Raw genomic sequence first — 51,109 nt, forward strand, 5'->3', positions numbered from 1 at the left:
ATCCACCCAATACAGGCCCGGGTGCACGTTTAGGTGAGTTAGCGATTACAGGTGGGCGCATCTCAAGTGAATTTAATATCGTGCCACGAAATTAAAAGATAGGGATATTTACAATGAATAAAAATAAAATATATGTCCTGACGATGTTGATGATGCCATTAACGCAAGTTATGGCACTAGAAGCTTTGGATGATCAAACATTGTCGACAACAACAGGCCAAGATGGAATCAACGTTGGGATTACGCTCCCGCAAGTTGATATCGGTCAAATCGCATTGATTGACAAAGATGGCATTGGATCGAAAATTTTAAATCAAGATTATAATCAAGCGGCCTCTTTGACTTTGGCAGGAACAGCAAATACTCCGATGTCGATTAATTTTCTAGGGGCAAATAATTCATCTACACTCAATGCGATAGTGGATACGGATGCTGGAAATGGAAAAGCATTTGCCAATATTGGTTTGGGCTTTGGAAGTCAAATCACAGGGTTGAGAATGAGTCCTTTTGCTGTGTATCTTGCAAATACCAATGCGACGACAGGTTTAGGAAAATCTAAGGATGTCTTCACAACTGCGGGCGTGCTTAATGGCGGTGTTTCAAAATTTGTAGAAATCGGTAGTGCATCAAACAATTTTGAAATTAATTTTGTGCAAGGCAACTCACCCAGTGTAAATATTCAATTGGGCAATGTGCCACAAAGCCAAATGATTAAATTCAGCGGAGCAATTCAGTCGATATGTGGTACGGGCTCTGGCTGTCCAATCGCAGTGATTTCTGGTGATACATCCGCGAAGTTTGATTTTCAAGTGAAAGGAAATACGGCGACTGGAATCAATTTAAATGGTTTTTATGCAGGTGTAGAGCCTACTGGTTTTGTTTTTGGCAACACGGGCACTTCCTCTAAAATGGACGTGGCACTCAATAATGTGATGCTAGGAAATGATGCTGCAATTTCACCTACCATCTTTAATGGTTTACCTAATGGTTCAATGGGAAGTTTTGGAGCAATTGGTGCTAGTGTTAAAGACCTGAAAGTCAGTATTCGCGGGCTTTAACATTATTTTTAGTATATATAGAAATAAGATATAGACAGATAAAAAAATCCCGCACTTGGCGGGATTTTTTTAAGTTAGAGGTTTAGGGTGCAAATGTTTATTCTGCAATTTTCGCTAAAACTTCTTCTTTACTGATATTTACAGATTCAGCATCAGTACGACCTTTATATTCAAAAGTCCCTGCATCCAAACCTTTTTCACCAATCACAATACGATGTGGAATACCGTTAATTTCTAGATCAGAGAACTTAACACCAGGACGTTCATCACGATCGTCCAACAATACATCATATCCTGCCGCTTGAAGTTCAGCATAGAGAGACTCTGCTGCTTCTAAAGTACGAGGCGATTTGTGAGCATTCATTGGCACGATCGCCACTTGGAATGGAGCAATCGCAGCAGGCCAGATAATCCCTTTGTCATCGTAGTTTTGTTCAATCGCAGAAGCAACAACACGAGTGACACCGATACCGTAGCAACCCATGGTGACTGTAAATGGTTTACCATCTTTACCTAAAACTTTACATCCTAAAGCTTCTGAGTATTTTTGACCCAATTGGAAAATATGACCCACTTCAATACCACGTTTGATTTGTAATACGCCTTTACCATCTGGAGATGGATCGCCTTCAACCACATTACGAAGGTCATAGACTTCAGTAAATTGAGCATCACGGTCCCAGTTTACGCCAGTGGCATGTTTATCCGCTTCGTTCGCTCCAGCAACAAAGTCAGACAATACAGAGGCAGCGCGATCCACAATCACAGTTAAGCCTTTTTCAACTAAGCCTTGAGGACCGATAAATCCTACAGTTAAGCCTAGTTCAGCGATTTGATCTTCAGTCGCGAAAGTCAATGGTGATGCAATTTGAGGATGCTTCTCAGCTTTGATTTCATTCAGCTCATGATCGCCACGAAGGAATAATGCGACCACTGGTGCTTTTTGACCTTCTTGTTGAGCAACACCTTGAACAAGTAAGGCTTTCACTGAATCTTTTGCTTCAGTGTTTAAGAAAGCAGAAACATCAGCAATGGTTTTTTGATTTGGAGTATCAACAATTTTTAATTCTTGAGTCGGTGCAGCACGTTCACCCACCAAAATAGCTTCCGCCATTTCAATGTTGGCAGCGTAATCAGATTCAGTAGAGAAGGCGATATCATCTTCACCGCTTGAAGCCAATACATGAAATTCATGCGAACCTGAACCACCGATTGAACCTGTATCTGCTTGTACTGGGCGGAAATCCAAACCCAAACGTGTGAAGATCCGACAGTATGCTTCATACATTACATCATAAGTTTCTTGTAAAGACGCTTGATCAACATGGAAAGAATAGGCATCTTTCATGATGAATTCACGTGAACGCATGACACCAAAACGTGGACGAACTTCATCACGGAATTTGGTTTGAACTTGATAGAAGTTGGCAGGCAATTGCTTGTAACTTTTCAGTTCGTTACGCGCCATATCCGTAATAACTTCTTCATGCGTAGGACCGAGTACGAAAGGATTGTTATGACGATCCTTAAAACGTAGCAATTCAGCACCATACTCCACATAACGACCAGATTCTTCCCAAAGAGAAGCAGGTTGAGTCACAGGCATCAACACTTGTAATGAGCCTGCACGATCCATTTCTTCACGTACGATCGCTTCAACTTTATTTAACACACGTACACCCATCGGCAACCAAGTGTATAAACCTGAAGCCAATTTACGGATCATACCCGCACGAAGCATCAGCTGATGTGAAATAACTTCAGCATCACTTGGGGTTTCTCTTAACGTAGCAAATAAAAAGCGACTCGCGCGCATGAAAACTGTCCTAATAATTAGCGTTAAAGCATAAGATTATATGATAAAAAATGAGGTGCACATTCAAAATGACACCTCATTACAACTGCCAATATTATGACACGATTTTTCGCATTTGACGCATCATAAAGTTTTTAAAGTCATCCAAGTAGGTAAAGATCACAGGGACAACCACTAATGTCAGGAGGGTCGAGGTGATGACACCCCCAATGACCGCATGTGCCATAGGTGCACTTTGTTCACCACCTTCACCTAAACCGAGCGCCAAAGGTACCATGCCCATGACCATTGCACTGGTGGTCATCAGGATCGGGCGAAGACGTGTTGTACCCGCTGCGATAATTGCATCATAGCGAGTTTCTCCTCGATCCATTGCCTTCTTAATAAAGTCAATCAGCAGAATGGCATTTTTGGTGACCAGCCCCATGAGCATAATAATCCCGATGATCGAGAATAAATTCATGGTGGAATTAAACACGAATAAGGCTAAGAAAACTCCGACCAGTGATAGGGGTAAGGAGGCCATAATCGCAGCAGGATGAATGAAGCTATTAAACTGGGAGCCTAAAACAATATAAATAAATACGATGGATAGCGTGATTGCAGTCATTGCATAGCCTGCAGATTCTGCCATATCCGCATTTGAACCCTGCGTATCGAAGCTATACCCAGCCGGCATTTCGAATTGATCCTGGATTGCACTAATATCACGACCAATATCACCCGCAGGACGACCTGAAGTATTTGCCTCGACCAAAACTTCACGTGCCAAATCACGACGGTTGATTTGTGAAGCGCCATAGCTTTCTTCAAGTGAGGAAACAGTTGAGAGTGGAATCAAAATCGGTTGATTATTCTCATCCATCTTTTGCGAAGTTAGATATAGATTCTGAATGTCGCTTGGCAGCGTTCTTTTATCTTCTGATAAACGTAAATTCACGTCGTAGTTCTCGCCTTTGTCGTCTTTCCATGTGGTTGCATCATCACCTGCAAGGAGTGGGCGAATCACATTGGCAATTTGACCGACCGATAATCCAAGGTCATTGGCAAGTAAACGATTAACATGAACTTCAAGTGTAGGTTTTGGCTCTTTCAATGAGCTTTCGAGATCGACAACGCCATCGACTTTTTCCATTTCAGCCATAAAGCGATCTGAAATTTTCTGTAACTCATCTAGATCAGGGCCTTTGATTGAAATCATCACAGGTTTTTGACCACCTGAAACGGTTTCATCGGCTGAAGCAACAGAGGTGACGGTAATCCCAGCCACACTTTTTAAGCGATCGCGGAGTTGATTGTTGAGTTCAGAAAGGGTTTCTGTTCGCTCTTGTCGAGGCGTAACAGAGACACGAATACTGACGTGATTTTTACCGCGGTCTGTCACGCCGTTAATCACACCATAAGTTGAACGAACTTGAGGATGCTGACGAATAATTTGATCGACTTGTTTTAACTTGGCTTGAGAGTATTCAAGAGAAGCATCGACAGGCGTTTCAAATTTGACTCGAATTTCACCCTTATCAGGAACAGGCACGAACTCTGTACCAATCAACTTTGATAAACCTAAAGCAGCAAATAGTGATGCAAATGCGATGACCAATGTAATCACACGGAAACGAAGTGCGAGCTTGAGCAACTTTTCATAGACATGGTTAAGCTGATCCAGTTTGCCTGAGATCCACAAGAAAAATCGTTTTACACGGCCAGGTTGCTTGTTTGGATTTTTCTTTTCTGCCCAGTGTGCGGAAAGCATTGGATCAAGGGTAAAACTGACAAACATCGAAATCAGGACAGCAGTACTGACGGTCACCCCAAACTGATAGAAGAAACGACCGATAATCCCACCCATGAATGCTACAGGAAGGAAAACTGCAACAATGGTTAAAGTGGTTGCAAGGACGGCTAAACCAATTTCTTTGGTACCATCCAATGCTGCAGTGACATGATCTTTACCCATATCTGCATGACGAACAATATTTTCTCGAACCACAATGGCATCATCAATTAACAGACCGATACTCAACGATAAAGCCAGTAAAGTCATCATGTTAATGGTGAAACCAAACATCCAAATAAAGGTCAGTGTACCGAGTAATGCAATCGGTAAGGTTAAACCTGTAATGGCAGTTGAACGGAATGATCCTAAAAAGAGTAGGACAATGAGAACTGCTAAAATGCCGCCTTCGACAATGGTTCGAGCGACGTCTTTGATACTTGCACGAATACCTTTGGAGGTGTCTACAACGACTTTGAGTGTTGTACCTTTAGGTAACTGTTGTTCAATTTTATTGAGCGTTTTATAACTGGCATCGACAACATCAATCACATTTGAATCTGAACTACGTAAGATATCCATTGCGATGGCCGTTTTACCATTCAGAAATGCACTGGACTCCAACTCGGCTTGGCCGTCTTGAATGTTGGCAACTTGTCTGAGATAAATAGGCGAGCCATTTTTAGTCGCAACAATCAACTCACCAAAAGATTGAGGTTGTATAACTCGGGATTTAATTTCAACGACAAGTTCGGAATTACCTTGTTTTAGCGTTCCACCAGGAACTTCAATATTTTCACCTTTTAAGGTGTTAATGACTTGGTCGATCCCGATCCCAAAACTTTGTAATTTATAAGGATCAACTTCGATTCTAATCTGCCGTTGTGCATCACCGAGCAAATTGACGGTACCCACACCTGTTACGGTTCTGAGTTGAGGAACAATCCGTTGGTCAAGATAAGAACTGAGCTCGCGTAGAGACATCTGATCGGATTCGAAAACCACAGACATGACCGCACTAGCAGTTGGGTCGTAACGTTCCACAATGGGATCTTCAATTTCATCTCGAAATTGAGCGGTCACAGGCGCAATCTTATCTCGAACATCTTGGGCAGCAACGGTTGAAGGAACATCCAAATTAAACTCAGCAATGATGGTGGATAAACCTTCACTTGACTGGGAAATAACTTGCTTTAACCCTGAGATGGTATTGATTTGATCTTCCATCTTCTTGGTGATGTCAGATTCAACGGTTTCAGGTGACGCACCTGGATAGTTGGTATAAATCACGACAAAAGGGAAGTCGACATCTGGAAACTCTTCTACGCCCATACGTTGCCAAGAGGCGAGACCCAGCACCATTAGACAGAACATCATCATAATCGTGAAAACAGGATATTTAACACTGATCCGAGTGAGCCACATAGCAATGCTCCTGTTTTACTTAGCTGAGATCAAGACAGATTTGTCGATATCATCTGCACTAAATTTAACTTTGCTGATGAGGTCAGTTGCTTCTAAGCCTTGAACAATCGAGAGGTTTTGATTGGGTCGTTGTTCTAAAATTTTAATCGGCACTTGTTTTAATTTTTGTTGTCGAACCACCCAAACGAAAGGTTTGTTTTGTAAGTCTTGAATGGTGTCGAGCGGTATTTTTTGACCTTGAATACTATTATTTCCCAAAATAGAACCCTCTACAAAAGCACCAATGCTTAAAGAGTTAATCATTTGATTGGGTTGAGCAAAGAACTCAATCTGACGGCTGGCCTGATCTGCAATCGGGCTAATACGTGTCAAAGTCGCAGTCAACTTTTGTGGATTACCTTGCAAGTTATATTCAATTTGATTGCCAACTTTTAAGGCACTTTGCTGATCAGCCGAGACTTTGGCTTGAATCTCAAGTTGAGAGGTGTCGACTATTTCGAGCAGTGTTTGCCCTACAGAAACGGTTTGACCCGGTTCTACACTACGTTTGGTAATCGTGCCTGAGATTGGGCTTTTAAGTATGCCATCCTGATTCGCTTTAACGGATATATCGACATTGGCTTGTTGTGCTTTAACGGTTTCAAGCTGCGCTTTGTAGTCTACTTGGCTTTGTTCATATTCAACTTTAGAAATAAACCCTTGGTCATATAAGCGCTTTTTGCGTTGCACCATATTTAAAGCTTGTTGAGCTTGAGCTTGGGCAGAAGCAAGATTGGCTTTAGATTGTGCTAAACGAGATGCATTGTCTTGATTATTAAGTTCAACTAAAGTTTGACCACGACTGACTTGTTGACCGACTTGGACATTCACAGCAGTAGCGGTTGCCATCACTTGAGATTGGATGGAGCTTTGATTGACGGCTTTGATCGTTCCTGAAAATGCAGTTCGCTGGGTAGAACTTCCTTGTTCAACTTGAATAACATCTTGTTGAATCAGTTCTATTTTGGTTTGGGTTTCTTGCTTTTGGATCGGTTTTTCTTCGGATTTTTGGCATGCAGCAAGGACCAAACTTAGGCACAATACTGAGATTTTGAGTACAGCTCGTGTCTGTGGATCTTTATGCAGTGTGGGTTTCATTTGTGGTCCTTATTTCCATATAAAGCCTTTTTATTCAAGGGCTTTTAAGCGATTTATAATTGTGGCGTATTGGGTCTGCGTATTTCGATAGTCTGTTTGTAAAGATTCAATATTTTTTTTGATATTGGTAATGTTCTGCATGTTGTACTTCAAACGATCTTTTAAATCATTGGGAACTGCTTGTCCTTTGCGAAAATGCTCCATTTCTTGACGCTTGAACATAATACGATCTTTTTGAATTTGCTTTAGCTGACGCTGTTGCAATTCAATTTGTTTGTTGTAGTTTCTCAGCAACTCATCGCGTTTCATCGCTGCAGTTTTACTGGTCCCATATGCTCTTTTTAATTTCATATCGTGTTCACGTTGACGTGCTTGTTGCTCGCGAACACGAGATTGATTTTGATCGGCCTCTGCATTGTAACTTTTGTTTCTTTTGATCACCTGCATATTGGCATCGAGCGCTTCATAACCGTTACGAATATGAGCAGGTGTAACGGTACTACTAATATTGGCTGTGCCATTTTTGTCATAGTAGCGATACCAGACCGCTTTGCTCGCAAAACATTCAGCCGCTATAAAAATGGACAAAACGGAAGAAAGCACATAAACTTGCTTCAAAGGAGAAAGGAATGAAGATGTAGCAAAATAATTCAAAAATTTGGACATTTATTCCCCACAAAAAGAAAAAGAGTTTTTTATTTTAGCTTTTAACCCAAGCATTTTAGGGTGTTAGTTTAAATTTATAAATATATAACTCGAAAATATTACATAAATTGTATGAACGGGTTATCTCTTTTATTTTCCTTTATGACACATTAACGCTAGTCAGAGAAAAGCTCATTGAAAAAGATAGTGAAAATATGTTAAAAAATGACAATTATTGTAAAAATAAATTAGTTCAGCTCTGCTTAATTCAGCTTACTGGGAAGGGTCGTTAAATGGACGAAAAACTTCAAAATCTTAAAGTCATGGTAATTGATGATTCAAAAACCATTCGTCGTACAGCTGAAACATTGTTACAACGCGAGGGGTTTAATGTTGTAACTGCGGTCGACGGCTTTGAAGCACTTTCAAAAATCGCAGAAGCAAATCCTGATATCGTCTTCGTAGATATCATGATGCCACGTTTAGATGGCTATCAAACTTGTGCATTGATTAAAAACTCGCAAAATTACCAAAACATTCCGGTCATTATGTTGTCAAGTAAAGACGGATTATTCGATCAAGCGAAAGGACGAGTTGTAGGTTCTGATGAATACTTAACCAAACCTTTTAGTAAAGACGAATTGCTAAATGCTATACGTAATCATGTAACTGCATAAAAGACGACATTGCTTTATTGGGGAAAAAAATGGCGCGTATTCTTGTTGTTGATGATTCACCAACTGAAATGTTTCGATTTAAAGAAATATTGAATAAAAACGGATTTGATGTGATTGAAGCATCAAATGGGGCAGATGGCGTTACGCTTGCTCAAGCCGAATTACCAGATCTCGTCCTGATGGATATTGTGATGCCTGGTGTAAACGGTTTTCAAGCGACACGTCAAATTGCTCGAGGTGTAACGACTAAACACATACCGATCGTGATCGTGAGTACTAAAGATCAGGATACAGACCGTGTTTGGGGAAAAAGGCAAGGTGCGTGTGACTACCTAACTAAGCCAATCGATGAAAGTCAATTGATTAGTGTGATAAAACGATATCTCACTGTGGGATAAAATATGGCAGCAAATGGATTTATCGAATTGCTTCGATTGTCCAAGCGTGGCAATAAAAACTACGCAGGCAATGATAAAGAAGTAAACCGATGGTCAGGCATTGCATTTGAAATGTTGGGGCAATATTTTGTTGCTCCATTAGGTGAAGTATCTGAAGTGATTTATCCCCCTGATTGTACGCCGGTTCCAATGGCGAAAGGGTGGGTAAAAGGTTTGGCAAACATTCGTGGTCGTTTGCTATCTGTTTCTGATTTGGCAAATTATCTTTCAGATCAAAAAACTCAGTTCGTACCGACTCAAAAAGTTTTATGCATTAGCCATAATGATCATTATGTTGGTTTGATTGTTGATCAAGTTTTGGGGATACAACATTTTAATAAAAAAAGCTTTTTTTCAGAAAATAAACAAATAGACGAAAAGCTTAAGCCGTACTGTCAGGGATATTTCCAGCAACATAATCAAGCTTGGAATATTTTTATGTTCAGTCGGTTATTAAATGATCCGCAATTCATGAACGCATCAGAAAAATTTATAAACTAGTTTTGACGTAGGCTTTAATCAGTCACGTAATGGGGAGAAGCTGGATGGGCTTTAAACTGAACAAGAAAAATGCAAGTGAGAATACTCACCAAAGTAATTCAGTATTTGTGACTAAACTGAAAGCGAAAGCCGACCAATTTTCTAAATTGTTTGGCGATACTGAACAAACAAGATCTTATTTACAACTAGGTCTAATCAGTTTGTTGGTTTCAGTTTTGATCTTACTGTATCTATTCTACAGTGTACCTCGTAATAACGATTTAACACGTAGTGTAGGTGAGTTGCGTTTATTATCGCAAACAATGTCTCGCCAAGCATCGGAAGCTATGTCTTCAGGTACAAAAGAGTCCATTCAAGCTTTAACGAATTCACAAAAGGAATTTGCAACCAACCTTGAAACTGTTCAAAGCATTCACTCAAATAATGATGATTTAGCTAAAGTTGAACAGATTTGGGGTAATGTAAATAAAGATATTAATCTGATCACATCTCAACAAAAAATCATTAATCAGTTATATGACACCAACCTTGCAATCAAAGAAACGATTCCAGGCATACAGGCTGAATATAACTTAATGGTCGATCAAATGGCGCGTAATAATGTGCCAAGTAGCCAAGTGATTATTGGTAAAAACCAAGTCTTTATTGCGGAACGTATCTTACGTTCGATTGGTTCAGTATTGGGTGGTACAGACAGTGCAAGTGGTTCTGCAGATGACTTTAACTCAGATATTGAAACTTTCGGTTCTTATGTTAATGCACAATTGAATGGTAATGCTGAACTTGGTGTTGCACGAGTAGATAACGAAGAAGCACGAGAGTCATTAAAAAGTATCAAAAGTGATTACGATACGATTATTAAGTCGGGTTCAGCCTCTGTATTATCTAACTCAGAACAAATTGTAAAAGTTCGTCAAGCTGTTGCTAATATTTCAGCTCAGTCTGATCCTCTTCTTGAGGGCTTAGATAAGCTTAAAGTTAATTCTGGTTTAAAAACGATTTTACCAGGTTTTTTGCTGCTGATTGCTTTGATCGCTTTCTTATACAGCGTATTCAAATTATTGGTTCTTCGTAGTCAGTCAGATCAACTTCGTGTAATGCGTTTACAGGACGAGTATGACCGTAACCAGAATGCGATTTTACGTTTACTGGACGAGATTGCCGATTTGGCGGATGGTGACTTGAGTTCGTATGCAACAGTATCTGAAGACTTTACCGGTGCAATTGCCGATTCGATTAACTTCGCGATTGACCAATTACGTGACCTTGTATCGCGTATTAATGAAACATCGCAAGAAGTTGCACAATATACCCAAGACACGCAGCAGATTACACATCAGTTAGCTGAAGCATCTGAGCATCAGGCGCAAGAAATTGCAGGTGCATCTACAGCGATTAACGAAATTGCACAATCTATTGATTTGGTCTCTGCTAACGCAGAAGAGTCTGCTGAAGTAGCTCAGCGTTCTGTACAAATTGCATCCAACGGTGCTGAAGTTGTAAACCGTTCGATCCAGGGTATGGATACGATTCGTGAGCAGATTCAAGAAACCTCGAAACGTATTAAGCGTCTTGGTGAATCTTCTCAAGAGATTGGTAACATCGTATCGTTAATTAACGATATTGCCGATCAAACAAACATCTTGGCATTAAACGCTGCGATTCAAGCGTCGATGGCAGGTGAAGCGGGTCGTGGTTTCGCCGTGGTTGCGGATGAAGTACAACGTCTTGCGGAACGTTCGGCTTCTGCGACTAAACAGATTGAAACACTGGTGAAAACGATTCAGACCGATACTAACGAAGCCGTCATTTCAATGGAACAAACGACGTCGGAAGTTGTACGTGGTGCGAATCTTGCGAAGAATGCGGGTGTAGCTTTGGATGAGATTCAAACTGTATCGAATACCTTAGAAAAACTGATTGCTAACATTTCTGAAACGTCAAAACTTCAGTCTGCGTCTGCGGGTCATATTGCGAACACGATGAATGTTGTTCAAGAAATTACCTCGCAAACGACAACAGCGACTTTCGATACAGCTCGCTCAGTGTCTGAGTTGGCAAATATGGCTGACTCTCTACGTGAATCTGTAACGAACTTTAAGTTACCTGATTAATCGTTAGATATTCTTTGGGGAGTAGCCCTCATCATGAGGTGGGGGCTACAGAGTTATAGATAATCTTTGATTCAATGCGTTGTTCGCATTGAATATATAAGTTAATAGGTTCTACTCTCTGGATTAGAGACTAAGCATAGAAGCCTGAGCTATGAAAGAAATATTAAAACATTTAGTCGATTCGACTGTTTTGCCTGAAGATGAATATCTTGATCAGGATGCTGAAATTTTAGAAATTTTTGTCGAAGAATTGGAAGAAATTTTTGAAACTTTAAAGCCATTGCTGAATCAGTGGGTAGCAAAGCCAAGTCAGGATGAAGTATTGGTTACGATTCGACGTAATTTTCATACTTTAAAAGGTTCTGGCCGTATGGTTGGGGCTAAATATTCAGGCGAATTGGCTTGGACGGTTGAAGATACACTCAATCGCGTCATCGCGAATAATGTAGAGTTATCAGAGAATGTACTTCAGTATGTGATGACTGTATTTAATCTATACCAGTACAAACTTTATCCAGATTTTAAAAATAGACGTGAACATACTTTAGATTTACGACCATTGGTGCTTATAGGTCAACAATTACAACAAAATTTGAGCCTTGAACCAGCATTAGAAGAATTATTAGGTTTAGCAATAAGTTTGAATCACGAAGATTCGATCACTGGTTTAGAAAAAGGTCTTGATCATGAAGATTCAAGTGCATCTGAATTGATCCATGGCGAAGATTCATTTGAATTCAATTTTGATGCTAACAGTGTAGAAAGTGCTGTGACGCTTCAAGAAAATGTTGCAAGTGAAGCTCTGATCTTTGAGCAAGCTCAACTCACTGAAACCATGTCAATCTTCCTTGAAGAATCTGAAGAGCATGTCAAAACCATTGAATCATTTTTGAAATTGGACCAGCATTCTGCTGATCAATATAATCAATTGATTCGAGCGCTACATACCTTGCGTGGTAGTTCTTCAATGGCGCAGGTGAACGATATCTTTGAGTCAAGTAGCAAGCTTGAAGAAGTCTTTAAATCTTTGGTTAAAAGTGATACTGAAACCTCTACAAATGAGAGTGTTTTACTGTCGACTTATGTTGAATATATTCAAGATTATTTATATCTGATTCGCATCAACACCAATGAATCTGAGCGATTTGTTCAGGTTCAGCAGAAATTTGATCAAGCGTGGGATTTATATGACTTCCAAGCGAGTCATGTAGAGCAGTTAGCATCAGGTCCGGATATGTTGACTCACTTAATGAGTCTAAATATTGATGTATTATTGGATACTGAACTTGATTTCGATCAACGTGCTCAAAATGAATATCCAGCATATTTCCAAGAATTAAGTCAACAAGCACAGCAAATTATTGAACATACGAATAACCGTGCCGCGCTTGGGATTCACCAATATGGTATGGCGTTAAAGTCCAGCTATGATTCAGTGCTTCGTAATCAGAATCTACTGAATACCAATTATATCTTCGAATTATTTGGTCGGGCACATCAAGAGTTTATTCATTTATTCGATACTTTGGCATCAGGTCAAAGGGTTGGTTTAAGTGACAATGCAAAACAAACCATTGATGAGTTGAGTACTTACTTACAACAAGATATGGATTTTGTTGAACCAGTTAACTCTCCATCTGATGTAGCTCAGAGTTCAACATCTCAATTTGATATTCTCGATTTGTCTTTTGTAACCACTCAATTGGTTGCTGATAAACAAGATATTGATTCTGAAGAGGCCGTTCGTGCATTTGATAACGATGTATTAGATATCTTTATCGAAGAAGCGGATGAAATTCTAGTTTCGATTGATGAAGATCTAAATACGTGGTCTGAACATTTAAATGATACGACTGCATTAAATAATTTAATGCGCCATTTGCATACCCTGAAAGGTGGTGCAAATATGGTTCAAGCTGAACATATTGGGTTGATCGCACATGAATTAGAAACAATTTATGAGCGTATTATCAATGATCAATTGGAAACTACAGAACCATTGGTCGCAGCTATTCGTTTAGTGCAAGATGATATTGCAGATCGCATGCAAACTCTTCGTGAAGAGCGAACAGATTACCCTGCGAATTACACCATTGCGCTACTTCAAAATATCGTACAACGTCAGCCTGATTATGTGGGTATGCCGTCTTCTGTTGAAGTGCCTGAACCTAACTTGCATTCAGAATTGTTGCCAGAAGATCATTCAGTTGCTGTTGATGAAAAGCATTTGGCTCAGCCTGATCTTACCCCAGCATCGGAATCATTTGAATTTACAACTGAAACTGAATCTAAAGAAGTTACAAACTCATTGGTTGAAGAAGTTCCAAAGGGTTCTGTCGAGGGTATTGCACAAGAAGTCTTTGCTGAAGAGGCAGAGGAGCTGATTGAAGAAGCTAAAGCACTCTTACCTCAATGGGCTGAGCAACGTAGTAATCGTAGTTTATTACTTCAATTACAACGTATTGCACACAGCTTAAAAGGTGGTGCAAAAATGGTTCAAATGGAGCAAGTCGCAGATATTGCCTACGAGCTTGAAACGGCATTTGAACAATTCGCACTGCATAACTTTAATTCAAATGCATACGATTCATTATTGGAATCAGCGTTTAACTGGATTAAAGGTGCTGTACTCGAAGAAAACTTCCAATATTTCACTTCGCTCAAGACCAGTCTTGAAAATATTCAGTACACGGATGTCTCAGCACAATTACCTGAGAAGCTGACGCGTGCAGAATTATTAGAAGACCAGTATACGGTTGAGATTGTGCAGGGCGATGGTACCGAACCACCTTCAATGATGGGTGAGTTAGGTATGGATTCGAATGCTGAACAAAATGATGAGATGATTCGTATCTCTGCTGATTTGATTGAGAAAATGATCGATCTATCGGGTGAAAATGCGATTAACCGTTCACGTATTGAGATGGATCTGAGTCAATTAGGCAACACATTGAGCGATATGGAGCTTGCCATTCAACGTTTGGCAGACCAATTACGTCGAATGGATGGTGAGCTTGAATCTCAAATTATTGCGAAGCATGGCGATCTCGATGGGCGCTATGAAGAGTTCGATCCATTAGAAATGGACCAATACTCTTCAATTAACCAATTATCAAAGTCGCTCGCCGAGTCAGCATCAGATTTGGTGGACTTTAAATCAACTTTGGTTGAAAAAATCAAAGATACAGAAGGTGTACTGTTACAACAGTCTCGTATTCAAGCTGAAATATCTGAAGGTTTGATGCGTGCACGTCTAGTCCCATTCTCGCGTTTATTGCCTCGTTTACAACGACTCGTTCGTCAAGTATCTACGACCTTAAACAAACCGACAGAGCTTTTGGTAAACAACACTGAAGGTGAGTTGGACCGTACGATTCTTGAGAAGTTGGTTTCGCCTCTAGAACATATGTTACGTAATGCGCTAGATCATGGTATTGAAACGACGACAGAGCGCTTAAATAGCAAAAAGCCTGCTCAAGGTAAGATTGAACTTGATATTAGTCGTCAAGGTACCGATATTCTCATCGAATTTAAAGATGATGGGCGTGGCATCGATGCAGCCAAAATTAGAACGAAGGCGATTGACTCAGGATTGATCAAAAAGGATCAAATACTTTCTGATCAAGATGTTATTCAATATATCTTCCATCCAGGTTTCTCTACTGCTGAAAAAGTAACGCAAATTTCAGGTCGTGGTGTTGGGTTGGATGTGGTGCAAAGTGGAATTAAATCACTCGGTGGTCAAGTCTCTGTTGCTTCTACATTAGGGCAAGGTTCGATATTTACGATTCGTGTTCCAACCACGGTCGCGGTCAGTGATGCATTGATGGTGAAAGTTGGGGATCAGCAATTTGCTGTACCGCTTGCCCAAATCGATCGTATCGTCCGTATCTCACCCGCTGCATTGGAAGAGTTCTTTAACAGCAATAAAGATCACTTCGACATCGATAATCAAAGCTACAAGCTTCGTTATCTAGCTGAATTTGTGGCACATCAACCCGTTCCAAAGCTTGCGGGGCTTGCACACTCATTACCTGTACTCCTGATTAAAGGTAATATGGGCAACACCATTGCATTGTTAGTCGATCAGTTGATTGGTTCTCGCTCTCAAATTGTCATGAAGCCAATTGGTGAGCAGTTCTCATCAGTGGCAGCAATATCTGGTGCTACGATTCTCGGTGATGGTCAAGTCTGTTTGATTCTTGATGGTCAGAGTATTGCACGTCAAGTATTGGCAAGTAGCCGAGAAGACGTCAAAATTGAACAACGTGTGCATACACGTCGTAATGATCAACGTCAATTGGTGATGATCGTCGATGACTCAGTCACGGTACGTAAGGTAACGTCACGATTACTTGAACGTCATGGTTATGATGTGATTACCGCTAAAGACGGTGTGGATGCGATTGAGCAGTTGGAAAATGTCAAACCTGACTTAATGTTGCTCGATATTGAAATGCCACGTATGGATGGTTTTGAAGTCACTAACTTGGTTCGCCATCACGAAATTCATCGTGACTTGCCAATTATTATGATTACTTCACGTACAGGTGAGAAACATCGTGAGCGTGCATTTAGCTTGGGTGTAAACAACTATATGGGTAAACCATTCCAAGAAGCCAATTTATTAGAAAATATTACCGCTGCTTTGCAGGCCAGTAGAGAAGCATAATGACTGAAAATTTAACGCTCAAATCGAATGACTATGCTAAGACTCAAGAGTTACAGTATCTAATTACGGTATCTACAGGATTTATTGATGCATACATCATTCAGTGTTTCGCAAAACCACCGATGTTGTTACCTCAAAATGTGGTTTTATCCGCACTAGATAGTAAAACACAAGTTAATCAAGTCGAATGGCACGATAAAAAATTGCCGGTCTTTCATGTTAATAACCCTGATCGACAGTCAGGTGTAGCACTTGTTATTGAAGGTGAAGAGATTGATCAGCGTTTTGCTTTGATGTGTGAAGAGATGCCGAAGTCTATTCGTATTCGTATTTCTGAAGTGGTTGATGATGATTTGATTATTCAAGATCAAAGTATTATGCAATATGTTCGTATTGGTACCGAGTTATTTCACGTGCCTGATTTAGCATATATTCAATCGCAGTTTTCATAACTGAATCATCCAGCTAAAAATTAAGATAAAAAGGGATGCTCATGCATCCCTTTTTATTTTAATGACTCTTAACTACGCTAAGAGTTCAACGAGAATTTGCTCGTAAATCTCAGCCAAAGGCTCCAATTCAGCAATGTTGACATGTTCATTAATCTGATGGATGGTGGCATTCAATACACCCAATTCAAGCACTTGCGCACCTGTAGGGGCAATAAAGCGGCCATCAGATGTTCCACCAGACGTGGACAGTTGTGTTTCAGTCCCTGTCACGTTGAAGATGGCAGTACGAGCGGCATTGACCAATTCACCTACAGGAGTTAAGAAGGGTAAACCTGAAAGTGTCCAATGAATGTCGTACTCAACACCATGACGATCCAAAATTTCCAAAGTGCGTGCTTTAAGCTCTTCAGCTGTAACTTCTGTTGAATAACGAAAATTAAATAAAGTATTCATTGTGCCTGGAACAACATTGGTTGCACCGGTACCTGAATTAATATTTGAAATTTGGAAAGTCGTAGCAGGAAAGTATTCATTACCATGATCCCAAACCGTTTCGCATAACTCCGCAATAGCACTTGCAGCGGTGTGAATGGGATTGATTGCCAAATGAGGATAAGCAACATGACCTTGCTTACCTTTGACTGTCAAATTGGCATTCAGTGAGCCACGACGACCATTCTTAACGATATCACCAAGCGTGTGGGTACTCGATGGCTCTCCAACTAAACACCAAGTGAGTTTTTCATTTCGTGCTTCTAACGCTTCAACAACTTTAACAGTGCCATTGATCGAAGGACCTTCTTCATCTGAGGTAATTAAGAAGGCAATTGAGCCTTTATGATTAGGGTGTTTTTCCACAAAGCGTTCAGAAGCAACCACCATAGCTGCCAATGCCGTCTTCATGTCTGCACTGCCACGACCATAGAGTTTTCCATCACGAATCTCAGGCTGAAACGGGTCTGATTCCCACGCATCTAATTTACCTGTTGGTACGACATCCGTATGTCCAGCGAAGCAAAACACAGGAGCTTCTGTTCCACGACGCGCCCAAAGATTATCTACATCTTCAAAACGCATATTTTCGATATTAAATCCGATTTTTTTGAGCCGATTAGCCATAATGGTTTGGCAGGTGTGATCTTCAGGGGTTACAGAAGGTTGACGGAGTAGTTCTAAGCTTAAATCTAAAGTAGCAGATTGCGTCATTGGAGTAATATCAAGTCAATATTTCTAATTATCATAATCGATGCACTTTCTAAATGATAATGTATATTTTTGAAGCTGATTATTTGTAGGATAAATAAAAAAACCTTATCAAAGATAAGGTTTTTTTATAATCAAGAATCATATTAAGTGGTTAAAAATAAATTATAAAAACTGATTTTTAACATGATTCTATCTTAGTTACGACGGATTTCTTCTGAAGTCTTTTCAGCAGTATTTGATACTGCATCACCTGCTTTAGAAACGTCTTTTCCCACGCCTTTAAAAGTATTACAACCAGTTAAAGCGAAAGCAACCAATAAAGAAGCAGCTAATATTTTTGTCATCATCATCTCCAGTTTGTAATTTATTCTGATGTGTAAACAGCATAGAAATGAATTAACTAAAAAAGTATGAGCTTTTTATTACTTGAATGTTATTGTGTGTATTTTAAGCGAGAAGTCGTTACAAGATCTTTACACTGCTATGTATATATTCGGCTTGACGAAACATAAACTCTTCTAAAGTTTGATAATTTCGGTATAAACCATCGTACCACCAAACTGCATTGGGTGAGCTTTGAGCTTGCTGAGTACAAATCCACTCTTGGCGTTCTACACGATAAAAATCAGGTCGAATATGATATCCCCATTGACCTATACGTCGTGCTGGATTGACCCAACTCGCAATTGGAGATGAAATTGATGATGTGTACTGATTTTGAGGAATAGTTTCGGGTAGGTATAACTGTCCTTTCAGTACAGCAAATTTTCGATCAATTTTGTACTGTTGTTGATTCAAATCAATATGATTGAATTGAAATTGTTTTTGAGAGAAGTGATTTAATTTTCTAAATAAGGTGTCACTCCGATTTAAGCCATACCATTCTTTAAGTAATAAGCTGGGTTCAGATAAATAAAATTTAAGCGCTACTTCCCAGTGTTCGACGTGTTGAGTCATTTGATTCAGGATCAAGAAATCAAGTTCGCCCACCGTATGCCGACCGTCAATGATTTGAATACTGTGTCCAATGATTTTCAAATGATGATATTCACTATCTTGCAACCAAAACCACATTAAGTATTCAAATCGAAGTCCTAAACGTGTGCTTTTAAGCTTCGCTATAAAATGGGTAAGTTCATTTGGATTTAAATCTAATTGTTCTAATCGAGAGCGGTATTGTTCAAATTGTTGTTGCCAAAAGATATTAGGATGTAGTTCAAAAGCATGTTTTAACACTAAGTCTGTAGGAATCTGTTTTAAAATATTCGGGCTGGCAATAGCAAAAGCCAGTTGTCTGACGAGAGGGTGTTTGAAAGCTAACCACGGCTCAAAAAGATTTGTCATAACAGACTCTAAGACCATCACAATAGGTGAGAACAGCATTTTACAAACAGATTCTGCCACAAAAACATATATACTGATCAGATTCATTTGAATGAGTTGTGGTATGAAGATATTGTTTTGGCGCAGCCTAGTAATTGTATTTGTAGTACTAGGTTTTATAGGGGCTATTTTGCCCGGTATGCCAACGACAGTATTTCTGATCTTAGCAGCTTGGGCAGCTTCAAAAGGATGGCCACAAATGGATGCTTGGTTGCTCAACCACCCTAAATATGGACATACACTCAGAAATTGGCGTGAACATGGCACGGTGCCTCGCAAGGCTAAATGGTTTGCGAGTATCATGATGTTGATGAGTGCGATTTTAATGCTGATGACGACTGCACCTTTAATGGTGAAAATATTTACCGATGTGACGATGCTGATCGTTGCCATTTGGTTATGGACGCGTCCTGAAAAGCCTTCATACACTGAAAAGATTCAGAACGAAAATAAAAGTGTGGATTAATTGCGTACTAACCACTTTTAAATACCAATTTTCGACTGTAAAAATGATTCAACCATTCAAGTACAATCTCTAAAGTATTTACTTTCGTTCTAGTCGTTATAATTGGATTTCTGATGAGCTGGTGTTCAATATAACTTTTATCAATGGGCTATGAGTTTTATTAAACCCCATTCAATGAGAATCAACTTTAAAAACCATTGTTACTGGTAGGGCTTTATATATGTATGCATTAGACCAAGCCGATATTGTGATTGATTTAGAATCACAAACCTTGTCATTGCCTAAACAAAATAAGTTCTATGTGATCTCGAGTGGTTTGAATGGTATTGGTGAGCAGGAAAATTCTGGTAAAACTCCTCGAGGTTGGCATCGCGTTGAAAATAAATTCGGACATGATTTACCCATCAATGCTGTTTTCAAAGCAAGACAGTGGACGGGGGAGGTCTATGATGAAGATTTGGGTATGTCAAATCCTGAACGTGATTGGATTTTGACACGTATTCTTTGGTTAAAGGGTTTAGAACAAGATTTTAACCTCGGTAAAGGATGTGATACCTATCAGCGCTACATCTATATTCATGGCACGCCAGACACAGAGCCTATGGGAATTCCAAAATCACACGGTTGCATTCGTATGAATAGTAAAGAAGTCAAAGAAGTTTTTGATTTAATCGATGAGGGTGCATTGGTTTTTTTATCAGAAAGTAAAATCAAAGCTTAAACATTAAGCGCTCTATGCTACTTGATCTAAAATTTCATTTTAAAATTGAAAAAATATTTTAAAAAATAAGATCATAAATAGATCGATAATAGCGAAAAAACAGCTTTTTTGATTGAAATGATCTATTTTTTAATCACTCAAACTTAAAAACACATAAACCTGTGCAAAAGCGTTTGACAGGCTGTGAGGATTCTCTATAATGCACCACACAAACGATGAAGTCGTAAAGGGCGCTTAGCTCAGTTGGTAGAGCGTCTGCCTTACAAGCAGAATGTCGGCGGTTCGATCCCGTCAGCGCCCACCAAGCCTTTACGTTAAATGTTTTAAGTGCAGCGGTAGTTCAGTTGGTTAGAATATCGGCCTGTCACGCCGAGGGTCGCGGGTTCGAGTCCCGTCCGCTGCGCCACTTAATTCGGATAACATGTTGTTTGTACTTTAATAGCGATATTATGTAAGTGCAGCGGTAGTTCAGTTGGTTAGAATATCGGCCTGTCACGCCGAGGGTCGCGGGTTCGAGTCCCGTCCGCTGCGCCATTTACGTAATAGACCTCTTAAGGGCGCTTAGCTCAGTTGGTAGAGCGTCTGCCTTACAAGCAGAATGTCGGCGGTTCGATCCCGTCAGCGCCCACCAGATTTTTTGTGATGCAGCGGTAGTTCAGTTGGTTAGAATATCGGCCTGTCACGCCGAGGGTCGCGGGTTCGAGTCCCGTCCGCTGCGCCATTCTAAAATCTAAAAACTTGTACCCTTTAAGGGCGCTTAGCTCAGTTGGTAGAGCGTCTGCCTTACAAGCAGAATGTCGGCGGTTCGATCCCGTCAGCGCCCACCATATCTTTGGATTAATATCTTCAGATATAAAACTTAGAAATAAGTTGCCGTGCAGCGGTAGTTCAGTTGGTTAGAATATCGGCCTGTCACGCCGAGGGTCGCGGGTTCGAGTCCCGTCCGCTGCGCCATTTTCATTCCCTGAAATGGAAATTGGTTAGAATTTGCATAGACTACGCACTGCGTTTGTCTTGCGTCAAAAATTCAATTCATGAATTTTTTTCCTCAGGGCGCTTAGCTCAGTTGGTAGAGCGTCTGCCTTACAAGCAGAATGTCGGCGGTTCGATCCCGTCAGCGCCCACCATATTTCTTCTCTAGAAAGTCTATACAAATCTCATATTTATCTAAAAAAGTATTCCTATTTCACATTTTTTGTATAAAATGTTGACATAATTATTTTTATATAAAAACAATGATGAGAAATCCATATCAGCGGAAATCCAATACTTCCATTTCGAATACTATTCTTCCGCCTAAAGAGCAATATACTCAATTCATTGAGTCCATCGTGTCTCAAGCGAAAATCTATGGCTTATATAATGATGGTTGGGCACTCTGTTCAACACCATCGGGTCAACAAACTTTAGCCGTGTGGCAAAATAAGAATCTGGCTCAATTATTGATTCGTGATAAATGGGCTGATTATGCAATTGAAGAAATTCCACTGAATCAGTTTGTAGAGAATATGGTGCCTTATATTCGTCAGCACAATACACATTTATCCATCAATTTAATGCCTGAAGGGCAAAATGTATTGGTATCTGGACGTCAGTTTTTAGTTGATTTGAAAGCTTATCTTTATGATTTGTATATTAAAGAACCTAAGCGCTTTGAAGATCAACCATTACCATTGCCACGTAAAATTCGTTTACATGCAAAATAGGTGATTTAAAAAACCAATAAGTTGAGCCAATTGGTCTTTTATAGTCTAACTACAAACAATAACATCCAAGTTTTTCAATACTCACCTAATACCCAACCACTGATATAAGCAAAATATTCTCTTAACCATGCGTTATAGCGCGTTTCGAGGGGTGTATTTGCACTATAGCTATACACGTTCCGATAGCCTTGTTCATGTGCAATGGCTTGAGCACGAATGCTGTGAAAGTCACTGGTGGTAATTGCAATGGGATCACTTAAGCTGATTTGATGCTGGATTAAGAGTGGTTTGCTATTTTTCAAATTGAGTTCTGTGCTGGTACTTTGATCTTCAAGCAGAATCTTATTGGAATTGATTTGATAATGTCGTTGAAGATAAAGTGACATCACTTGAGCTTCGGTCTGTTTTTGAGCTAATCCTAGACCTCCTGTGACGATAATCATCGCATTAGGAGAGTGCTGATAGATTTCTGCTGCTCGATCTAATCGCGCTTGTAGTGTCGGAGAAGGTTTCCCTTGAATGAGACCGCTCCCTAATACAATAATGGCTTTAACAGCTTGGATTTCAGCCTCATTGTTCTTGTTGATCTGAATATAAGCAAAAAATAAGAGAAGTGAGATCAGCCAAATTCCAAAAGTAACCCATAAAGCTTGCCACAGCATTTTTAAGCGTTTAGATCCTTTTAATTTACTTTGAATCGCATGCCAAAAAATGGCATGTATACAGAAGATCATGCCAATCAATACAGGAAGAATGATGCCCAGATGAATTTTACCCTGAGCTAAAAGATACAATCCATCTATAAGTAATATCAAACCCAGTAGTGCGAGTATTATTCTGAAGTATATTTGCATGATTAAGCATGATAGCAATAGTCGTTGAAGGGATCATACTTAAAGTTAATGCAATTCAGAAGTAGTGGTAATATCTAATCAATAATCGAAATACATGCTGTCATTGAAGTACTACAAAAAACCGAGCACTGAGGCTCGGCTTTAAGAAAATAATTGAAAGAAAGATTGAATCTAAAAATTAATATACATCTCGACGATAACGTCCAGTTTCACGCAGTTCATCCATGCACGCTTCACCGAGAATCTCCATTAATGCATGATCAACATCCGTTGCCATGCCGTCAATGCTACCGCAAACATAAATTACTGCATCTTTATCGATCCAAGCTTTAAGCTCATCCGCATTTGCACGAAGTTTATGGTGTACATAGACTTTTTCAGATTGATCACGAGAGAAAGCGAGGTCGATACGCTTAAGCATCGCAGTATTCATCCACGCTTGAATGGTCTCTTTGTAGAAGAAGTCATGTGCTTGCTCACGCTCACCAAAGATGAGCCAGTTATCCGTATAATCCTGACGTATACGTGCCGAGATTAAGCTCATTAAGCCTGCAATGCCTGTACCATTACCAATACAAATGATCGGACGATTATCCCCAATCAGATGGAACGATTCATTGGTACGAATACGAAGTTGAATTTGATCACGTAGGGCAGTGTGCTGAGTTAGCCATCCAGAACCTAAGCCAAGGTTACCTTCACTATCCTGCTGTTGGCGGACGACTAAGCGTAGGACTTGTTGATCTGGAATGCTGGCAATTGAATATTCACGTGTCGGCAAATCATTCAGTTGCTCAACTAAATGATCTAGATTGGCAAAAGGCTCAACGTTAATATCCAGATGCTTATAGCGTAAAGCATCGCTGATATTGATTTGTAACGATTCAACCATAGCGTTTGGATCGATTTGATACTTTTGCATAAAGCGTTCAAGTCGTTCCGCACTATTCCCAGGGCGAATTTCAGCAATATCACCTGCTTGCCATGTTGCTTCATGTTGAGCTGTCAACTCAATGTTGAATGCAGGCTGTCCTTGGCTATTGGGGTTTAATAAAGTACGTTGATTCAGTTTCCATTCATCAAAGACTTTATCAATCGACATCTTCACTAAATCAAGTTTTGAGGCTTGAGCAAGTGCATCATTCCAACGTTGAATATCATGGTTATCGGCATTATTGACTTCAATGGTGTTAAACAATGCTTTTGCATTGTTTTGCTTTAACCATGCAGCAATTTTATGACCGAAGCTACAGTAACTATCAGGATATTCTTTTGAGCCCAGTGCAAGTACAGCATACTGAAGATGACTTAAATCTAGTGTCGAGTTGAGCCATTTCTTTTCAAAAGATGAGGCAAGATCTGGTGCTTCACCTGTGCCATAGGTACTCGCAACAAATAGAATCTGCGTTGAATCTTTAAAATCGCTTTCAGTTAACTGTTGAACTGATTTGACGCTTACAGGTTGGTGTGCTTCTTGAAGACTGCTTGCCGTACGCCATGCCAATTGTTCGGATACCCCTGTTTGTGAAGCATAAGCGATCAGCCATGGTGCTGCATTGGGATCAATGGTCAGTGCTGCGCCCGTTTGTTTTGCGGCTAATGTGAGCTTCTTCTGCTTACGGCGTTTAAGATAAAGCATCCATCCCGTAACAAAGAATAATGGCATTGCTAAAGATGCCAGCATTGCGACAAATTGATAAACAGGGCCAAAGAAACTACCACGATGCACAGGTAACATACTGCTCATGATTTTTTCATTGAGCTTTTTATCTTCATAAAGCTCAACGTCTTTAAACTGATTATTATGATAATCATAAACAGCTTTATTTCGAGCGCGTTCATGCTGAATATCTTGATCAACAAAACTAAGCTCAAGTTTTCCATCATCTTTTTTAGGCAAAGTCAGCGTCAGTGTTGAGTACTGATACTTCATTTGCGTAGGGAAGGCTGTCCATGCTTGATTTAAAGCGCGATGGGTTTGGATTGCATCCATCGACTTAGGACGAGATTCTCGTTCTCCACGTTCTCCACGTTCTCCACGTTCTCCACGTTCTCCAGCTTGAGTATTTCCAACATTTTGACCACGTTTTTGAGGCTGGGTCGTATTTGCTGAATGAACACTACCTTCCGTTGGTCGTTCACGTTGAGACTGTACATTTTGAGTTGCTTGAGGACGCTCAACCCCAAGTACTTTAAACATTCCATCTCGCCACCAACCATATGACCAATACAGTCCTGTCATTGCGAAAATAAGATAGAAAATAATCACCCATGTACCGACAACAGCATGTAAATCCCAAATAAAATTACGACCTTTTAATTGCGGTTTTACTGCAAACCATTGTTTCCATGTGTGGCGTTTAGGCCAGCGTAGGTAGAGACCACTGAGAACAAAGAAGATCAACATTAGTGCACAAGCACCTGTGATTTGTTTACCCACAGGACCCACAGTTAAGTTACGGTGCAATTGCTGAATAAAAGCAAAAAATTCACGGCCCTTGATCTCAGGTAGCATCTCAGCGTTATAGGGGTTAATCATCATGTTGAGACCACGACGTTGACCTTCTTTCGCCACATTGATTACGGATGATTCATCTGGAGCGGATGCAACTGTAATACTGTTAATTTTTAGATCTGGATTATGCGTATGAAAATGCTGATAGATTTCAGCAGGCGAAAGTTTAGCTGAGTCCTGAACTTGAACGATATAACTGTCCTGATTGATCCATTTTAGAATTTGTTGTTCGTATGAATAAATTGCACCCGTCACGCCCATTAAGGAAAGGATGAGACCTGCAGTAATACCTAGAAACCAATGGATCTGAAAAAAGCTTTTTTTGAGCATGAACTTATAGTTAGGATGAAATGTGGAGGATTTAAGGATTATATATGAAGACTATGTGCAAAATGTGGAATTTTGAATAATATTTATTCTCATTATCATTCAATAAAAAGTGTTGGTCATAAAAAACCTCCTATGACAGGAGGTTTAATATTGAAATTGATTAAAAAAATTTTTAAATCAATAGGATTATAAAGATTTTGGCGCGCCAACAGTTTGAGTCAAATGTTTGCGTACAGTTTCAAAAGAGAAATTCTTGCTATTCATGCGCTTAGGCAGGATATAAGCACCTTGTTGACCTTTCAGTTTAAAGTTCACCAAGATGAAATCTGGAGTGTTATACCATTCATAAATGTCACTCCAACCGACTGTACCTACGCCTTCTTGTAAGCCCATTTTTTGGCGCATCACGATGCCGTGTGGTTGTACACCAAGTTTGATCCCTTTGATTTGTTCAACTGGGAACTCATTCATTTTACGTTTGACGTACCATTCTAGTCCGAATTTACGAACTAAAAAGTAGATGGCAACACAGGCAAGTGCGACCCAGAAAATCACATTTGAATAATGTTTAATGAAGATCAAACCCAGAATAGAAAGCACAACAACTGCTGCCATGATCGCCCAAGCTTTGGTTCCAATTTTATTGGTACTGCGCCAAATAGCGAGTTGAGCATTGCGTTGTTCAGCTTCAGAAACTTCATAAGGAACGGGTTGTAAGGTGTAGGCGTAAACGTTTTTCGCAGTCATAGTGTCATTAACAAAAAGTGTAAATCTAAATGGAGTTTAGCATTAAATTAATACAATCAGTGAGTATATTGTACTAATTTGCCATGCAAAAAAATCGCATTATATCGATGCTAATTCAGTCGATTGCTCATCTCGTTCATGGCTTAAATTTTGTTTTAAGCCACTCAGTTGTTGCAATATACTGAATATCAATTGAAGTTGTTGCAATACGATCAATTCTTTTGAAGCGAGTTCTTCTGTCCTATTCATACGTTTACGGATCAGTTGCTGCATATTGATAATGCTCAGTTCTGGGCGTTGATCATGCAGTAGCGCACCTTGTATATCATCTAAAGCTTGATCCAATAACTTTAATGTCTCTTGATCTTGAATCTGATCACGATGTGCACCCAAAGCTGCGATATAGCTTAAGAAAGTATGGTTTAAACATAAGAACTCAAATGCCATGGCTTTCTGTGTTGGATCGAAATCAGGTTCAGTGGCAAGAGTTGAAACCAGTGATGCAACATCGGCATCGCGATTATGCGCAGCGCGACGAACGATTCGATAATTTAAGCTGTTATTACGCCCATGTTGGTATTGTTTAATGATTTCAGACATATACTGGCATTGCGCTTCAATAGAACGTGAAATGGTGTGGGGGAGGCGACGGAATTTCCAATCAGGAAAAATATACGTCACGCCTAGCCAAGCCAGTCCACAACCAATAATCGTATCAATCATGCGAGGCAATGCGGCTTCAAAGCCTAAACCATCAAGATTAAAGTTAATTAGCGCCAGAATGGTGATAAAAGCTGTGGCTTGAGCATATTGCTTACTCCGTAGATCAAAAAATAACACACCACTAAGCACGAGTAACAACAATTGACCTTCGATTGAGGGTACAAAGTACAAAATGATGAAACCTAACACAATACCTGCCATAGTGCCTAAAATACGTAAGCGCAAACGCCGTTTGGTCGCATTAAAGTTGGGTTGACTGACGAAAAGAGCAGTCAGTAATACCCAGTAACCATATTCAATATTGGTCACCTGAACGAAGATATAACCCACCAGTAGCACGGTTGATAAACGAATCGCATGGCGGAATAAGACGGATTCAGGCGTTAAATTTTGGCGAATACGTGCCACGATGTCTTCCCAACCTTTAAGATCATCATCTTTGAGTTGGTTTTCGATATGTTTGCTTTTGTCTAACTTAATACTACGTACGGTTTCTACATTTCGTAGTTGTGCATCAATGGCTTTTAGGTTTTGAAATAAAGAATACAGCGCATTAATCCAAATCAAATCGTAATTTTGATCTTGTTTGAGTTTTTCAATGGAGAGTTTTAAGTTGCTAAAAGAGTGCTCAAAACGACTGTTGTGCACATAGAGGGTTCGATTGGCAATACTGTCACTCAGGTCTTTACAGGATTTGGCTTGTAAGCTGAGAATACGTTGAAAGCGGAATAGAATATCACTGTGCTCAAAAACTTTCGCCAAGATTTGGTAATCAATGTGCGCTGAATCTGCACGTTCATGAATGTCTTGAGCAACGAAATAATATTGTAAACTTCGACGTGTATCACTTTGACCTCGGTCACCTTTAAGTCGGGTTAATAAGGTGGTACGCATGCCGTTAAAGATTTCAACCAGCTTACCATTTTCAAGCGATAGGCTAATCATACTTTTTTGATAGCTGTTTGCTGTCATGTCTACATCAAAGAGATTTGATTTAGCAAATAAGAAGTCACCTAAAGATGAATAGCTTTTGGCAAGTTGATCTTGAACTTCGCGTGCAGGAAAAATCAAAAAACTAATGGTCGCGATGATGCCATACCAAATTGCTCCGACAACCAGTAGCAAAGGTTGCATATACCAGTCATCGAATAAATCGACACCGAGCATGGTGTATACGGAAATGACCAGACAACCATAGGAAATGGTGGCATAACGTCGACCTAAGGATCCAAGCAGAATCAAACCAATGCATGCACCAATTAAGCCAATGGCAAAGGCGATTGGATAAGGAAATAACAGTTGAACTGCTGAAGCACTAATAAAAAAACCAATATAGGTATAAATCAAGTTCATGATTCTGACCGAGAATCGGTCATCAATATCACTTAAACCTGCTGCAACCACACCCAATGTTAAGGGAATAGTCATTATTTGCTGACCCAATAAGTAGGGGATAAAGGCAGTCCCTGAAAATGCAATAATCATTCGCAGGCTATACATCATGGAAGTGTTATAGGTTGCTTTTTTAAGTTGCATCAACCAAGTATTCAAACCCCAATCCTTCTTGTTCGTGCATTTAGTTTATTGAGCACATTATAGTATGAATAATTGGTGAATATTCACTTATAACAAGCATAAAATATTTTTAGATCAGTATACACTCATCACAAAGTCATCAACAAAATGAAAATGCCAAATGACAGAAAATAGTCAACAAAAACAATATTCCATGCAATGGATTGTACTACTGGCACTCTTTACCTCTTTGGGTCCGTTGTCCATTGATATGTATTTGCCTGCATTACCTGAAATGGCAGATTATTTTGAGGTAACGACTCAGCAGATCGCCAATACTTTGCCTGCTTATTTCTTTGGACTCGCTGTCGGTCAGCTCATTTATGGGCCATTGAGTGATCGGATTGGGCGCAAGAAGCCACTTTATTTCGGCATGGCTTTATATACATTCGCGAGCTTACTCTGTGCATTCGCACCAGATGATTGGTCATTGATTGCTGCACGAGTGCTACAGGCTTTGGGTGGCTGCGTCGGTGTGGTAATGGCACGTGCTGCGATTCGAGATAAATTAGATTTAAATGCATCTGCCCAAGCCTTTGCAAATATGATGATGGTGATGGGATTAGCCCCCATTGTTGCACCACTATTAGGGGCGTTTGTCTTATATATTTTCCCATGGCAAGCGGTGTTCATCGTGCTTGCCATAATTGGTTTATTTTGTCTAATCTGTGTCCATATCTGGTTTGATGAAACATTGCCCGTGGAGCGCCGTTTAAAGCTAAATTTTAAGCAGGTGATCCTACTTTATTCTGCTATTTTTCAAGACAAAAGTTTTAGATTACCGATGTGGGCTGGATGCTTAACAGGTGCAGCTTTGTTTTGCTATATCAGCTCAGCTCCTGCAGTGTTTATGGATCAGTTCAGTATTGATCGGCAGTTGTTTGCTGTTCTGTTCGGTTTCAATGCTTTAGGAATCATTATTTTATCTTCATTGAATAAACGCTTAGCCAATAAGTTAAGTATTTATCGCCGTTTGCAGATTGGTGGCGCCATACAAGTGCTTGGATCTGCAATGTTATTTTTAGTCAGTTGGCTGAACGATCCTTCATTGGTCATCGTGATGATTGGATTATTTATGACAGTGTCAGGCATTGGTTTTACAGGGCCAAATTCGATGGCATTGGCGATGGCTAAGCAGGGGGCGCGTGCAGGGACAGCAAGTGCAATTATGGGAAGCATGCAGTTTTCGCTAGGGTTGCTGGGTGGTGTGGTTCTCAACTTCTTAACAGCTACACCGTTGATGAATATGGGGGTGCTTATGTTAATCTTCACCTGTGGTGGGCTGATTGCTGTTTTAAAATTATGTAAAATCGCACAGATGGAAAGTGCTTAAAACCAATCGCTGTTTAAGATTGAATAAAACGCTGATCTTAAAATTAGGATGGGTATTTGGTGGTTTTAAGCAGTGAGTATGAATTGAATTGTTATCACGAATTGAGTCATTCAACCTCATCCTTAGAATCGGAAGTAGCGCTTCAATACATCTAAAAAAATTGTCAATCTAAAAAAACAGTAAAATTTTCAACAGGCTCACGCGGGGTAATAAAGCTATTCACAATGTGATGAGGATCTGCATAGCCTAAAGCCATACCGCAGACCAGTTCTTCGTTTTCAGGAGCACCTAAAACATTCAGTACAATTCCATGGAAGTGATTCCATGCTACTTGAGCACAAGTATCCAAACCGCGAGCTTTGGCTGCGATCATTACATTTTGAATCAACATGGCAATATCCATCTTTGAGCCGATGCCCATGGCTTTATCTAAAGTAAAGAAAAGACCGACTGGTGCATCAAAGAGTTGAAAATTTCGCAACTGTTGAGCTGCCATTTTCTCTTTATCTCCCTTTTGGATATTCAGCAAGCCATACAAACCCCAACCATTGGCACGACGACGATCAATATAAGGTGAGATCCACGTTTCGGGATAATAAGCGAATGATTCAGTATGGTGCTTTTTGAGTTCAGGTTTTTGAAAGACCGCAACTTGGGCAGCACATACATTTTGAATAAGTTCAGCACGCTTATTTCCTGTAACCACATAAACCTTCCATGGTTGAGTATTGGTTCCAGAGGGTGCTCTTGAAGCCACCTTTAAAATATCTTTAATGGTTTGGATTGGGACTTGTTTATCAAGAAAAGCACGAATAGATTGTCGTTTGGTAATAGCGTCATCAACATATTTAATCTGTTCTTGATTCATATAAATATTTCCTTATTGGTTTGTTATTCTTGAATAATTTACTATATAGACTATGGTCTAATGCGACTAAATTTTGTGCATAAAGCTTGAATTAACATACAGATATATCAAGTTATTTGAAATGATAATCATAAAATATGCTTGAGTTTATGGTCTGATTTGACAAAAGTTATTTGAAAATTGTGAAGAACTTGTTAGATTAGGTCATGTGTTGATACACATTATGTTACTTATAATTTTTACTTTTATTACTTATCGGTTTAATGCAGAGTAGTGCGTTGGTTTGATAGATTATTGTTGCCTGGGATAAACATTTTAAGTGTTTGTGATCAAGAATAATCAAATGCACGGATGCACATTAAAACATTGGAGAACCAAATGAGTCGCACTTTTTTTAAACAAGGTTTAGCTATTGCAGTAACAACTGTAATGATGGGTTCTGTACATGCAGCGACAGAAAAAGAAGAAATCCAACAATTACGTCAAGAAATTGAAGCGCTAAAAGCTTTGGTTAACCAACAGCAACAAGTTCAACAAAGACAACAAGTCACATTAGCTGAAGTTGCATCTCAACCTGCTGCAACAGTAATTAAAGCGAAAACTAAAGCAGGTGCTGATGTTACTGTATATGGTTTTGTTCGTGGAGATGCGAATTATATCATTGAAGGTGCTAATAACGATTTTAACTCAGTACATACGAGTAAAGAAGATGCGCAAGATAAATTACGCGCTACTGCTAAAACAACACGTATTGGACTTGATTTTAAAACCAACGTAGAAGGTGCAGATGTTGGTGGTAAAATTGAAGCTGACTTTGCAGGCGGTGATGGCGAACAGTTTCGTGTACGTCACGCGTATTTAACGCTCAACAATTGGTTATTTGGTCAAACAACATCTAATTTCTTGTCGAATCATGCACCTGAGATGATTGATTTTGGTACTAACGTAGGCGGTGGTACGACTCGTATTCCCCAAGTGCGTTATGCACATAAACTTGCACCACAAACTCAATTACTTGTTTCAGCAGAAGAAGGTAATTCTTCTGGCACGAATTTAAAATATAGCTTGCCAAATTTAACAGCAAAAGTGACTCAAGGTTTTGCAGAAGGAAAAGGTTCTGCTTCTGCACGTGCTTTAATCGAACATTATAAAGCTGAATCTGCTGATGACGCGATTGGTTTTGGTGTAGCCGCTGGTGCAAACTACCAGGTTTCTGACCCTCTTAAAGTGTCTGCAGATGTTTCATATGTTAAAGGCAATAGTAACTATCTATATGGCTCTAATTCGGCATATGTAATTGATGATAATAATGATATCGAGCAAAACGAAGCGATTGGTGTACAATTGGGTGGAACCTATAAAATTTCACCTAAATTACGTACAACTCTAGCTTACGGTGCGGTATTTGCAGATGATGGCACAGAATATGCGTCATTAAACACATCAGCAAATGAGAAGGTTCAACAAGCTTGGGCGAACTTAATTTATACACCTGTTAAACCAATCGATCTTGGTGTTGAATACGTCAATGGTAAACGTGAAACATTTGCTGGACAGTCATTTAAGGACAATCGTGTTGGCTTAATGGCTAAATACAACTTCTAATTGATTAAATACATAGAAATTAAGACCGAGGTTTATACCTCGGTTTTTTTATTATTTAACCCGAATCGCGGATAAGGATTTTTCTTTAAAACCATAAGCTAAATGTAATTTTATGATTAGTTTTTAGTGTTATCAGACCAAAGCATAGACTTTTTTATGCTCAAAATGATGGATAAGTCTCAAGATGAATGATCTCATTTCCTTAAGCAGGATTCGGGTTATTTAGATATGAGTTTTTATTATTTAAAAGAGTAGGTATAAGACTAAAGTCGATAAAAAATATGGCTAATTAATAAACGAAAGTAAAGACATTTATAAAAAAAAGTGCATAATCACCGCCTAGTATTCGAAATGCTCGCCTCTCGTATTTCAAAACTTTGATTCTAAAGTCTAAGGTTAAGGGATGTTCAGAGGAATCAATGTATCCAATTTGGATTATTATTAGGCAGGCTTGCGATTTTATTTTTAAACTTGTTTGTTTTAATGTCTGTATGTTTTTTATTAACATAATTGAATCTAAGTCATATCCGCAATTAAGATAAGGTCAACAACGATGGTGTCTATAATCGTTTTGATCATGGAATAGGTTTGACTTTTAGGTATTCTCAAGTTAAATCTTTTGGAAATTGGATATCGTTTGAATCATCTTGCTAATTAAAAAAATAAGCATGACATTAAAAATTTCACGTTGTATTTGATGAGTATTAATGATGGAAATAACTTTTAACGCTTTTTACACGCTCATTGCAGCGGTAATCGTCTTATTACTTGGTCGTTTCCTAGTAAATAATATCAATTTTCTAAAAAAATATAATATTCCTGAGCCTGTTGCTGGTGGTTTGGTCGCAGCTGTTGCTTCTTTAATTGTGCATAATCTGTGGGGATATAGCATCACCACTAGTTCAGTATTACAAACAAGTTTCATGTTGATCTTCTTTGCTTCGATTGGTCTTAGCGCTAACTTCGCAAAGCTTAAAGAAGGCGGTATGGGATTAGTCATTTTCTTAGTTTGTGTTGCATCTTTTATCATTGTGCAAAATGCTGTTGGTATCAGTTTAGCGACTTTACTTGGAATTGACCCTTTAATCGGTTTAATTGCTGGTTCAATTACGTTAACTGGTGGTCATGGTACAGCGGGTGCTTGGGGAGAAATTCTTGAAGTTGAGCACGGCATTCAAGGTGCGCTAGCATTAGGTATGGCGAGTGCGACATTCGGCTTAATCATCGGTGGTATTATTGGTGGTCCATTAGCTAAACTTTTAATCAATAAATACAAAATCACCACCCCAGGAACTGTTGGACAAACTGATTTAAATAATGATCCTTCGACGTCTTTAAATGAGCAAACCGAATTTGTAGCCTTTGAAAATCGCAATCAAGTTCGTCTTATTACAGCTGATAATGCGATTACGACTTTAGGTCTATTTGCAGCATGTTTAGCATTTGCTGAGTTCATGACAGGTTTTAGTAAAGGGACTTGGTTTGAATTACCAACTTTCGTATGGGCATTGGCTGGTGGTGTGATTTTACGTAACATTCTTGAGAGCGTTCTTAAGGTTACAATTTTCGATCGTGCTATTGATGTATTTGGTAATGCCTCATTATCTTTATATTTAGCGATGGCATTATTATCTTTAAAGCTATGGCAATTAGCTGATCTTGCTGGTCCATTAGTTGTAATCTTGGGTGCACAAACTTTAACTATGGCACTTTATGCTGCATTTGTGACTTTCCGCGTAATGGGTAGAAATTACGATGCTTCAGTGCTTGCTGCAGGTCATTGTGGTTTTGGTATGGGAGCTACTCCTACTGCTGTTGCAAATATGCAAGCCATCACCAATATGTATGGTCCATCGCATAAGGCATTCTTGATTGTTCCTCTATGTGGAGCATTTTTCGTAGATATTATTAATGCTACAGTGATTCAAATGATCCTTAAATTCTTTAGCTAATTTGATTGATTTATTGATTTTAATGAGCCCTATTTCGATAGGGCTTTTTTGATTTAAGGGATGTAAGTTTTGATGATTTAACGCAGTCTGTGAGACTAAAACAAGAAAGCATAAAATGAGACTTAAATCTCCACATTTAAGACATCAATGTCGAATTGTCATAAATAATTCATACAAAGTTTATCGCAATGTTATGCTTTGATAGACTCGATCATCTATTGCTTTTGTTTACATATGAAGTTTTTAACATTAATGGCGTTGTTCACAAGTTTTGCTTTGGTTGCATGCCAACCAAATAATATAAAGCCTAGTCAACGATCGACTCAACTGCTTCAGCAAAATGTAAGCACAGAAGCAAGGTCAGACTTGGACTACAACATTTTTAAAAACAAAAAAAATACAAAGCCTGTCATTGCATTAGTGTTAGGAAGTGGTGGTGCACGTGGCTATGCTCATATTGGTGTGATTGAAGTATTAGAAAAAAATGGAATTCACCCAGATTTTATTGTAGGTACAAGTGCAGGGAGCATTGCAGGTTCAATCTATGCCAGTGGTAAAACAGCTCAACAGTTGAGAGATATCGCTTTAAATCTGCAAGTGAATGACGTACGAGAGTTTAATATTGGACTTCAAGGATTCTTTGATGGATCGAAAGTCGAAAGTTACGTTAATGAACAAGTGGATCAAAAGCTGTTGGAAGATATGAAAATTCCTATGTATGTCGTTGCAACAGAACTTAAACACGGCAATAAAGTGATCTTTAATAAGGGGAGTGCTGGTCAGGCAGTGCGTGCTTCTATTTCAATCCCAAGTATGTTCGTTCCAGTCAATATATCAGGTCGAGATTATGTAGATGGTGGATTGGTGAGTCCTGTACCTGTTAATGTCGCACGAGATTTAGGTGCTGATATTATTATCGCCGTCGATATCTTGGCTCAACCCATTCACACTGAAACGAGTAATGTATGGGGTATGTTTAACCAAAATATAAATATTATGCAAAATCGACTTGCTGCAGAAGAACTCAAAAATGCAGATATCATCATACAACCCGACCTACGTGAAAAAATCCATATTTTTGATGTCAAGGGACGTGAAACGACCATACAAGCTGGGGCAGTAGCTACGGAGCAAAAGTTAAATCGCATCGAGGTTCTAGTGCAATCAAAAAAAGCTGAAAAAGCACAACAATTTTCCGTGCAAGTAGAATAATTTAGAAAGTATTCCTTATTTTATTCTTTTAAAGAAGGATTAAATATAATCAGAATGATCCTTATTGAGTATTGTTTGATAACTATTATCTCTTAGTAAATCATCGTTTTAAATTTACTTATCGGTCAATTTTAATATAATAGGCATGATCCGAAATAATAATTTATGTTTGGCACTTTAAGATAAAATATAATTAATAGAGGAAATTCATGTCTTTATTTTCAGTTGGGCAAAAGGTTCAGTTATCAAATAAGCCTGATATGGTATTTGTTATTGTAGAGATTAACGCTGATCAAACGTATCAAATTCAATATGATTGCTCGCTTCAAGAAGCACTCCATTTCAATAATATCTCTGCTGAAATGATGAGACTCGTTGAAAGCGATAGCTAATGTCATCAACAACTTTATCTTGCTAAGTTTCAAAGGATTCGTTCAATATCCAGTTTTTTGATGTTCAAAGCCGTTTTAAAATTGATCGCTATTAATTTAAAGATTAATTTTACAAATCAACGATTTTGCACAATTTTAAACGTTGAATTAAACAAAGTTTGTGCAAAATAAAGATATAATAGAAATATATCTTTTCACGTCATTTATTGGTTCAAAATATATGTCTTCACTCGATCAAACTATGCCTCTAACAGATGATCAATCCGAATTAACGATGTCTGTTTTGATGACTCCAGATATGGCCAACTTTTCTGGAAATGTGCATGGTGGAACCATTTTAAAGCTACTTGATCAAGTGGCTTATGCATGTGCCAGTCGTTATTCAGGTTCGTATGTGGTGACTTTATCTGTAGATAAAGTGAATTTTAAAGAGCCTATTCATGTCGGTGAGTTAGTCACATTTCTTGCAAGCGTCAATCATGTTGGTCGTACATCAATGGAAATTGGTATCCGAGTTGAAGCACAAAACATTCAAAAACGAACAGTTCGACATACCAATAGTTGCTACTTTACGATGGTTGCAGTCGATGAACATGGAAAGCCGAAACAGATTCCAAGTTTAAATTTAGATAATGATTGGAAGCGTTGCCGCTTTGAAGCAGCAGAACATCGAAAAATCGCACGTTTGAGTGAAAATCACCACCCTTCATGTAGCATTTATAAAAAATCAGTTTAAATTTCAATTGATGCTGATAACAATAAAAAAGATCTCGACAGAGATCTTTTTTATAGCTCAAATTTTAGCTTTTAACTGAACACATTTACTTTTATAAAGGCTATAAAACACAGCAGTCAATGCTTTTTAGACTTTAATTTGGAGCGGTGTCCATTGATTTTCAAGAATCAATATCTTATTGAACTTTAGCCAAAGTATGACCATCAATAATCATAAACCAATTGCCTTGTTGATCTTGTTTGGGAGGCTGATTGACTTTGAATGCTGTGGTTAATGGCCCTATACCTGCATCGAAGTTATCACCATTGAAGGATTTGATCGGTGCTGATACAGAAGAGCTTTTACCAGGTTGTTTATTACTATATTCAACACGACCTTCTGGTGTAATCGTAATATTGACACGGCTATCAGCACTGGTCCAAGTACCAGCGTAAGCAACTTTATCGGCAGGTAACGGTTTAGCACAGCCAACAAGTGAAATGGCAAGTAAACCACTAAGGGCTAAATTTTTAAGTTTCATTATTATTGTCTCTACAACAAAAAAAAGAATAAATTAAACGCAAAAGTGTGATGTAGTTGGCTTTATATTTTATTGGATGAAAAAAGTCTAGGCTGGTTTCCAATTCACTACAAACACACAGGTTAATGTTTCAAAAACTCTGTTGCAAATTTTTTGAATAGTTGGTTTAAAGATTTTACTCGTAAATGTAATATTAATAAGGATTTAAATATAATTTTTATTTTTAAATTCAGATAAAATTTGCAACTTAAATCAAAAAATAACGATTCACTTTCGATGGTGAAGGCCAGAAATAAAAAAGAGATAGGGTTAAAAAACGCTATCTCTTTATAAGTGAGTACAGAATAAATTTACTTTTAAATATTCATCCTTGAATGATCCGAATAAAGGCTAGTCTCAATAGAAGAATTGAAAATCAGCCTCATATAGATCAATATTCCATATTATTGATGCGCCAAGTGGATTGACGCTTTAATCGATTTACTTAACCTTATTGAGCAGGTTGTGTAGTCGAAGGGCTAACTGTTGGCTCTTCAGCAGCAATATCTGTAGTAGGTTGTGCAGAAGATGGGCTTGCTGCAGGTGCTTCAGAGTTCACTGGATTTTCTTGAGATGACGCAATCACAATGCTTTCGTTCTCTTTATCTTTATCCTTAGCGTCCTCTTTTACTGTTGCTGCAAAAGTAGAGAACGCAGTGAAAGCTAATGTCGTTGCAAGTAAAGTTTTAACTAATTTCATGGTGGCATCCTTATTCATTTAATCATAACGTGTTGAACTTAGGCGTGCATATCATCGTATACACAGGTTCACACTGAAGTGTTAAAAAATTATCAATGTGCTCGCTGTAGCAATCGGCTAACACAAATTGAAGTAACGAAAATCATGCTAAGCCCATAATTCAATCAGGGCAATGAAATCAACAAAGCGTAACACTACGAGTAACAACAGCCTTACAAAGCCTGCATTTTTGTTTTTCTTTTGTTCATAAAATCGCTATTTAAGGGCTTAAAAATGTATGAAAATATGAATTATTGTTTAATATTTGATCGATATTTTTACTTAGAATGAACACTTTGTTTTTAAATAGTGAATATTCAAAATTGAAGTTATGAATAATTTCCTCTTAATTAATTTATTTTTTAGATATATAAAACGAAACTTACAACTGAAATAATATCAATAAATCTTTGTAAATGCTTCATTAAATCAGTGGGTTGATATCATTTAATTCGCCGTTTATTGATTGGATTATTCTAATACTTGTATTTCCTCATCTAAAGTTAAACAATAATTACTTATGCAATGCATCTTTATATTTAATTCCTATCTATTGTCTACATCGTGATTATTCGAGATTATTTTGAAACTGATTCATCAAACTCAAGTTAAAACCCATATCATTTCTGGATTCCTCGGTGCAGGTAAAACGACACTGTTGCAACAATTGTTGGCTCAAAAGCCTGAAGGTGAAACTTGGGCTGTACTCATGAATGAGTTTGGTCAAATTGGTGTGGATCAACAATTATTGCCTCAATCTGAAGGCTATCAAGTCAAAGAATTACTTGGCGGTTGTCTGTGTTGTACCAGCCAATTGCCGATGCAAATTGCATTATCAAGACTCATCCAAGAATCGAAGCCTGATCGGTTGTTTATAGAGCCAACAGGATTAGGGCATCCTACTCAGCTTTTAGAACAATTAACTGAACCGCATTGGCAAGGTTTAATTGATATGCGTGCCTTGATCACGGTTATCGATGGTTCACGTCTGCATGATGCTGAATGGACGCAACAACATCTTTATCAAGATCAGTTAAAGGTCGCACAAATCGTGGTGATTTCTCATGCCAACCAAATGAATGATGTGGATGAAATAGCATTAATTAAATTACAAGATGAATATGTGGCATATGTACAGCAGTGGCTCAAAGTAGATTTAGGTCATGTAGACCTACAAAAAATTGATATCACCTTCAATGGGATTCAACGCAAAATTCAGCCCTTGATCCAAATTCAACGTAGTGTTCCAGAAGGCAAAGTTTTAGCAGAAATCAAACAGCTTCCTTATCATTATGTAGAAACTGCACAGGGCTATACTGTAGCAGGTTGGAAATTTTCGAAGCGTTGGCAATTTGATTTTTATGATCTTTTGGATGTTTTATGCGACCAAAAAGACTGGATCAGAATTAAGGGAATTTTTAATACCAATCAAGATTGGATGACTTTTAACTTTAACCCTGACCAGTTGAATTATAAGTCAGGTGAAGAAAATATCGATAATCGTATTGAAGTGATTACCCAATATGATCGAGATTGGGTTGAGCTTGAAACTGCTATTTTAACTTGCCGTATCGATTCTGCTGAAAAATAAAAGTAATTTTAGCCAAAATCTTATATGCTAGCGCCAAATTTGAGGACTCTTTTATGGCGCTTAAAGCTACAATTTATAAGGCAGATTTGAATATTGCCAATATGGATCTTCACCAATACGGTGACTATCAACTGACAATGGCATTACATCCTTCTGAAACGATTGAACGCTTAATGGTGCGTGTCTTGGCTTATGCACGTTTTGCTCATGAACGTTTAGAGTTCACCAAAGATTTATTTGAAACGGATGAACCTGCACTTTGGCAAAAAGACCTGACAGGTCAATTGGAAAGGTGGATTGAAGTCGGCGCACCAGATGAAGATAAAGTCAAGAAAGCCAGTGCACGTTGTAAAGAAGTCGCTGTCATGACGTATGGTTCAAGTGTGGATGAATGGTATAAACGCAACAGCAAACTGAAAACCATGAAAAATGTCCGAGTTTGGCAGTTAAGTGAAAAGACCACTGCTCAAATCCAAGACTTATGTCAGCGTACGATGCAACTTCAACTCAATGTCATGGATGGTGAATGGACATTGATTGGTGATAATGCACAAGCTGAAATTGAGTGGACTCAGTTGCAATAACACTGAATCAACGAATTCAAAAGGATGCTGAATGAGCATCCTTTTTCATTGTGGAATTTTGCAATAGAACTTTTAAAAGTTCAGATCGTATTTTTGCAATGATTCAATATAGAAGTCCTTTAAAACGTTTATAATGCCCGTATTGAAAAAATTGATTTTGGATATTTGAAATGACTGCTGAATTAGAAGTGATTGATCTGGTTGTAGGTGAAGGTAAAGAAGCGGTGAAAGGTGCTTTGATTACGACACATTACACAGGTTGGTTAGAAGATGGCACTAAATTCGATTCTTCACTCGACCGTGGCAATTACTTTGAAACGGTGATTGGTACTGGTCGTGTAATTAAAGGTTGGGATCAAGGCATTATCGGTATGAAAGTGGGGGGGAAGCGTAAACTCATCGTACCTGCTCACTTGGCTTATGGCGAACGCAAAATGGGCAATATCATCCCGGCTAACTCGAACTTAATTTTTGAAATTGAATTATATGACGTTAAAACGCGTGATTAATGATTGATAGGTGAGTCATTTTAAAGACTGATCTATTGATGAAAAGCTCTCAAGTTTGAGGGCTTTTTTAATATTGGTTTAATGCTAAAGGTACTTAGTGATCGTCGTGATCATGATGAAAGGGTTCATATCACATGTTGAGTGTTGATGAAGTGTTTTAGAATTTTAGATGTCTTGTGAGAGTGCTTGTATTTTAGTCAGAAACAGTAAAATAATAGCGGAAATTTTCGATTAATGAAGGATTTAGACTGATTAAAGCTACATTTATTCACAGAAGAAATACTGGAATAGTGTTTAAATGCCCAACTTATTTTGGTCATAGTTTTATTTAAGTTTGTTTTCTTACTTCTCTCTGTTTCTTCAAAGCCATTTTAGCTTTTGATTTTCTTAATTTTTATTCAGATAATTGAGTTATCCGTGTTTATAATTGAATGATCAAATGAGCTTTTGCAATCCATGTAAATGGCAATAGGGTTAATGTTATGACATCTCGTATTTTTTCTCTGACTGCCATGATTGCAATATCGTGTTTAAGTGCCTTCTCGACATCGTCTGTGCTGGCAAAAGGAAAGAATCCTGACAAACTTCAGAGTGATGATTTAAAACAGTTAACTGTTTTGTCCTATCATGAAGTGACTCAAAATAAAAATAGTCTTATACCGAATTACGCAGTAACTGCCACACAATTTAAATCGCATTTAGATTGGTTGTCTAAAAATGGCTATCATTTTGTCAGTGTTGATCAGGTTATCGCTGCGCAGTCTGGACAGAAAAAACTGGGTCAGAAATCAGTGTTACTGACTTTTGATGATGGTTATGCATCTTTCTACGATACTGTTTTTCCGATTTTAGAACAGCGAAAGATTCCTGCGCTTTTATCAATTGTGGGGGCATGGTTAGAGCCAACGGGTCAGCAAAAAGTCAAGTTTGGTGATGAAGCTGTTGCTCGTGAACGAATGCTGAGTTGGACACAGCTACAACAACTTCAGAAAAGTGGTTTGGTTGAAATTGGAAGTCATAGCTATGATTTACATCATGGTATTTTAGGCAATCCACAGGGCAATACTCAGCCAGCCGCAACCACTCGATTATATGATCGTGCGACGCGTAGCTATGAATCAGACCGTCAGTATACACAACGTATTCAACAGGATTTGATTAAAAATAATCAATTATTTAAAAAGTATGGACTGAAAGCTCCGCGGGCAATGGTTTGGCCTTATGGTCGCTATAACCAAAAAACGGTTGAATTGGCACAACAAGCAGGGATGCCATTGAGTTTAACGCTGGATGATTTGGGTGGTCATAAGCATCAGTTAAAAGGGCAGTTGAACCGAATTTTAATTCAAAATGACACGACACCTAGTGATTTAGAAAAAGAAATTCATGCTCGCCAACAACAGTGGACTGATCATCATCGCCCGCAAAAAGTAATGCATGTTGATTTAGATTATATTTACGATCCTGATCCGAAACAGCAAGAGCGAAACTTAGGTATGCTGTTGGATCGTATAGAAGCGATGAATGTCAACACGGTCTATTTACAAGCTTTCTCTGATCCTGATGGCAATGGTTCAGCAGATTTGGTTTATTTCCCAAATCGTTTTATTCCCATGCGCGAAGACTTATTTAACCGTGTGAGTTGGCAGATTCAAACGCGTACTCAAGTCAGTCGTGTTTATGCATGGATGCCCGTTTATGCATGGGAATTACCCAAAACTAATCCAGTTTCTAAGAATATTGTCAAAACGCAGCACACAGCGAAGGGCAAGCACTTAAATATGGGCTATCACCGTTTAAGCCCGTACTCGAAACCTGCTCAGATGATGATTAAAGGGATTTATCAAGACTTGGCAAAATCCTCTTCATTTAATGGCGTGATTTTCCATGATGATGCGACCATGTCGGATTATGAAGATGCCAGTCACGACGCACTCAAAGCCTATCAAAAAGCGGGCCTACCTGCGAACTTGGCAGATATCCGTGCGGATGATAAAAAACTACAAAAGTGGACTGCTTTTAAGACACAAACCATTGATGATTTTTCAATGGAGTTGGCAGAAGAAATTCGTTATTACCAACCGTTCCTCATGACGGCGCGAAATATGTATGCTCAAGTGGCATTATCTGCTTATGCTGAAAATTGGTATGCGCAGTCTTTAGAACGCTCACTTGATCACTATGATTTCACTGCGATTATGGCGATGCCTTATATGGAACAGGTTGAAGATAAAGAGAAGTTTTTTAGAGACTTGGTCAGCCGTGTGTCAAAATATCCAAATGGTTTGAAAAAAACGGTCTTTGAAATTCAGGCAGTGGATTGGAGAAACAACAAAAAAGTGTCATCCGAAGAAATGGCAGAGACCTTTAAGGCACTTTATCAACAAGGTGCATTGCATGTTGGGTATTATCCAGACAACCCGTTCGATGATCATCCTAACCCAAAAATACTGAAAGCGGTATTTGATACCAAACCTGCTGGTTTGATCCCTTAAGGCAACCTTGATACATGCACACATTTCAAAATCTTTGGCAGTCGATATTGAACTTCATCTTCTATTATCCATTGTTTATGTCGTATCTTTGGATGATCGGAGCGTTGATTTTTTGTATTCGTGAGCGTAAAGAGCCTGCTTTTGATTTGCCTCCATCGCTTCAGGATTATCCTTTGGTTGCGGTATTGGTGCCTTGTTTTAATGAGGGAGACAACGCAGAAGAAACCATTGGGCAAGCCTTAAAATTGAAGTATCCGAATTTTGAAGTGATCGCCATTAATGATGGCAGTTCGGATCATACAGGTGCTGTGTTAGATCGTATGAGCGTGCGCTTTCAAAATCTGCGAGTCGTTCATTTGGCCGAAAACCAGGGCAAGGCCATGGCACTACAAGCAGGCAGTTTGGTGACTGAAGCGGAATATTTATTGGGGATAGATGGTGATGCTTTACTGGATCCACATGCAGCTCAGTGGATGATTCGTCATTTTCAACATCATCCAACAGTGGCTGCTGTGACGGGAAATCCGCGCATTCGCAATCGATCTACTTTACTTGGTCGTGTGCAAGTGGGTGAATTCTCATCGATTATTGGTATGATCAAACGTGCGCAACGGACATTTGGACGACTCTTTACGGTATCGGGGGCAATTACCGCTTTTCGTAAAAGTGCAGTACATGAAGTGGGTTACTGGTCACCCAATATGCTGACAGAAGACATCGATATTTCATGGAAACTGCAACGTGCAGGGTGGGATATTGAGTTTGAACCGAATGCCATTGTTTGGGTGCTGATGCCTGAAACGATTACGGGATTATGGAAACAACGCCTGCGCTGGGCAATGGGTGGGGCACAAGTCCTCACTAAAAACATAGATGTGCTGTTTAAACCGAAATTGAATTTTTTATGGCCATTGTTACTCGAAATGAGCTTGACCTTGGTTTGGTCTTATCTGATGTTATTTTTGGTGATTCTGTGGATTCTCAGTTGGTTATTGCCAGCCGTTGGGTTTCCAGAGGTTAGTTCACCATTTTTGCCGTATGGCACAGGGATTTTTATCGGGGCGACGTGTTTATTCCAGTTTGCAATTAGCATGTGGATGGACAGTCGATATGAAAAAGGGCTAGCAAAAAACTATTTTTGGATGATTTGGTATCCATTCCTGTTTTGGATGATTACCGTATCAGCCACGATTGTCGCGATGCCTAAAGTGTTATTACGCAAAGATCACACACGTGCACGTTGGGTCAGTCCCGACCGTGGTGTTCGTAATGACAGCTAATTGAAGAGATGCATTGTGAATATTCATTCCATCATTATTGATATCCGAGATCAGTTGCCTTGGCAACAACGATGCTTGAGCACCACGACCACAGTGTTGCTTTGGGCAGGATGGTTATTATTATGGCAACCCTTGATGGTTTCATTGGGGGTGTTTGATCAGCATAATCATCAACTGGTCAATCAAATCATGCATGTGTTTTGGAGTGTACTTGAAAATGGTTTTGTGGCCATTTTGGCATGTGCTTTGATGCTGTGGTTATGGAGTAACTTTATTCCAGCCAAGTCAATCAAATACGTTCAAGTCAAAGGGATTACGGATTATGCAGAACATTTTGAACTGTCAGCCGAACAAATTCATCGCTCACGTCAGCAGAAAATTGTGACGGTATATCATGATGAATCTGGCCAGATTGTTCGGATTGAATAATTTAAATTCACCTTGTCAGATGTAAATATTCAAATCATCATTATTCAAAATAGATAGGAAAATTTAGCTTTATGGTCAAACTTAATTCGGCTGAAAGCATTCGAGGATTAGCATGCTTGGCTGTGGTATTTTCCCATTTAAGTCTAAGTTTTTTTCCATTTTTGCATCATTTTAATCCTGCTGAAGTTTCAACGTCTACATGGCAATCCTTTATTCATCATTCTCCATTTGCATTTTGGTACTCAGGCACAGCAGCCGTATTTCTTTTTTTTGTGCTGAGTGGCTTTGTATTGTCTTACGCTATTTTAAGAAAGCCTGAACAAGCTGAAGCAAAAATCAAAAGTATGGTGATCAAGCGCTATCCACGTTTGGCTATACCTGCTGTCATCTCGTGTTTGATCATTTGGGCAGTATTTCAAACTATTCATGTTGACAGTAGTCAAATGAATGGTTGGTTTCAGACGTATGTCATGCAGGATATTAGTTTAAAGCTTGCCCTCTATGAAGGAACGATCGGTTCATTTATCTTTGCTGAAAGCTCAGTCAATTGGGTGCTGTGGACAATGCACATCGAATTGATTGGATCTTTGGTCTTATTTCTACTGCTCTACGTTTATCAGTTCAGTCGGGTGACATTTTTTATTGGATCGATCCTTTTACCATTGTTGGCATGGTACTTAAAAGGTGAAGGTTTTTTTCTCGGTATCAGTAGTTTTGTCATTGGTCTCTATTATTATTTATATGGCAAGCAACTCAGCTTAACGTGTGCTATAGCATTGTTAATCAGTGGTTTATATTTGGCTGGTGCACATAATCATAGTGCTTCCTATCAATGGCTTTATGCATTTTTAGGTGAGCGGACTTATGATTACTGCAATTTTTTTGCAGGTGTGCTGATTGTCTATAGCATTCTGATGAGTCCAAAACTTTCCCAGATTTTAGATCAAAAGATTTTGGTATGGTTGGGGAAGCTTTCATTCTCTATTTACCTACTCCACTTGATCATACTGTATGTTGTCGGTGTGCCTATTTTTAATTATTTATTAGGTCTCGGTCTTCAATATACAACCTCAGCGATAATAGCTTCGGGGATTTTTATCCTGATCACACTATGGATCTCAGCATATTACAGTCATTGGGTTGATCAATTGGCCATTCAAACCAGTCAAAAGCTTTCTGATCTAGTTTTAAAGTAAAAAGTTTATAGGCACGATGTTTAAGTCATCTGATTTTGAAGTGATTTGATGGTGAAGTATCTAGTACTTAAAGCGTTTGATTTGAGTCATCGTGAGCTGATGTGTTTCGATCATTAGTTTTAAGAGAATGAGTTGATTGTGCATGCCTCAATTCATTGCAATCGACTCGGTTTGAACTGAAGTTTGCATTGAAGTGAAAAGACTTAGATTAGAGTTAGATGTTGAATTCTAAATACAGAAAGTAGAATAAAAGCAAACACCAATAACAAATTATTTCTAAAAAAATGAGACGATTCAAGTTTTTAGGATTAGTATTCAAAAAATAGTATTCATAACAAAATTAAGGATAACGAAAGTCGATGTTTAAGTCTTTTTTTCCACATCCAAAATGGTTTTTTAGCTCATTAGTATTGTGGTTTATTATCAATGTTGGACTCTGGAACTTTGCTGGGGGTAGCAGCTGGGGAAGCTATTTTGGCTTTGCACAAGGCTATGCTGATGCGGAACTGGTTATTGGAATCAGTCGATTTTGGTCACCAGCTTTCCTGTGGTTTTATCTCTGGTTCTTCGTAGCAACGTTACTGTTTGCATTGTTCTGGAAATGGAAATCCAATAACCCTTGGCAGTTATGGTCAGTGTGGGGTTCAGCATTTATTCTGTTTAATATTTGGTTAAGTGTTCAAGTCAGTGTTGCGGTCAATGCTTGGTATGTTCCTTTTTGGGATGCTATTCAGAAGATCTTAAATACTGGTGGTGGCGATGTAAGCATGCTTTATGCTGAATCCACTACATTTATTACACTTGCAGCTATTTCGGTAATGAGTGGAGTAATAAGCGCATTTTTTACTAGTCATTATATTTTTAGATGGCGTACTGCAATGAATGAATACTATGTAACGCATTGGGATAAATTAAGACATATTGAAGGTGCATCACAACGTGTACAAGAAGATACTATGCGTTTTGCAACGATTGTCGAAGATTTAGGAGTCGAACTTGTTCGTGCTATTCTAATGTTAATTGCATTTTTACCTTTGTTGTTTACATTATCAAGTAAAGTACCAGTTCTTCCTATTATTGGGGAGTTACAATATTCACTGGTATGGGCCGCGATTGGGTGGGCTGTTTTTGGTACCTTATTATTGATGTTGGTTGGTATAAAGCTACCAGGTCTTGAATTCAATAACCAAAAAGTGGAAGCGGCGTATCGCAAGGAATTGGTCTATGGCGAAGATCATAGTGATCGAGCTGAGCCTGCGACATTAAAAGAGTTATTTAAAAATATTCGATCAAATTATTTTAAATTATATTTTCATTATGCCTATTTTAATTTGTTTGCTCGTTGGTACGGACAGTTAGACGTATTGTTTAGCTTATTTGTTTTATTTCCTGCTATCGCAGCAGGTTTATTAACCTTAGGTTTAATTCAACAAATAATGGGTGTTTTTAATAGAGTGCGTGAGTCTTTCCAATATTTAGTTTCATCATGGAAAACAATCATTGAGTTATTATCAATTCGCAAACGTCTAAAAGCATTTGAATCAATTTTAGAGGATTGATTGTTAGATCATAAGACTCTTCATAATCCATATGAAACATGCATTATGAAGAGTTTAGTATAGGGTTAGTCGTTTTAGGCGAATATCCGTATTAGAAACAGGAAAATTCCTTTGAGCACTAACCCAATAATTCTCAATAAGCTCATCAATATGAGTTCAAAGAAAATTTGATAGCACAGATATTGAATACATTTGAAAAGAATTACTATGCAGTGATAAAGCACATACAGTGGAAAGATAAGGACCTTAATACTGTGCTGGATCAGTGGATTAAGTCTAATTCCCCATAACTCTTCAGGAATAATCTCGTGGGAGCGTCAGAAAAAAACATCATAAAGGGCATAGAGCCACCAAATAATGAACCAAATCGTTGTTGCTAACAGTTCCATTTCCATTAATTAATGACCTTTATTTTTATTTAAAGCGTTTGAGTTTATATTCTTAAATGCTGATTAAACTTCATTAAATAGATAAGCAATCGCTCTAAATGGCAGTAGAATCACAGATAAGATTAATCGAATCAAGATTCCAAAGAACAAACGGATTACCATATGGAAGAATAAATAGCCTAAGCATTCAAATGGTAAACATCCGCTGAACCCCATTGCTATGTTTTAACGGGGTTCAGGTTTCCAGCGGTGTGGCAGTAATTCTTCTATTTGAGTCACTTTATGTGTCGGCAACCTTTTCAGCACATCACTTAAATAGGCATACGGATCCAGCCCATTCAGTTTTGCTGACTGGATTAAAGTCATGATATTTGCCGCTCGCTGACCACTGCGCAGCGAACCTGCAAATAACCAGTTCTTACGCCCCAAAGCCCAAGGCCGCATTTGATTCTCTGCCCAATTATTGCAAATAGGTAGATTGCCATCATCCAGATAACGGCTTAAGGCTTCCCAACGTTTTAGGCTGTAATTGATGGCTTTAGCAGTTGCAGAGCTTAAGGGTACTGCAAGTTGATGTTGTGTCAGCCATTCATACAGTTGCTGCATAACAGCTTGACTATACTGTTGCCGGTACTTATAGCGTTGTTCTGCTGTACCGTCGGTATTTTTTCTTATTTCAGCCTCTATCGCATAGAGCTTCTGAATCAAGAACAAAGCCTGTTCTGCAATCTGACTTTTTCCAGTCACATGCAACTCATGGAATTTACGACGTGCATGCGCCATGCAGCCCACCTCAATGACCTGACCTGATCTAAAGCGTGCTTTGTAGCCACTGTAATCATCACAGACCAGATGACCCTGCCAGCCTTTCAGGAACTCTTCAGCATGCTGACCTGAACGGCTATCCTGAAAGTCATAAATCACGGCTTGAATTGGATTATATTGAGTTGTTGCATAAGCCCAGACATAACCTTTCTTCGGTTTTTTATCTTTATCATCCATCCGCATGATGGTGACAGGTGTTTCATCTGCATGAATCACCGCTTGCTGTAGGATCACCTTCCTTAATGCATCGGTTAGGCCTTCTAACTCTACACCACAGCGACCTATCCAGTCAGATAAGGTTGATCTGGACAGATCAACACCTGCGCGTAGAAAGATTTGACGTTGACGGTACAGTGGTAAATGATCGGCATATTTAGACACCAGTACATGGCTAAGCAGTTCAGGTGCAGCGATTCCTTTCTCAATCACATAGGCCGGCATTGCTTGTTGGGTCAGTGTGTCACATTGATCACACACCCATTTGCCACGCACATGCTGTTCCTTATAGAACTGTGCCGGTCTGAAATTCAGTTTTTCACTGATATCTTCGCCAATACGACGCAAGGTGCAGCCACAAGCACATTGGGTTGATGCAGGTTCATGCTCAATACGGAGGGTTGGCAGGTGATCTGGCAGTGGTCGACGTTTAGGTTTGTTGACTGGGGCTTTCTGCGCAGCTGCATTGGTTTTATCTGCATTCAGCCGTTCCAGTTCCAGATCAACCGCAGCAATATCTTCTTCGACCGCTTCGTCCCATAGATGGATTTGTTTTGCGCTTAGATGTTCGTTTTTACTGCCGAATTTATGCTGTTTAAATAGCGCAAGCTCATGCTCGTATTTTTGATTAAGAATGGAAAGATGTTGATTCGTGACTTCAAGATGTTGAACTTTGGCATCTAATTGTTGTTTATCTTCTGCGAGTTGTTGATGCTGCAGCGCCAACTGCCGGGTAAATTCCAGCAGTTGTTCATGGGTCAGTTGGCTTAAATCAGGCAGCGTATTCATGACCGCAGTATGGCTGAGATCATGAATATGTGTAAATAAAACGTTTGGAGAATAGCAGAATGGATGAGCTTGGTTTAGAGCATATTCACCACCTGCTGTAAGCCGATTCTCTGCCAGGGCAGACCCTGAATTAACGCCTGTAACTGTTCCGGGCTGATCGCCACGGTTTCACCCTGGTGAACCTGAGCCCAGTGAAATTTGCCCTGTTCCAACCGCCGGGCACACAGCCAGATGCCCAGTCCATCATGCACCAGTACTTTCATGCGATGGCCACGTTTATTACAGAACAGGTAGGCGCAGTGTGGTTTGATATAGCCAAATGCTCTCAGCACCTGAGCCATGGCAGTATCCATACCTGCACGCATATCCATCGGCTGGGTAGCAAGCCAGATTTCATCGATACGGATCATTTGATCAAGCCCTGAATTAAAGGCAGTAATTCCTTTGCCGATTCCACCGGCCAGTCGATCTCGATCATCTGATCCCGTGCGGAACCTTGTTCCTTATGCAATGGAATCCTGATATGAGCGACAGCATTCTTCTCTGGCACAGGTGGCGGAGGTGCTTCTTGTCTGACTGGAGTCGGGTGAAGAATGATGGGAAGAAAGTCGGTCTGTGGACTGGATGGGCTTTTTAATGCAGGGGGCATTGATCTGGACTGGCGAATCCATTTATGCAGCAGATTGGCATTGATCTGATGTTGCATTGCAACCTTAGCTACTGACGTATCTGGCTGCTGGCAAAGCTCGACCAGGTACTGTTTAAACTCAGCTGCGAAGATTCTGCGGGTTCTTTCTGTCGTTTGTTCAGTGTCTATAAAAGTGTCTAAGGCCATAAACATAATGTCCATTTAATAAATAATGGACACTATCGGGATATTGAGCAAATAAGAAAAGTGGGGTTCAGCGGACGCTTAC

42 protein-coding genes and 8 tRNA genes (1 of these 50 running past the window's edge) are annotated in these 51,109 nt (G+C 39.1%); 33 read left to right on the plus strand and 17 right to left on the minus strand.

The window, feature by feature from the left end; all coding sequences use genetic code 11:
• Together AC5YCE_RS05990 and AC5YCE_RS05995 are read left to right on the plus strand one after the other, a co-directional pair.
• Positions 1–95: the end of a DUF6160 family protein gene (locus tag AC5YCE_RS05990; protein WP_496171400.1), read on the plus strand. Its footprint begins 2,365 nt before the window's first position; the window shows 95 of its 2,460 coding nt (coding positions 2,366–2,460); its start codon lies off the left edge, out of view; its stop codon occupies positions 93–95.
• An 18-nt stretch (positions 96–113) separates the two neighbouring features.
• On the plus strand, positions 114–1,058 hold the full coding sequence (locus AC5YCE_RS05995) for a DUF6160 family protein (protein WP_496171401.1): 945 nt from the start codon (positions 114–116) through the stop codon (positions 1,056–1,058).
• 97 nt (positions 1,059–1,155) lie between these two features.
• Here AC5YCE_RS05995 and AC5YCE_RS06000 read toward each other — a convergent pair whose 3' ends face one another.
• The 4 genes from AC5YCE_RS06000 to AC5YCE_RS06015 form a co-directional block, all read right to left on the minus strand.
• Complete coding sequence (locus tag AC5YCE_RS06000) at positions 1,156–2,874, minus strand: proline--tRNA ligase (RefSeq protein WP_496171402.1); 1,719 nt, start codon at positions 2,872–2,874, stop codon at positions 1,156–1,158.
• 94 nt (positions 2,875–2,968) lie between these two features.
• Positions 2,969–6,073: an efflux RND transporter permease subunit gene (locus tag AC5YCE_RS06005; protein WP_496171403.1), complete on the minus strand. Its 3,105-nt coding sequence runs from the start codon at positions 6,071–6,073 to the stop codon at positions 2,969–2,971.
• Positions 6,074–6,088: 15 nt separating this feature from the next.
• Positions 6,089–7,210, minus strand: a complete 1,122-nt coding sequence (locus tag AC5YCE_RS06010; protein WP_496171404.1) for an efflux RND transporter periplasmic adaptor subunit — start codon at positions 7,208–7,210, stop codon at positions 6,089–6,091.
• Positions 7,211–7,240: 30 nt separating this feature from the next.
• Positions 7,241–7,876: a hypothetical protein gene (locus AC5YCE_RS06015; protein ID WP_496171405.1), complete on the minus strand. Its 636-nt coding sequence runs from the start codon at positions 7,874–7,876 to the stop codon at positions 7,241–7,243.
• 272 nt (positions 7,877–8,148) lie between these two features.
• Here AC5YCE_RS06015 and pilG point away from each other — a divergent pair, with 272 nt between their 5' ends.
• The 6 genes from pilG (at position 8,149) to AC5YCE_RS06045 (ending at position 16,708) form a co-directional block, all read left to right on the plus strand.
• Entirely contained in the window at positions 8,149–8,532 is a 384-nt protein-coding gene (gene pilG, locus AC5YCE_RS06020; RefSeq protein ID WP_496124512.1) for a twitching motility response regulator PilG, read from the plus strand.
• A gap of 29 nt (positions 8,533–8,561) precedes the next feature.
• Positions 8,562–8,930 (plus strand): response regulator, encoded by a 369-nt coding sequence (locus tag AC5YCE_RS06025; RefSeq protein WP_496124513.1) that lies wholly within the window; start codon positions 8,562–8,564, stop codon positions 8,928–8,930.
• Positions 8,931–8,933: 3 nt separating this feature from the next.
• Positions 8,934–9,470 carry a chemotaxis protein CheW gene (locus AC5YCE_RS06030; protein ID WP_496124514.1) on the plus strand — a complete coding sequence of 179 codons (537 nt, stop codon included), beginning with the start codon at positions 8,934–8,936 and terminating at the stop codon, positions 9,468–9,470.
• Positions 9,471–9,514: 44 nt separating this feature from the next.
• Positions 9,515–11,584 (plus strand): methyl-accepting chemotaxis protein, encoded by a 2,070-nt coding sequence (locus tag AC5YCE_RS06035; protein WP_496171406.1) that lies wholly within the window; start codon positions 9,515–9,517, stop codon positions 11,582–11,584.
• 151 nt (positions 11,585–11,735) lie between these two features.
• Entirely contained in the window at positions 11,736–16,256 is a 4,521-nt protein-coding gene (locus tag AC5YCE_RS06040) for a hybrid sensor histidine kinase/response regulator (RefSeq protein WP_496171407.1), read from the plus strand.
• Positions 16,256–16,708 carry a hypothetical protein gene (locus AC5YCE_RS06045; RefSeq protein ID WP_496171408.1) on the plus strand — a complete coding sequence of 151 codons (453 nt, stop codon included), beginning with the start codon at positions 16,256–16,258 and terminating at the stop codon, positions 16,706–16,708. The genes AC5YCE_RS06040 and AC5YCE_RS06045 overlap by 1 nt, the downstream gene beginning before the upstream one ends.
• Before the next feature lie 72 nt (positions 16,709–16,780).
• Here AC5YCE_RS06045 and dapE read toward each other — a convergent pair whose 3' ends face one another.
• The 3 genes from dapE to AC5YCE_RS06060 form a co-directional block, all read right to left on the minus strand.
• A complete protein-coding gene (dapE, locus tag AC5YCE_RS06050) occupies positions 16,781–17,914 on the minus strand; it encodes a succinyl-diaminopimelate desuccinylase (RefSeq protein ID WP_496171409.1) in 1,134 nt (377 codons plus the stop codon).
• 194 nt (positions 17,915–18,108) lie between these two features.
• Complete coding sequence (locus AC5YCE_RS06055) at positions 18,109–18,258, minus strand: entericidin A/B family lipoprotein (RefSeq protein WP_496124519.1); 150 nt, start codon at positions 18,256–18,258, stop codon at positions 18,109–18,111.
• A 118-nt stretch (positions 18,259–18,376) separates the two neighbouring features.
• A complete protein-coding gene (locus tag AC5YCE_RS06060) occupies positions 18,377–19,258 on the minus strand; it encodes a DUF1853 family protein (RefSeq protein WP_496171410.1) in 882 nt (293 codons plus the stop codon).
• 103 nt (positions 19,259–19,361) lie between these two features.
• On the opposite strand from AC5YCE_RS06060, the gene AC5YCE_RS06065 reads away from it, so the two are divergent.
• The 11 genes from AC5YCE_RS06065 to AC5YCE_RS06115 all read left to right on the plus strand — a co-directional run bounded on the left by AC5YCE_RS06065 (position 19,362) and on the right by AC5YCE_RS06115 (position 22,190).
• Entirely contained in the window at positions 19,362–19,763 is a 402-nt protein-coding gene (locus tag AC5YCE_RS06065; RefSeq protein ID WP_496124521.1) for a YbaN family protein, read from the plus strand.
• 220 nt (positions 19,764–19,983) lie between these two features.
• Positions 19,984–20,484, plus strand: a complete 501-nt coding sequence (elsL, locus tag AC5YCE_RS06070) for a cell wall-recycling L,D-carboxypeptidase ElsL (protein WP_496124522.1) — start codon at positions 19,984–19,986, stop codon at positions 20,482–20,484.
• Between the two features lie 228 nt (positions 20,485–20,712).
• Positions 20,713–20,788, plus strand: a tRNA-Val gene (locus AC5YCE_RS06075).
• A gap of 25 nt (positions 20,789–20,813) precedes the next feature.
• Positions 20,814–20,890, plus strand: a tRNA-Asp gene (locus AC5YCE_RS06080).
• Between the two features lie 51 nt (positions 20,891–20,941).
• Positions 20,942–21,018: transfer RNA gene (locus tag AC5YCE_RS06085), tRNA-Asp, on the plus strand.
• Between the two features lie 21 nt (positions 21,019–21,039).
• Positions 21,040–21,115, plus strand: a tRNA-Val gene (locus AC5YCE_RS06090).
• A gap of 13 nt (positions 21,116–21,128) precedes the next feature.
• Positions 21,129–21,205: transfer RNA gene (locus AC5YCE_RS06095), tRNA-Asp, on the plus strand.
• Positions 21,206–21,235: 30 nt separating this feature from the next.
• Positions 21,236–21,311 (plus strand) — tRNA-Val (locus AC5YCE_RS06100).
• A gap of 50 nt (positions 21,312–21,361) precedes the next feature.
• Positions 21,362–21,438 (plus strand) — tRNA-Asp (locus tag AC5YCE_RS06105).
• Between the two features lie 97 nt (positions 21,439–21,535).
• Positions 21,536–21,611 (plus strand) — tRNA-Val (locus tag AC5YCE_RS06110).
• 111 nt (positions 21,612–21,722) lie between these two features.
• Positions 21,723–22,190, plus strand: a complete 468-nt coding sequence (locus AC5YCE_RS06115) for a DUF2750 domain-containing protein (protein ID WP_496171411.1) — start codon at positions 21,723–21,725, stop codon at positions 22,188–22,190.
• 74 nt (positions 22,191–22,264) lie between these two features.
• Here the strand turns inward: AC5YCE_RS06115 and AC5YCE_RS06120 are convergent, their stop codons facing one another.
• The 4 genes from AC5YCE_RS06120 to yccS all read right to left on the minus strand — a co-directional run bounded on the left by AC5YCE_RS06120 (position 22,265) and on the right by yccS (position 28,895).
• Positions 22,265–23,044 carry a YdcF family protein gene (locus AC5YCE_RS06120; protein ID WP_496171412.1) on the minus strand — a complete coding sequence of 260 codons (780 nt, stop codon included), beginning with the start codon at positions 23,042–23,044 and terminating at the stop codon, positions 22,265–22,267.
• Positions 23,045–23,222: 178 nt separating this feature from the next.
• Positions 23,223–25,889, minus strand: coding sequence for a PepSY domain-containing protein (locus AC5YCE_RS06125; RefSeq protein WP_496171413.1), 2,667 nt, complete (start codon positions 25,887–25,889; stop codon positions 23,223–23,225).
• Between the two features lie 186 nt (positions 25,890–26,075).
• Positions 26,076–26,636, minus strand: coding sequence for a hypothetical protein (locus AC5YCE_RS06130; protein WP_496171414.1), 561 nt, complete (start codon positions 26,634–26,636; stop codon positions 26,076–26,078).
• Between the two features lie 99 nt (positions 26,637–26,735).
• A complete protein-coding gene (gene yccS, locus AC5YCE_RS06135; protein ID WP_496124602.1) occupies positions 26,736–28,895 on the minus strand; it encodes a YccS family putative transporter in 2,160 nt (719 codons plus the stop codon).
• Between the two features lie 160 nt (positions 28,896–29,055).
• Between yccS and AC5YCE_RS06140 the strand changes: the two genes are divergently transcribed.
• A complete protein-coding gene (locus AC5YCE_RS06140) occupies positions 29,056–30,267 on the plus strand; it encodes a multidrug effflux MFS transporter (RefSeq protein WP_496171415.1) in 1,212 nt (403 codons plus the stop codon).
• 163 nt (positions 30,268–30,430) lie between these two features.
• On the opposite strand, the gene AC5YCE_RS06145 is transcribed toward AC5YCE_RS06140, so the two are convergent.
• A complete protein-coding gene (locus AC5YCE_RS06145) occupies positions 30,431–31,135 on the minus strand; it encodes a nitroreductase (RefSeq protein WP_496171416.1) in 705 nt (234 codons plus the stop codon).
• Positions 31,136–31,513: 378 nt separating this feature from the next.
• Between AC5YCE_RS06145 and AC5YCE_RS06150 the strand changes: the two genes are divergently transcribed.
• The 5 genes from AC5YCE_RS06150 (at position 31,514) to AC5YCE_RS06170 (ending at position 37,032) form a co-directional block, all read left to right on the plus strand.
• Positions 31,514–32,740, plus strand: coding sequence for a DcaP family trimeric outer membrane transporter (locus AC5YCE_RS06150; protein ID WP_496124529.1), 1,227 nt, complete (start codon positions 31,514–31,516; stop codon positions 32,738–32,740).
• Positions 32,741–33,450: 710 nt separating this feature from the next.
• Positions 33,451–34,692, plus strand: coding sequence for a sodium/glutamate symporter (gene gltS, locus AC5YCE_RS06155; protein ID WP_496124603.1), 1,242 nt, complete (start codon positions 33,451–33,453; stop codon positions 34,690–34,692).
• A gap of 234 nt (positions 34,693–34,926) precedes the next feature.
• Positions 34,927–35,904 (plus strand): patatin-like phospholipase family protein, encoded by a 978-nt coding sequence (locus tag AC5YCE_RS06160; protein WP_496171417.1) that lies wholly within the window; start codon positions 34,927–34,929, stop codon positions 35,902–35,904.
• A gap of 209 nt (positions 35,905–36,113) precedes the next feature.
• On the plus strand, positions 36,114–36,296 hold the full coding sequence (locus tag AC5YCE_RS06165) for a hypothetical protein (protein WP_496124531.1): 183 nt from the start codon (positions 36,114–36,116) through the stop codon (positions 36,294–36,296).
• 220 nt (positions 36,297–36,516) lie between these two features.
• Entirely contained in the window at positions 36,517–37,032 is a 516-nt protein-coding gene (locus AC5YCE_RS06170) for an acyl-CoA thioesterase (protein ID WP_496124532.1), read from the plus strand.
• Positions 37,033–37,207: 175 nt separating this feature from the next.
• Here AC5YCE_RS06170 and AC5YCE_RS06175 read toward each other — a convergent pair whose 3' ends face one another.
• Positions 37,208–37,552 (minus strand): hypothetical protein, encoded by a 345-nt coding sequence (locus tag AC5YCE_RS06175; protein ID WP_496171418.1) that lies wholly within the window; start codon positions 37,550–37,552, stop codon positions 37,208–37,210.
• A gap of 490 nt (positions 37,553–38,042) precedes the next feature.
• Positions 38,043–38,291, minus strand: coding sequence for a hypothetical protein (locus tag AC5YCE_RS06180; RefSeq protein ID WP_496124534.1), 249 nt, complete (start codon positions 38,289–38,291; stop codon positions 38,043–38,045).
• Positions 38,292–38,913: 622 nt separating this feature from the next.
• On the opposite strand from AC5YCE_RS06180, the gene AC5YCE_RS06185 reads away from it, so the two are divergent.
• The 8 genes from AC5YCE_RS06185 (at position 38,914) to sbmA (ending at position 47,973) form a co-directional block, all read left to right on the plus strand.
• Complete coding sequence (locus AC5YCE_RS06185; RefSeq protein WP_496171419.1) at positions 38,914–39,921, plus strand: CobW family GTP-binding protein; 1,008 nt, start codon at positions 38,914–38,916, stop codon at positions 39,919–39,921.
• Positions 39,922–39,974: 53 nt separating this feature from the next.
• Positions 39,975–40,505, plus strand: coding sequence for a YaeQ family protein (locus tag AC5YCE_RS06190; protein ID WP_496171420.1), 531 nt, complete (start codon positions 39,975–39,977; stop codon positions 40,503–40,505).
• A gap of 170 nt (positions 40,506–40,675) precedes the next feature.
• Positions 40,676–41,014 (plus strand): FKBP-type peptidyl-prolyl cis-trans isomerase, encoded by a 339-nt coding sequence (locus AC5YCE_RS06195; RefSeq protein ID WP_496124537.1) that lies wholly within the window; start codon positions 40,676–40,678, stop codon positions 41,012–41,014.
• 482 nt (positions 41,015–41,496) lie between these two features.
• Positions 41,497–43,509 carry a poly-beta-1,6-N-acetyl-D-glucosamine N-deacetylase PgaB gene (gene pgaB, locus AC5YCE_RS06200; RefSeq protein ID WP_496171421.1) on the plus strand — a complete coding sequence of 671 codons (2,013 nt, stop codon included), beginning with the start codon at positions 41,497–41,499 and terminating at the stop codon, positions 43,507–43,509.
• Positions 43,510–43,523: 14 nt separating this feature from the next.
• Positions 43,524–44,789, plus strand: coding sequence for a poly-beta-1,6-N-acetyl-D-glucosamine synthase (gene pgaC, locus AC5YCE_RS06205; protein WP_496171422.1), 1,266 nt, complete (start codon positions 43,524–43,526; stop codon positions 44,787–44,789).
• A gap of 15 nt (positions 44,790–44,804) precedes the next feature.
• Positions 44,805–45,218 (plus strand): poly-beta-1,6-N-acetyl-D-glucosamine biosynthesis protein PgaD, encoded by a 414-nt coding sequence (pgaD, locus tag AC5YCE_RS06210; protein ID WP_496171423.1) that lies wholly within the window; start codon positions 44,805–44,807, stop codon positions 45,216–45,218.
• Positions 45,219–45,289: 71 nt separating this feature from the next.
• Positions 45,290–46,414, plus strand: a complete 1,125-nt coding sequence (locus AC5YCE_RS06215) for an acyltransferase family protein (RefSeq protein ID WP_496171424.1) — start codon at positions 45,290–45,292, stop codon at positions 46,412–46,414.
• Between the two features lie 359 nt (positions 46,415–46,773).
• Positions 46,774–47,973 carry a peptide antibiotic transporter SbmA gene (sbmA, locus tag AC5YCE_RS06220; RefSeq protein WP_496171425.1) on the plus strand — a complete coding sequence of 400 codons (1,200 nt, stop codon included), beginning with the start codon at positions 46,774–46,776 and terminating at the stop codon, positions 47,971–47,973.
• Between the two features lie 614 nt (positions 47,974–48,587).
• Here sbmA and tnpC read toward each other — a convergent pair.
• The 3 genes from tnpC to AC5YCE_RS06235 form a co-directional block, all read right to left on the minus strand.
• Positions 48,588–50,192 (minus strand): IS66 family transposase, encoded by a 1,605-nt coding sequence (tnpC, locus tag AC5YCE_RS06225; protein WP_496171426.1) that lies wholly within the window; start codon positions 50,190–50,192, stop codon positions 48,588–48,590.
• Between the two features lie 74 nt (positions 50,193–50,266).
• Positions 50,267–50,602, minus strand: coding sequence for an IS66 family insertion sequence element accessory protein TnpB (tnpB, locus tag AC5YCE_RS06230; RefSeq protein WP_496125721.1), 336 nt, complete (start codon positions 50,600–50,602; stop codon positions 50,267–50,269).
• Complete coding sequence (locus AC5YCE_RS06235) at positions 50,599–51,027, minus strand: transposase (RefSeq protein WP_496125720.1); 429 nt, start codon at positions 51,025–51,027, stop codon at positions 50,599–50,601. The genes tnpB and AC5YCE_RS06235 overlap by 4 nt, the downstream gene beginning before the upstream one ends.
• Positions 51,028–51,109 lie beyond the last annotated feature (82 nt).

This window comes from Acinetobacter sp. CY79 (assembly GCF_059515845.1).

Excerpts from the sequence above, each read along its gene's own strand:
- AC5YCE_RS05995 (WP_496171401.1), top strand. The coding sequence starts at position 114 with ATGAATAAAAATAAAATATATGTCCTGACGATGTTGATGATGCCATTA.
- AC5YCE_RS06000 (WP_496171402.1), bottom strand. The coding sequence starts at position 2,874 with ATGCGCGCGAGTCGCTTTTTATTTGCTACGTTAAGAGAAACCCCAAGT.
- AC5YCE_RS06005 (WP_496171403.1), bottom strand. The coding sequence starts at position 6,073 with ATGTGGCTCACTCGGATCAGTGTTAAATATCCTGTTTTCACGATTATG.
- AC5YCE_RS06010 (WP_496171404.1), bottom strand. The coding sequence starts at position 7,210 with ATGAAACCCACACTGCATAAAGATCCACAGACACGAGCTGTACTCAAA.
- AC5YCE_RS06015 (WP_496171405.1), bottom strand. The coding sequence starts at position 7,876 with ATGTCCAAATTTTTGAATTATTTTGCTACATCTTCATTCCTTTCTCCT.
- pilG (WP_496124512.1), top strand. The coding sequence starts at position 8,149 with ATGGACGAAAAACTTCAAAATCTTAAAGTCATGGTAATTGATGATTCA.
- AC5YCE_RS06025 (WP_496124513.1), top strand. The coding sequence starts at position 8,562 with ATGGCGCGTATTCTTGTTGTTGATGATTCACCAACTGAAATGTTTCGA.
- AC5YCE_RS06030 (WP_496124514.1), top strand. The coding sequence starts at position 8,934 with ATGGCAGCAAATGGATTTATCGAATTGCTTCGATTGTCCAAGCGTGGC.
- AC5YCE_RS06035 (WP_496171406.1), top strand. The coding sequence starts at position 9,515 with ATGGGCTTTAAACTGAACAAGAAAAATGCAAGTGAGAATACTCACCAA.
- AC5YCE_RS06040 (WP_496171407.1), top strand. The coding sequence starts at position 11,736 with ATGAAAGAAATATTAAAACATTTAGTCGATTCGACTGTTTTGCCTGAA.
- AC5YCE_RS06045 (WP_496171408.1), top strand. The coding sequence starts at position 16,256 with ATGACTGAAAATTTAACGCTCAAATCGAATGACTATGCTAAGACTCAA.
- dapE (WP_496171409.1), bottom strand. The coding sequence starts at position 17,914 with ATGACGCAATCTGCTACTTTAGATTTAAGCTTAGAACTACTCCGTCAA.
- AC5YCE_RS06055 (WP_496124519.1), bottom strand. The coding sequence starts at position 18,258 with ATGACAAAAATATTAGCTGCTTCTTTATTGGTTGCTTTCGCTTTAACT.
- AC5YCE_RS06060 (WP_496171410.1), bottom strand. The coding sequence starts at position 19,258 with ATGACAAATCTTTTTGAGCCGTGGTTAGCTTTCAAACACCCTCTCGTC.
- AC5YCE_RS06065 (WP_496124521.1), top strand. The coding sequence starts at position 19,362 with ATGAAGATATTGTTTTGGCGCAGCCTAGTAATTGTATTTGTAGTACTA.
- elsL (WP_496124522.1), top strand. The coding sequence starts at position 19,984 with ATGTATGCATTAGACCAAGCCGATATTGTGATTGATTTAGAATCACAA.
- AC5YCE_RS06115 (WP_496171411.1), top strand. The coding sequence starts at position 21,723 with ATGAGAAATCCATATCAGCGGAAATCCAATACTTCCATTTCGAATACT.
- AC5YCE_RS06120 (WP_496171412.1), bottom strand. The coding sequence starts at position 23,044 with ATGCAAATATACTTCAGAATAATACTCGCACTACTGGGTTTGATATTA.
- AC5YCE_RS06125 (WP_496171413.1), bottom strand. The coding sequence starts at position 25,889 with ATGCTCAAAAAAAGCTTTTTTCAGATCCATTGGTTTCTAGGTATTACT.
- AC5YCE_RS06130 (WP_496171414.1), bottom strand. The coding sequence starts at position 26,636 with ATGACTGCGAAAAACGTTTACGCCTACACCTTACAACCCGTTCCTTAT.
- yccS (WP_496124602.1), bottom strand. The coding sequence starts at position 28,895 with ATGCAACTTAAAAAAGCAACCTATAACACTTCCATGATGTATAGCCTG.
- AC5YCE_RS06140 (WP_496171415.1), top strand. The coding sequence starts at position 29,056 with ATGACAGAAAATAGTCAACAAAAACAATATTCCATGCAATGGATTGTA.
- AC5YCE_RS06145 (WP_496171416.1), bottom strand. The coding sequence starts at position 31,135 with ATGAATCAAGAACAGATTAAATATGTTGATGACGCTATTACCAAACGA.
- AC5YCE_RS06150 (WP_496124529.1), top strand. The coding sequence starts at position 31,514 with ATGAGTCGCACTTTTTTTAAACAAGGTTTAGCTATTGCAGTAACAACT.
- gltS (WP_496124603.1), top strand. The coding sequence starts at position 33,451 with ATGGAAATAACTTTTAACGCTTTTTACACGCTCATTGCAGCGGTAATC.
- AC5YCE_RS06160 (WP_496171417.1), top strand. The coding sequence starts at position 34,927 with ATGAAGTTTTTAACATTAATGGCGTTGTTCACAAGTTTTGCTTTGGTT.
- AC5YCE_RS06165 (WP_496124531.1), top strand. The coding sequence starts at position 36,114 with ATGTCTTTATTTTCAGTTGGGCAAAAGGTTCAGTTATCAAATAAGCCT.
- AC5YCE_RS06170 (WP_496124532.1), top strand. The coding sequence starts at position 36,517 with ATGTCTTCACTCGATCAAACTATGCCTCTAACAGATGATCAATCCGAA.
- AC5YCE_RS06175 (WP_496171418.1), bottom strand. The coding sequence starts at position 37,552 with ATGAAACTTAAAAATTTAGCCCTTAGTGGTTTACTTGCCATTTCACTT.
- AC5YCE_RS06180 (WP_496124534.1), bottom strand. The coding sequence starts at position 38,291 with ATGAAATTAGTTAAAACTTTACTTGCAACGACATTAGCTTTCACTGCG.
- AC5YCE_RS06190 (WP_496171420.1), top strand. The coding sequence starts at position 39,975 with ATGGCGCTTAAAGCTACAATTTATAAGGCAGATTTGAATATTGCCAAT.
- AC5YCE_RS06195 (WP_496124537.1), top strand. The coding sequence starts at position 40,676 with ATGACTGCTGAATTAGAAGTGATTGATCTGGTTGTAGGTGAAGGTAAA.
- pgaB (WP_496171421.1), top strand. The coding sequence starts at position 41,497 with ATGACATCTCGTATTTTTTCTCTGACTGCCATGATTGCAATATCGTGT.
- pgaC (WP_496171422.1), top strand. The coding sequence starts at position 43,524 with ATGCACACATTTCAAAATCTTTGGCAGTCGATATTGAACTTCATCTTC.
- AC5YCE_RS06215 (WP_496171424.1), top strand. The coding sequence starts at position 45,290 with ATGGTCAAACTTAATTCGGCTGAAAGCATTCGAGGATTAGCATGCTTG.
- sbmA (WP_496171425.1), top strand. The coding sequence starts at position 46,774 with ATGTTTAAGTCTTTTTTTCCACATCCAAAATGGTTTTTTAGCTCATTA.
- tnpC (WP_496171426.1), bottom strand. The coding sequence starts at position 50,192 with ATGAATACGCTGCCTGATTTAAGCCAACTGACCCATGAACAACTGCTG.
- tnpB (WP_496125721.1), bottom strand. The coding sequence starts at position 50,602 with ATGATCCGTATCGATGAAATCTGGCTTGCTACCCAGCCGATGGATATG.
- AC5YCE_RS06235 (WP_496125720.1), bottom strand. The coding sequence starts at position 51,027 with ATGGCCTTAGACACTTTTATAGACACTGAACAAACGACAGAAAGAACC.